At 41.6% G+C, this 41408-nt stretch carries 33 protein-coding genes, 2 tRNA genes and 4 pseudogenes; 12 read left to right on the top strand and 27 right to left on the bottom strand.

Features of this window, described 5'->3' with window-relative positions; genetic code table 11:
* The first annotated feature begins 195 nt into the window (after positions 1–195).
* Together Phpb_RS09215 and Phpb_RS09210 are read left to right on the top strand one after the other, a co-directional pair.
* Complete coding sequence (locus Phpb_RS09215) at positions 196–894, top strand: hypothetical protein (protein ID WP_065390077.1); 699 nt, start codon at positions 196–198, stop codon at positions 892–894.
* 202 nt (positions 895–1096) lie between these two features.
* A pseudogene (locus Phpb_RS09210) lies at positions 1097–1213 on the top strand (recombinase family protein); the annotation flags it as partial.
* Between the two features lie 133 nt (positions 1214–1346).
* Here Phpb_RS09210 and Phpb_RS23670 read toward each other — a convergent pair.
* From Phpb_RS23670 to Phpb_RS09200, 3 genes and pseudogenes are all read right to left on the bottom strand, one after another.
* Positions 1347–1496, bottom strand: a pseudogene (locus Phpb_RS23670) (zinc ribbon domain-containing protein); the annotation flags it as partial.
* Positions 1497–1694: 198 nt separating this feature from the next.
* Entirely contained in the window at positions 1695–3740 is a 2046-nt protein-coding gene (locus tag Phpb_RS09205; RefSeq protein ID WP_065390076.1) for a hypothetical protein, read from the bottom strand.
* Positions 3741–3742: 2 nt separating this feature from the next.
* Positions 3743–8230: a hypothetical protein gene (locus Phpb_RS09200; RefSeq protein ID WP_065390075.1), complete on the bottom strand. Its 4488-nt coding sequence runs from the start codon at positions 8228–8230 to the stop codon at positions 3743–3745.
* A 484-nt stretch (positions 8231–8714) separates the two neighbouring features.
* Here Phpb_RS09200 and Phpb_RS09195 point away from each other — a divergent pair, with 484 nt between their 5' ends.
* Together Phpb_RS09195 and Phpb_RS09190 are read left to right on the top strand one after the other, a co-directional pair.
* Entirely contained in the window at positions 8715–10082 is a 1368-nt protein-coding gene (locus Phpb_RS09195) for a pyridoxal-phosphate dependent enzyme (RefSeq protein WP_065390074.1), read from the top strand.
* 17 nt (positions 10083–10099) lie between these two features.
* Positions 10100–11254, top strand: coding sequence for a trans-sulfuration enzyme family protein (locus tag Phpb_RS09190; protein ID WP_065390073.1), 1155 nt, complete (start codon positions 10100–10102; stop codon positions 11252–11254).
* A 90-nt stretch (positions 11255–11344) separates the two neighbouring features.
* Here the strand turns inward: Phpb_RS09190 and deoD are convergent, their stop codons facing one another.
* The 5 genes from deoD to Phpb_RS09165 form a co-directional block, all read right to left on the bottom strand.
* Positions 11345–12061 (bottom strand): purine-nucleoside phosphorylase, encoded by a 717-nt coding sequence (gene deoD, locus Phpb_RS09185; protein ID WP_036811781.1) that lies wholly within the window; start codon positions 12059–12061, stop codon positions 11345–11347.
* A 78-nt stretch (positions 12062–12139) separates the two neighbouring features.
* The gene (deoB, locus tag Phpb_RS09180; RefSeq protein WP_065390072.1) at positions 12140–13363 is read right to left on the bottom strand and encodes a phosphopentomutase; all 1224 of its coding nucleotides are present in this window, start codon (positions 13361–13363) and stop codon (positions 12140–12142) included.
* A gap of 71 nt (positions 13364–13434) precedes the next feature.
* Entirely contained in the window at positions 13435–14757 is a 1323-nt protein-coding gene (gene deoA / locus Phpb_RS09175) for a thymidine phosphorylase (protein ID WP_065390071.1), read from the bottom strand.
* A 73-nt stretch (positions 14758–14830) separates the two neighbouring features.
* Positions 14831–15610, bottom strand: a complete 780-nt coding sequence (gene deoC, locus Phpb_RS09170) for a deoxyribose-phosphate aldolase (RefSeq protein ID WP_065390070.1) — start codon at positions 15608–15610, stop codon at positions 14831–14833.
* A 464-nt stretch (positions 15611–16074) separates the two neighbouring features.
* A complete protein-coding gene (locus Phpb_RS09165; RefSeq protein WP_205634756.1) occupies positions 16075–17340 on the bottom strand; it encodes a NupC/NupG family nucleoside CNT transporter in 1266 nt (421 codons plus the stop codon).
* 570 nt (positions 17341–17910) lie between these two features.
* Between Phpb_RS09165 and Phpb_RS09160 the strand changes: the two genes are divergently transcribed.
* Positions 17911–18606, top strand: a complete 696-nt coding sequence (locus Phpb_RS09160) for a phosphohydrolase (RefSeq protein ID WP_065390068.1) — start codon at positions 17911–17913, stop codon at positions 18604–18606.
* Positions 18607–18633: 27 nt separating this feature from the next.
* Here the strand turns inward: Phpb_RS09160 and Phpb_RS09155 are convergent, their stop codons facing one another.
* The 6 genes from Phpb_RS09155 to Phpb_RS09130 form a co-directional block, all read right to left on the bottom strand.
* Positions 18634–19407: a TatD family hydrolase gene (locus Phpb_RS09155; RefSeq protein WP_065390067.1), complete on the bottom strand. Its 774-nt coding sequence runs from the start codon at positions 19405–19407 to the stop codon at positions 18634–18636.
* Positions 19408–19411: 4 nt separating this feature from the next.
* Complete coding sequence (locus Phpb_RS09150) at positions 19412–20473, bottom strand: patatin-like phospholipase family protein (RefSeq protein WP_065390066.1); 1062 nt, start codon at positions 20471–20473, stop codon at positions 19412–19414.
* Between the two features lie 196 nt (positions 20474–20669).
* Positions 20670–21047: a BON domain-containing protein gene (locus Phpb_RS09145; RefSeq protein ID WP_036811743.1), complete on the bottom strand. Its 378-nt coding sequence runs from the start codon at positions 21045–21047 to the stop codon at positions 20670–20672.
* A 315-nt stretch (positions 21048–21362) separates the two neighbouring features.
* Positions 21363–22952 carry a peptide chain release factor 3 gene (prfC, locus tag Phpb_RS09140; RefSeq protein ID WP_065390065.1) on the bottom strand — a complete coding sequence of 530 codons (1590 nt, stop codon included), beginning with the start codon at positions 22950–22952 and terminating at the stop codon, positions 21363–21365.
* 157 nt (positions 22953–23109) lie between these two features.
* A complete protein-coding gene (rimI, locus tag Phpb_RS09135) occupies positions 23110–23556 on the bottom strand; it encodes a ribosomal protein S18-alanine N-acetyltransferase (protein ID WP_065390064.1) in 447 nt (148 codons plus the stop codon).
* Positions 23525–23938, bottom strand: a complete 414-nt coding sequence (locus tag Phpb_RS09130; RefSeq protein ID WP_065390063.1) for a DNA polymerase III subunit psi — start codon at positions 23936–23938, stop codon at positions 23525–23527. The genes rimI and Phpb_RS09130 overlap by 32 nt, the downstream gene beginning before the upstream one ends.
* A 128-nt stretch (positions 23939–24066) precedes the next feature.
* On the opposite strand from Phpb_RS09130, the gene rsmC reads away from it, so the two are divergent.
* The 3 genes from rsmC (at position 24067) to Phpb_RS09115 (ending at position 25485) form a co-directional block, all read left to right on the top strand.
* On the top strand, positions 24067–25083 hold the full coding sequence (gene rsmC / locus Phpb_RS09125) for a 16S rRNA (guanine(1207)-N(2))-methyltransferase RsmC (RefSeq protein ID WP_065390062.1): 1017 nt from the start codon (positions 24067–24069) through the stop codon (positions 25081–25083).
* 175 nt (positions 25084–25258) lie between these two features.
* A tRNA-Leu gene (locus Phpb_RS09120) sits at positions 25259–25345 on the top strand.
* A gap of 53 nt (positions 25346–25398) precedes the next feature.
* Positions 25399–25485, top strand: a tRNA-Leu gene (locus Phpb_RS09115).
* A 54-nt stretch (positions 25486–25539) separates the two neighbouring features.
* On the opposite strand, the gene Phpb_RS09110 is transcribed toward Phpb_RS09115, so the two are convergent.
* The 6 genes from Phpb_RS09110 to Phpb_RS09085 form a co-directional block, all read right to left on the bottom strand.
* Positions 25540–25806, bottom strand: a complete 267-nt coding sequence (locus tag Phpb_RS09110) for a DUF1435 family protein (protein WP_036811729.1) — start codon at positions 25804–25806, stop codon at positions 25540–25542.
* 127 nt (positions 25807–25933) lie between these two features.
* Positions 25934–26254, bottom strand: a complete 321-nt coding sequence (locus tag Phpb_RS09105) for a HigA family addiction module antitoxin (RefSeq protein ID WP_065390061.1) — start codon at positions 26252–26254, stop codon at positions 25934–25936.
* The gene (locus Phpb_RS09100) at positions 26254–26481 is read right to left on the bottom strand and encodes a type II toxin-antitoxin system RelE/ParE family toxin (RefSeq protein WP_240492486.1); all 228 of its coding nucleotides are present in this window, start codon (positions 26479–26481) and stop codon (positions 26254–26256) included. Before Phpb_RS09100 ends, Phpb_RS09105 begins: the two co-directional genes overlap by 1 nt.
* Before the next feature lie 346 nt (positions 26482–26827).
* Positions 26828–28270, bottom strand: coding sequence for an alkaline phosphatase (gene phoA, locus Phpb_RS09095; protein WP_065390060.1), 1443 nt, complete (start codon positions 28268–28270; stop codon positions 26828–26830).
* A gap of 103 nt (positions 28271–28373) precedes the next feature.
* Positions 28374–29912 carry an esterase family protein gene (locus Phpb_RS09090; protein ID WP_240492482.1) on the bottom strand — a complete coding sequence of 513 codons (1539 nt, stop codon included), beginning with the start codon at positions 29910–29912 and terminating at the stop codon, positions 28374–28376.
* A 354-nt stretch (positions 29913–30266) separates the two neighbouring features.
* The gene (locus Phpb_RS09085; protein WP_065390059.1) at positions 30267–31712 is read right to left on the bottom strand and encodes a 4-hydroxyphenylacetate 3-hydroxylase family protein; all 1446 of its coding nucleotides are present in this window, start codon (positions 31710–31712) and stop codon (positions 30267–30269) included.
* 265 nt (positions 31713–31977) lie between these two features.
* On the opposite strand from Phpb_RS09085, the pseudogene Phpb_RS09080 reads away from it, so the two are divergent.
* Positions 31978–32697: pseudogene (locus Phpb_RS09080) on the top strand (zinc-binding metallopeptidase family protein); the annotation flags it as partial.
* 228 nt (positions 32698–32925) lie between these two features.
* Here Phpb_RS09080 and Phpb_RS09075 read toward each other — a convergent pair.
* Together Phpb_RS09075 and Phpb_RS09070 are read right to left on the bottom strand one after the other, a co-directional pair.
* Positions 32926–33522: a DUF3156 family protein gene (locus Phpb_RS09075; protein WP_065390058.1), complete on the bottom strand. Its 597-nt coding sequence runs from the start codon at positions 33520–33522 to the stop codon at positions 32926–32928.
* Complete coding sequence (locus Phpb_RS09070; protein ID WP_065390057.1) at positions 33497–34990, bottom strand: APC family permease; 1494 nt, start codon at positions 34988–34990, stop codon at positions 33497–33499. The genes Phpb_RS09075 and Phpb_RS09070 overlap by 26 nt, the downstream gene beginning before the upstream one ends.
* Positions 34991–35439: 449 nt before the next feature.
* Here Phpb_RS09070 and Phpb_RS09065 point away from each other — a divergent pair, with 449 nt between their 5' ends.
* Positions 35440–36099: a response regulator transcription factor gene (locus tag Phpb_RS09065; RefSeq protein ID WP_065390056.1), complete on the top strand. Its 660-nt coding sequence runs from the start codon at positions 35440–35442 to the stop codon at positions 36097–36099.
* 158 nt (positions 36100–36257) lie between these two features.
* On the opposite strand, the gene Phpb_RS09060 is transcribed toward Phpb_RS09065, so the two are convergent.
* The 4 genes from Phpb_RS09060 to Phpb_RS09045 all read right to left on the bottom strand — a co-directional run bounded on the left by Phpb_RS09060 (position 36258) and on the right by Phpb_RS09045 (position 39331).
* On the bottom strand, positions 36258–36560 hold the full coding sequence (locus tag Phpb_RS09060) for a type II toxin-antitoxin system RelE/ParE family toxin (RefSeq protein ID WP_065390055.1): 303 nt from the start codon (positions 36558–36560) through the stop codon (positions 36258–36260).
* Positions 36557–36820: a type II toxin-antitoxin system ParD family antitoxin gene (locus Phpb_RS09055; protein WP_040148927.1), complete on the bottom strand. Its 264-nt coding sequence runs from the start codon at positions 36818–36820 to the stop codon at positions 36557–36559. The genes Phpb_RS09060 and Phpb_RS09055 overlap by 4 nt, the downstream gene beginning before the upstream one ends.
* An 810-nt stretch (positions 36821–37630) precedes the next feature.
* Positions 37631–38512 (bottom strand): nucleotidyl transferase AbiEii/AbiGii toxin family protein, encoded by an 882-nt coding sequence (locus Phpb_RS09050; protein WP_240492476.1) that lies wholly within the window; start codon positions 38510–38512, stop codon positions 37631–37633.
* A 45-nt stretch (positions 38513–38557) separates the two neighbouring features.
* Entirely contained in the window at positions 38558–39331 is a 774-nt protein-coding gene (locus Phpb_RS09045) for a type IV toxin-antitoxin system AbiEi family antitoxin (protein ID WP_065390054.1), read from the bottom strand.
* Positions 39332–39730: 399 nt separating this feature from the next.
* On the opposite strand from Phpb_RS09045, the gene Phpb_RS09040 reads away from it, so the two are divergent.
* Complete coding sequence (locus Phpb_RS09040) at positions 39731–40141, top strand: DUF4172 domain-containing protein (RefSeq protein ID WP_240492475.1); 411 nt, start codon at positions 39731–39733, stop codon at positions 40139–40141.
* 169 nt (positions 40142–40310) lie between these two features.
* On the opposite strand, the pseudogene tnpA reads toward Phpb_RS09040, so the two are convergent.
* Positions 40311–40736: pseudogene (gene tnpA, locus Phpb_RS09035) on the bottom strand (IS200/IS605 family transposase).
* Positions 40737–40792: 56 nt separating this feature from the next.
* Between tnpA and Phpb_RS26710 the strand changes: the two are divergent.
* A partial coding sequence (locus Phpb_RS26710; RefSeq protein WP_240492473.1) for an RNA-guided endonuclease InsQ/TnpB family protein occupies positions 40793–41408 on the top strand: 616 nt, incomplete at its 3' end.

The following is a 41408-nucleotide window of genomic DNA, read 5'->3' as shown; positions in this document are numbered from 1 at the left end:
GGTTTGGGATTTTTGGCAATTGATCAGATCGCAAAAATCGGACTGAGTTCCCTTCCAGTGATCTATTATTTTGAAAATTTATTTATAATCAGGCATCTAATTTACTTCTCATGTCAGATTGCCGAAATCACATTTACTGCTATGATCAATATCGAAACTTGTCATTTTTATGATCCGTAATACTCAGGAGGAATTATGTTTAAGATTAATGAGAATACGTTATCGATAGACCCTGTAGAGCTTTATGGAATGAAACTTAAATTTGAAAACGGAAGTGTTAATACGGGAATCATAGGTCCAGAAGGTCAAATTGGCGTTCGTTATAGCTTGAATTTCAAATTAATCCTTGACTACAAGTCATTCAAAGAAGTTATTCAAGAAAAACTGCCTGATTTTTTTAGTAGCTTTAGTAATAATGTTCGACCTGTGCTGGATGGTTTTGCCTATTACAATGGTAACTTTTTGATAGGAAATGCCAATTTCCTCAAAGAGAAAAAGGATTTGCATAATTTCCTGATAAATAGTTCCAGTTGGATTACTGGCTGGAGTGATGCTGTGGGAACTGGTTATTTAATTAATTACGAAAAGCCAGTGTTTTCCCCTTCATCTGATGGCAGTGAATTGAATATAAGTGCTGCAAAAAGTTTTGTATTTTCAGATGTCAGTAAAATTTTTGAAGTTAAGGATATCCCGGTAACCGCCCTGAACTGGACTCTTTACCTGAGAGATGAAATTGAAGATGATAATGAAGGTGGCGATTTGAATCTTGCCTATTACCCTGACGAAATCGTCTATGTTGATGGCTCCCGCTTATATAAAAACCAGCTTTATATATCAGGTAAATACCTTACTCCTGGAGATATTTCTCATGATCAAATAAAGGTTGCTAAATAAGATACAAAAGAGAAGCAATCAAAAACTTCCATCAATCATCTGGAAAAAATCAAAACGTTTCAATTAAGCAGGAAAAGCTCATTTCAAATCAAATATATGAATATCGCTCAGACTAATCAGGAAACCGGCCTGTTATTCTAAACCCGGTTTCTCGTTTGTGTACACCCAAAACAGACAGCCCGGTGAGATAGTTTTCATTATTATGGCACTTTACGGCTATGCCCGCATTTCAACCCACGAACAGGATCGCACCCTCCAGACACAAACGCTGCGGGCCGCCGGTTGTGAAATCATCCGTGCGGAAAAAATCAGCGGAAGCAGCCTGTTGATACGTGAACGGCAGAACTGCGGGACAAAATGCTGGCGGTGGGACTGCCGATATGATGATTTTGATTTGCAGTTATTGTGAGTCCGGTGCAATGGAATGCGAGTCGGTGTGATTTCAAATACGATTCATTACACCTAACTACATAGCTCCTCCACAAGCCAGCACGGCGTGCGCCATTGATATCAGCATTCGCTCTATATCCGCATACTTGGCACACGAATTGGCTTTGTGACAGGCGGTTTTCTTTTGCTGTATGACCGCAACCAGCGCATTTCATTCCAGCCCTGACAGTGACGATGCTCGACGTTGTGAAACACTCTACGGGGCTAACGTCCCGCCGAAATCCCTCTCCCGCTTTATGTCGGCGGGAGCACTCTTTCGAAGGAAAAGATAGCACCGTGACTTTTAGCATAGCCTCGGTGCCGCCGCTGTGATCCTTCCGCTTTTTCGGAGAAAACTTTTTAATTTCCACCTAGTTTTCAATGTATATCTTAGCTATTTTCTCAAATAAAGAGCTTTTACTGACTTCCCTAAGCCTTAATATATCGTTGGTAAAAGAACGTAGGAAAATAGATGTGATATTTTGTTCCATAGCATTTATCTGTTTACCCTCTTTATCCATAGTCAAAATATTGTAAATTAAGTTCTCTTTTGCAATCGTTTGATTAGGTGAATTACATGGTGATACAAAATACAATAAATCATCTCCCCTCGGTTGAAGATAAATATGTTCATACTGACTATTCTGTTTAGGGGCTAAGTAATAGGGCAAAACTGTTTCAATCGGATTACATACTCTATTTACTAAATTTTCATCTTCCAAAGCATATTCAATATTATCTATTTTCTGATTACCGATGATCCTGGGAATTCTATCTGAGTGATATCGGCTAAGAATAACTTCTTCAATATTATCAATCAAATAAAAAGAATCATTATAAAGACTTGATATTTTCTTCATAAATGCGCATTTTTCATCAAGGGCCGACCGACTCTTTACAAGTGAATGTTTATTGATGAAAAGCGTTTTGTTATGAATATCAACATCAACTATTGAAGCAAGTATTTCCTTATTTTTCTTATATGTTTCTGGAATCCTAATATACACAAGAGTTATCTTTAAATCTGGAAGGTCAATATTTGCAATTTTTTTCTCTTTAAAAATTCTCTCTTTTAGCCAAAGTTCACTCTTGATCTTTTGGAGTTTTATAACTATTTCGTTGTTTAATCTTTCCAAGCCGGTCTTCTTATCGTTTTCCACAATATTATCATCTAAATTTATACCCTGAATAACCGTTTCACCTTGCGCTTCAAACCTATAGTGTTTCAATTTCGAATAGTAATCCGATTCAGCATCTTCTATTCCCTTTTCTCCAATATGCTTAAATGCATCCCATGTCGTGTTTTTAATTTCACCCTCGACCAATATACTGGTTTTAGCTCCATCATCCAATGAATTAAGAACCAAATAGTTTTTATTTTTATCCAATAAATTAAAATCTTGAACAGGAGAATCAGTTAATTCTTGTAGTTCAAATACTTCCTTAATCTCTTTTTCCAAAAATATTTTGGATTTACTATCAGCAGAATGCTTTGGAATTCTGGCATCTATTAATATCAGAGGATGTAATAAATTTTTATTAACCGTGATAAAGTCATGAAGGACATAATCAGCTTTAAAGTATCTTTCACTAAAAGAGATCTCAGCATGATTTAATAGTTCTTTTATTTTTTGTATAATCAAGTTTTGAACATAATTTTTACTATTTCGATATCCTTTCATAAATCGCATGAATTTTTTCTTAGAGTGTTCATTGGTATTGATATTATCTGTTACCTGAAAATTATTTTCTTTAGTTCTAAATAATAATTGAATTTCTTCTGTGTTGTATGAATCCACATTGTATGAGTCCACTTTTTTTTCAATTCTAAAAGCCTTTCTATGTAAATTTACGACTAACTCTTTTTGACAAGTGAAATAAAAACGCGGATAAAAAGAATCAATTATATTACCACGTTTTTCTGCTGATAAATAAATTCGTGAATTATAAAATTCAGGTTCTATTTCATAATTCTCTTCAAGCTCTTTTAGAAAAATTCTTTTAATATGCAATCCCACAATCGCAGAAAAAACATTGCATAAAAATTTGCTATTTTCTTCAAATTTATCAATAAACCCTTTTATGTCATATTCCTGGTCGGAAAGATAAAAAAAGTGAACTGCTTTACTACTCCAAAAACTATCGTAAAACACTTTTTCTGATGGATTTAAATTTAGTTTTTTCTTTATGATTTTTTGTATTTCCTTATCTACTTTAGCATAGAAGTCTTTGTCTCTTTCTCCCTTTTCTTTAACAAAGCTCTTTTGACCATGAGTAATATATAATCCACTACCATCATCTACTTCAAATAGCTTCTCTATATTACCAGAAATACTCCCGTCAATGTCTAAAATGTTAGTTTTAGCTACAGGAGAAACGTCAGAACAATCTTTAGCAATATCAGCTAACTTTATCATTATCAATCACCTTGTAATAAATTTAAAATTTGTTTATTAATACGAACTTCTTTAACTAACTTACTTCCTGAACCTATACGAAAATCTTGGTCATAATCTTGCTTTTTATTTTCATACCCAAAGTATTCCTTAAATAAGTTAAGATAATAAATTTTACTATCTGGAGATATTTCTTGCTCAAGATTTAATGGATTATTTTCCATGCGAGTATTTAAATATACGAACTTAACTGATTCATATTTATTATCAATATAACTTAAAATAGTTTCAGCTTTTCCTTGAGCATTATTATGCGTTTTTAACGATTGATATCTTTTATCTAAAGTAGATGACCAATTCTTTGTATCAACACAAATTAAATGTTTATCCGCCTCAATATAAAAATCAAACAATTCATAAGCTTTTTTTCCTATTTTTTCACTCAATAATTTAGGATCTATTGGCTGACAATTATGTAGTCTATCTAAAAGTAGGGTAAATAAATATTCACCCATATTCCCTTTGAGCAATGGAATGAAAAAAGGATGTGGAATGCAATCTTTAAACACATTCTTGCTTAGAATTGCAATTTCTTTTAAAAGATGTGTGACATGTTCATCTTTTCTACCATCAACTCGATTACCAATACCTGAAAATATCCATTCTTTAGGATGATATATTGAATAACCATGTTCAATATCCGTTAACGTTACTATCCCATCGTCAAGATTTTTAATACTTAACTTCAACTGTGGAGTAGTAGATATATCAATATATAATGCATCAACCGCCTCCATCATTGCCTGGTATTTTTTGACATGGGGATTTGATTTCAGTTTTTTTACATAACTTGATGGTGATATCAAACTTTCAATAGATCTAAGATGTTCATTGAATATAATCGCTTCGGCATTATCTTTCCTTGCAACTGAGAGCACCCCTGGAACAAAATCTTCAAAAAACTCTTTAAGCAAAGCCGAATTTCTAGCTATTTTTTCCTCAAATAATTCTCTCTCTTCACATGATTTAAAACTACACATCATTCTTTCTTTTTCGCATAGCCGCATAAAATGATGATTTAATAAAGACAGACTCTCTAATATCGGACGATTTTTTTTAACTCGAGTAAATTGATTAAACAGAACTATTCCATCCTCTACAGCACTATCTGGAATAAATATCTCTGTATTTATCTTCGTATCTTTACGCTCCACACGTCCAATAGCTTGCATTAAATCTTTTAGTTTAGAAATCATATGTTCACGCATTAAGAACCGGTAATCTTCACCACTTGATAAATTGATATCAAAATCCTTTAGAAATTTTTCCTCATCTGAATCAGAACATTGTTTCATTAGCAGCAGATAGTTTTGTAATGAGTGGAGTGTCCTATCATTTGTTTTTTCATCCTTAATGATTGCACTCCAGAATGGCGCACTCGTTAATACTAAACGCTCAAAATCCTCCTCAAATAAATCCCCACCTTCTTCTGGATAAGTAAGAAAATAATTTAACCCTGTACCGGCACTTTTATAAGATGAGAGTAATACAATTTTCGTATTTTTATCCTTTATATGGATGAAATCTCTAATATTACACTCTTTACGTAATTCCGCATCAAATAAAATCACACGGATCTTAGGTTTATTTGCAAAAGGTAAATACTCAAATATTTTCCATGAATTATGCACTTTTTTGATATTCTTAATTTTTACTTCTGATCTGGAAAAATATTTTTTCAATTTACGCTGAAAACGATTACTCAATGCCAAACTCATCGTATGCTTACCTTGATAAGCAGCAAGGAGCATAGAACAAAGCTGGCGTTCGAACTCTATTTTTTGGTAGTTATTTAAACTCTTTTTAAAATTTTTATCCAAACCGTAAAGCTCGTTCCTAAGAAAATTAAATTTTATTTTAAAACTCTCATCAAAATCCTGGCAAAAATCAAATAAAGGAAGATCTGAATTAAATACACCAAAGTCGATAGTTCTCAATTCCGCTCGTTTATCCCGCAGAGAAGCCAATAACGCAATATCAGTACCACTTCGCTCAATGATTTGAATAGCTAAGTTATTTGGTTTACCAGAGCAAAATCGTCGTAAGAAATTACGATTATATTGCCCTGAATAGGTTTCAGCAAAACCTGTCGTCGCACTGAGACAAATTACGCTATTTCTTGTGTTATAGAGACTACGGAGCAAAGCCACTTCGGGCTGCTCTTTAATAAGATCAAGAGTAAAATTTACATACGTGAGATGACTTAATGTCTCGTCTTGAAACTCTAACTCTTTTATCCGTTCTATGGTAAATACGGTTTTAGACTGAAAATAGGTATAAAAGTTAGAAATCAACATTTCTTCCGAAGCAGGATGATCAAACATTTGTTCCAGCTCATTCCTGATTTTTCCTGCTTTCTGTATAAATTTATACATCAAAAAGTTTTGACTACTATCCCCCGCCTGTTTAAGTGATTTCGCAAATTGTGAACGACTGGAAATCTTCGCGGCAGCAGCCAATACTACCATCGCAAGTTGATAAGTATCGTGAAGAGAAGGATTTTTATCTCGACTATCCGTAGAATAATATAATTGACAACCACTTCCTCTATGCACAAATTCAATTTTCACTTTCTTTAGTGATTCTTCATTAAAAAAACGTTTAGGAGAAAAACTGAATACATTTCTGGTAATATTAATGACCTGTTCAATATCATCACCCTTAATTTGAACAAAATCGATATTACCAGAAAAAAGTTTAAGTAAAGACTCCAAGTTTTGTTCAATAGTGCCTTCTAAAGATAGCTCGCAATTCTTTTCCAAATACGCCTTGATATCATGAATAAATTCATTTTTCTCAGAGAAAAAAGGTAAATATGACATCTTAGCAACATCAATATCTTTCACTTGTTGTAATAGACGGTAAGTTACCGCAAAAACATGAACAAGTTGTACTTTATCATCAATTAAATTCACACTACGCGAGTTTGAAAAAATTCGGTAAGCCTCATGTTCTTCATCAATCACTAATGTAAAACTAATATTGTGTTTTCTAAAATAGTTTTCGCCGTCGATCTTAAAAAAATCTGTCTTTAAATGTTCAATTTGTTCTGCAACAGGGGATTCTAAAAAAGCACTTAATGTATTGTTTGTAAGTTTCTTTTTTCCACCAATTAAGTAATCAAAAGGTATCGATTTTACAATATATTTACCTGCCTTATTTATCCGTGGCATTTTAATCGGCTTGTCAAATTTGCTAGTCGTTGCTAGCAGAATACAGGGCGAAACCATCGCTGCCGCCATTGGTATACAATGAAAGATAATTTCTTTACGCAACAGTTCAATCTTGTTCTCTGCTCCCATAATAGCAGGTAGATTAACGGCCGACTCTTGTTGGTTTAAAGCAGCCTCAGATAACTCATCAAGCACCCTCGTTAAATTAGATTTACACTTTTTAAGCTGATCTTCATAATCCTGAATAAGATCAACGTCATCACCTTGCTGTTTTTGTATTAGAATTTGCTTTTCAATACTCTCTATCGCTCTAACAACAATAGCTAAATTACTGGCTTTCGATGCTAGCGGTGAGTTTTTCGCTCTTTTTTCCCATGTTAAATAACGTTCTCGATTCTCAATAATCTTTCCATTGCAATCTTCAACCCAGTTTACAAAGTTCAAGTCTCTCAGATCTTCCTGGCTGTAAAGACCAAGAAATTCAATGCCTTTTTTCTTCGCCTTTTTAATCAGTTTCTTATCAAAATCAATCTGTGATTTCTGGGGAGTAACAAATAAAAAATTGGTAAAATCACTACTTTTCATATTAACAGCAACCGATTCGATGTAACGATTAAGTACTCCATAGCTCTTACCAAAACCCGTTCCGTCATTTGAAAATACCAGTGTTGGGTGATCATTTTGATATACGTTATACAGCTCAGATAATTGAGATCTCAATACATTAATGTCATCTTTAAGATGCTGTGGCGCTCTCTTATTCGCTAAGTAATTAGCAAGGCTAGATTGTTCTAACTGATGAACCATGCCATATGGCTGATATTCCCCATCTAAGAGAATAATCAATTTTTGGCGATACAATTCTTGTATAATGTTTCTTTTCGATCGATTTAATTGCTGCGAAAAGTGAGCAACAACATCATTTACCAACCATCCCGCTCCAAAAAGTTGATTAGCTTCTAAAAACGCCTCTTTATCTCTCTTTGTTAACGTTTTATAAGATACACATAATGTAAAATCGTCTTTAGAAGCTGTTTTGTCCTTCATCGGCAAAGCGACTTTGCGGGCCTTATCTCTACTTCTTTGATATAGGAATCCCATCTTTGCAAGCTCAAACATAATAGCAATAGCTGTCGCTTCATCATGTTTAAGATCTTGTCTGATATCCTCCAAGATTTCAGCATGTTCATCAATAACATTATCTAATCTTTTAAATAATTCTAATTTCTTATAAGCGATATCAAAAAGTTTTTCTTTTAAGGTTTCAGACCACCTCATTCATGAAATCTCTTCTGTTTTATTTTTGCACAATCAAACTCTACACAAAATGCATATGATTTTCCAGAGTAAAAATAGAGGGCGGAAGAGAGAAGACAGAGGACAGAAGAAAACGGGAGGATGTTATTTTAAAATCATAATAGAGTCTAAAAGTAAATAAGATGAAAATATCCATCATCTTGTTCATGGAATATTTTTAAAACCGGAATACTTCTTAGATTAATAACTAAGTTATCAAGGTATAAATTGCTGGTAAAAATCATCGTTTTTATTCTGATTAGCTCCTGACTGTAAATTAAATGATTTTATTTACCTCACTGTTTAATAAATCAGGAAATCTAAACGTCTATACTTCTTCACATCTAAAATAAAACTAATATATTACTTTTGGCTATATATGGTTGCTATTCATTCTTTCAAACAAATACATATACAGAGTTATCCTCCATAACTATCTGAATACAACGGATTATCTGGAGATGATATGACCACATCACGCTCTGTTCTCGATATGATTGGCAATACCCCGTTGCTGGAGTTAACGCATCTGAATACCGGTCCGTGTCAATTATTTATTAAGCTGGAGAATCAAAATCCCGGTGGCTCTATTAAAGATCGCGTTGCTCTTTCCATGATCGAGCAGGCGGAAGAACAAGGGTTACTTCAACCTGGTGGGACGATTATCGAAGCTACTGCCGGTAATACCGGTATTGGATTAGCGCTAGTCGCCGCTCTGAAAGGCTATAAATTGATTCTGGTTGTTCCAGATAAGATGAGCCGGGAGAAGGTGTTTCATCTGCGCGCACTGGGTACCGATGTACGTCTTACCCGTTCTGATGTCAGCAAAGGCCATCCAGAGTATTATCAAGATTACGCCCTACGTCTGGCGCAAGAGATCCCCGGCGCTTATTACATCGATCAGTTCAATAATCCGGCTAACTCAGCAGCACACACAACCACTACCGGACCGGAAATCTGGCAGCAAATGAACCACAATGTCGATGCTGTGGTGATTGGTGTCGGGTCCGGCGGTACGCTCGGCGGCTTAAGTCACTATTTCGCTCAGGTTTCGCCGGAAACTGAGTTTGTTCTGGCAGATCCAAGTGGTTCTATTCTGGTGGACTATATCGAACACGGTAAATATGGTGAAGCCGGGAGCTGGCAGGTAGAAGGCATCGGTGAAGATTTTGTCCCTCCTCTGGGCGATTTTAGTCGCGTGCGCCACGCATACCGTGTCAGTGACGCGGAAGCTTTTTCCAGCGCCCGTGATCTGTTGCTAAAGGAAGGTGTGCTGGCAGGCTCTTCCAGCGGTACCTTGCTCGCCGCCGCACTGCGTTACTGCCGTGCGCAAACCACTCCCAAACGTGTGGTTACGCTAGCATGTGACAGTGGAAATAAGTATCTGTCAAAAATGTTTAACGATTATTGGATGCTAGAGCAGGGATTCCAATCTCGTGCGCCGCAGCATGATCTCAGTGACTATATTACTTATCGCTATCAGGATGGCGCTACGGTTTTTATATCGCCAGAAGATACGTTAAGAACCGCTCATACCCGCATGCGCTTATATGAAATTTCACAATTACCGGTGCTGGAAGGGGAACAAGTGGTCGGTATTATCGATGAGTGGGATTTGATGCATACCGTTCAGGCTGATTCACGCAATTTTAGTCTGCCCGTTAGCTACGCTATGACTCATCAGGTGAAAACGCTGGATAAGAACGCTTCTTTGCAACAATTGATGGCAACTTTCGATGCCGGACATGTGGCGTTGATTGTCGATAATGACCGTTTTCTTGGGCTGGTAACGCGCACAGATGTGCTGAATGCATGGCGTCAGCAACTTAATTGATTTTTAGGAATGATTCTATGACCAAGTTTGATACTAAAACTGTTCACGCTGGCTATACACCAGACCACACTGGCGCAGTAATGCCGGCAATTTATGCCACTTCGACTTACGCCCAATCCGCCCCCGGCCAACACATGGGTTATGAATATTCCCGCAGCGGCAACCCAACACGTGATGCACTAGAAAACGCGATAGCCGAATTGGAAAACGGTAGCCGAGGCTACGCTTTTAGTTCAGGGCTGGCTGCCAGTTCCACGGTGCTAGAACTGTTGGATAAGGATAGCCATTTGGTGGCCGTCGATGATCTGTACGGCGGCACCTATCGGCTACTCGAAAAAGTACGTAGCCGCACTGCCGGTTTGCGTGTCACTTACGTGGAAGCCCATGATATTACCGGCCTTGAAGCAGCGATTCGTCCCGACACAAAAATGATTTGGGTAGAAACCCCCACCAATCCGTTATTGAAACTGGCTGATCTGGCGGCTATCGCACAAATAGCGCAACGGCACGGTATTATCAGCGTGGCAGATAACACTTTCGCCTCGCCGTATCTCCAGCGCCCACTTGATCTGGGATTTGATATCGTTGTGCACTCCGCCACTAAATATTTAAACGGCCACTCCGATGTGATCGCAGGGTTGGCTGTCGTCGGAAAAGATGCAGAACTAGCAGAAAAACTTGGTTTCCTGCAAAACTCTGTCGGCGGCGTGCTCGATCCATTTAGTAGTTTCCTGGTACTGCGCGGCATGCGGACTCTTGCTCTGCGTATGCAGCGCCACATCGACAGTGCATCAAAGATCGCACACTGGCTGGAGCGGCAACCTCAGATCGAAACCGTCTTCTATCCCGGCCTCGTTTCCCATCCACAGCATGAACTAGCGAAACGTCAAATGAAGGGCTTTGGTGGTATGATTTCTGTTCACTTAAAAGGTGATGATGATTATGCCCGCCGCTTAATTCAAGAGCTAAAGTTATTTACATTGGCAGAAAGTCTGGGCGGGGTGGAGAGTCTGATCGGCCAACCATTTAGTATGACTCACGCGTCTATTCCATTAGAAAAACGCCTTGCTTCCGGGATTACGCCACAGTTGATACGTATTTCTGTGGGTATCGAGGATGCAGAGGATCTGATCGCCGATTTAGCTCAGGCGTTGGAAAAAGCCGCTCAATAAAAGAGCGATGCCAGCCAATTTTTTAACTGGCTGGCATTTAAATAAAAAGCGGCTCTTTTTATGCCATCAAAAGCAAATGTAGAACCGGGATTATTTATCACCCAACAGCACAGACTCCAAGGCGATTTCAATCATTTCATTGAAAGTCGTCTGGCGTTCCTCGGCGGTCAGTTTTTCATGAGTACGGATGTGGTCAGAAACGGTACAAATAGTCAGCGCTTTCGCGCCATATTCAGCCGCAACACCGTAAAAACCCGCAGCTTCCATTTCTACACCCAGAATGCCATATTGTTCCATTACATCAAACAATTGTGGATCAGGTGTATAGAACAGCTCCACCGAGAAGATGTTGCCTACACGCACATTGATGTTTTTTGCTTTAGCCGCGTCAACCGCGTTACGGACCAGATCGAAATCAGCAATCGCCGCAAAATCGTGATCTTTAAAACGTATACGGTTAACTTTGGAATCAGTACATGCCCCCATGCCAATAATCACGTCACGCAATTGAACATCTTGACGTACCGAACCACAGGAACCGACACGGATGAGGACTTTAGCACCGAAATCGGTGATCAGTTCTTTTGCATAGATAGAGCAGGATGGGATACCCATACCATGCCCCATCACAGAAATCGGGCGGCCTTTATAAGTACCGGTAAACCCCAACATGCCGCGTACGTCGTTTACCTGCCGTACATTTTCCAGAAAAGTTTCAGCAATATATTTCGCACGTAATGGATCGCCAGGCATCAGAACAACGTCTGCAAAATCACCCATCTCAGCATTAATATGAGGCGTGGCCATATCAAATTCCTTATTTTTTTATTTAATGGTTATTTTAGTCGTCATACATGGCTGCCCAAAAGCAGCCAGTAAGTAGGTTCAGAGCATTGATTTGCCATATTCCATTGGCGACAGTTCAAAGTATTCAGCGACTGTCTGTCCAATATCAGCAAAAGTTTCGCGGCGCCCCAATGAACCAGATTGCACTTTTGGTCCATAAATCAGCACCGGAATGTGCTCACGAGTATGGTCAGTACCAGACCACGTTGGATCACAACCGTGGTCGGCAGTCAGGATTAAAATGTCATCATCTTTCACCAGTTTCAGCATTTCAGGCAGACGACGGTCAAACAGTTCCAGCGCTGCCGCATAACCCGGAACATCACGACGATGACCATAAGAAGAGTCGAAATCGACAAAGTTAGTAAATACGATGGTGTTGTCACCCGCTTTTTCCATTTCCACCAGCGTTGCATCAAATAGTGCATCGATGCCGGTCGCTTTTACTTTTTGCGTAATGCCGACATTCGCATAAATGTCGGCAATTTTACCGATAGAAACGACTTCGCCATTTTTTTCATCGACCAATTTTTTCAGTATGGTAGGAGCAGGCGGCTCTACAGCTAAGTCGTGACGATTACCAGTACGCTGGAAGTTACCCGCTTTGTCTCCAACAAATGGACGCGCGATAACCCGACCGATATTGTAACCGCCATCAGTCAATTCTTCACGGGCGATTTCGCACAGTTCGTACAGGCGATCTAAACCGAAAGTCTTTTCGTGACAAGCAATCTGGAATACCGAGTCAGCAGAGGTATAGAAAATCGGTTTACCGGTTTTCATATGCTCTTCACCCAGTTTATCCAGAATAACCGTACCAGAAGAGTGGCAGTTACCGAGATAACCGGGCAGATTTGCGCGTTCTACCAGTTTATCCAACAATGCCTGCGGAAAGCTGTTCTCTTCATCTTTGAAGTAACCCCAGTCAAACAGCACCGGGACACCGGCAATTTCCCAGTGACCCGATGGTGTATCTTTACCGGAAGAGAGTTCACTGGCGTAAGCGTAAGCGCCAATAATGTCCGCGTCTTTATCCAAACCGACAGGGAAAGTTCCACAGGACTCCTCTGTCGCTTTACCCAAACCTAAACGGCTTAAGTTCGGCAAGTACAGAGGCCCCTTGCGACCGACATCAGCATCACCACGGGCGCACGCTTCCGCGATGTGCCCCAAGGTGTTAGATCCTTTATCACCAAATTTTTCAGCATCTTCACTGGCGCCAATGCCAAAAGAATCCAATACCATGATGAATGTTCGTTTCATAAATTTTCTCCTGCGTCAAATCACGCTAACAATGCGAAAATGCCACCATTTTCTAATAATAAGTATGGTTATTATTCGCCAATTTGGCGATAAACCATCGGTGTGGCTGGTTTGGCTTCTGTACCCAGAACGATAGCTTTACGTACTGCCTCCGCCGCTTCCTGCCACTCATTCTCATTGTTGGCATGAATAATAGCTAAGGGTGTACCGCTATTAACTTCTGAACCCAGAGCAACGATATTACTCAGCCCCACGCTGTAATTAATGGGATCTGCGGCCTTACGGCGCCCTCCACCAAGGGAAACTACAGACATCCCTAGAGCACGGGTATCCATATACGTAATAAATCCATGCTGTTCAACCAATACGGGTTTGCTGAAAACAGCGGTTGGCAAGTAGCTGTCATAACGCTCGACGAAATCGGTCGGACCTTGTTGTGCCGCGACCATGCGACCAAAGATTTCGGCCGCTTTACCGTTATCTAAGACAGACTGGAGTTTATTGCGAGCATCTTCACAGTCTGTCGCCAAATGACCGGATACCAACATTTCAGCACACAGTGCCATCGTAACTTCGAGTAAACGCGGATTGCGATTTTCCCCCGTCAGAAATCGAACCGCTTCACGAACTTCAAGCGCATTACCCGCACTGGATGCCAGTACTTGATTCATATCCGTCAACAACGCGGTCGTTTTACAACCTGCGCCATTAGCCACGCTGACAATTGATTCCGCCAGTTGCTGTGACGCTTCATACGTTGACATAAACGCACCAGAGCCAACTTTGACATCCATTACCAGTGCGTCCAAGCCCTCAGCCAGTTTTTTGCCAAGGATAGAGGCGGTGATCAAGGGAATAGAATCCACCGTCGCGGTAATATCACGGGTTGCATAGAAGCGTTTGTCTGCCGGCGCCAGCGAATGAGTCTGGCCGATAATCGCCACGCCAACATCCTGAATAATGTCACGGAAACGCCGCTCATCAGGAAAAATATCAAACCCCGGAATCGCTTCCAACTTGTCCAGCGTTCCCCCGGTATGGCCTAAACCACGGCCGGAAATCATCGGAACATAACCACCGCAGGCCGCCACCATCGGGCCAAGCATCAGGGAGGTCACATCACCAACACCGCCGGTCGAATGTTTATCCACAATCGGGCCGTTTAGATTCAGGCTTTGCCAGTTCAACACGGTACCGGAATCACGCATAGCCAGCGTCAGGGCGACACGTTCTTCCATCACCATATCCCGGAAGTGGATAACCATCGCCAGCGCGGCAATTTGTCCTTCGGAAACGGTATTGTCACGCACGCCATTGATGAAGAAGCGGATCTCTTCTTCACTCAGTGGATATCCATCACGTTTTTTACGGATAATTTCCTGTGCCAGAAACAAAGCATTCTCCTAATCATTGTTAAAATCGGGAAAAATTCAGCGGTTACACACCAACCGATGCAGTACACGATGCTCAGTAATTACTGCTTTGCTCTTGATTCTGATGCCCCAACGTGGTTAGCAAACTGCCCAACAAGCTGGAAGCCCCAAAACGGAAATGACGGGCATCAGCCCATTTGTCACCCATGATATGATCAGCTAATGCCAGATATTGTGCAGCCTCTTCCGCGGTACGCACGCCGCCAGCCGGTTTGAAACCAACCATTTCACCCACACCCATCTCATGAATCACCTTCATCATGATTTCAGCGCTTGCTAAGGTTGCGTTAACCGGCACTTTGCCCGTAGAGGTTTTGATAAAATCCGCACCCGCGTTGATTGAAATTTCAGACGCCTTACGGATCAGGGATTCCTCTTTTAGTTCACCGGTTTCAATAATGACTTTTAACAGCACTCCCACTTCTGCGCAGGCGGCTTTACACGCTTTTACCATGTCAAAACCGACTTGTTCATTACCGGCCATCAATGCACGGTATGGGAAAACCACGTCGACCTCATCAGCGCCATAAGCGATAGCCGCTTGGGTTTCAGCTAAAGCGATATCAATATCGTCATTGCCGTGTGGGAAGTTTGTCACTGTTGCAATGCGGATTTCAGGAGTGCCCTGTTCACGTAATACTTTACGCGCCAGAGGAATAAAACGAGGGTAGATACAGATAGCCGCGGTATTACCCGCCGGGCTTTTCGCCTGATGGCAAAGCGCCGTCACTTTTTCATCGGTATCATTATCATTGAGTGTCGTTAAATCCATCAAACTCAGCGCACGCTGCGCTGCTGCGGTTAAATCGGTCATAAAACTCTCCAACGTTATTATCGCGGCTAGCTTTTGCTAGAGCCACACATGCTGTTAAACGATTGTTTGTTGGCGAGCGGACTTGGTTCCATAAAGATGTCGCGATGGTATGCCTACAGCGACGATTGAACTCCTTTTCACCGCACTATGCTCTCTTCGGCTTATGGTCCTTAATGCGAGCCTCGCCTTGACTCCTTGAAATTTGGCATATCTTATATTTGAACATTTCAACGTTCAAAAAATTGTGCCAAAAATCACACTAATTACATGTAATTTGCAAGATAATAATTTCAAATGTGATTTTTATCACATTAAACTATGTTTATCATGGGATTTACCGGCAAATCCAACTTGCTTATCATCAAATAATACACGACAAAAAATATAACTCACGAATTAAGGATAAACCGGTAGGAATAATAGATTGCAGGCGGGATTATCCCACCTGCCTAATTTCAACAACGTTACAGCGCCAGGAAGAAACCTGCGATTGTTGCACTCATTAAGTTGGAGAGTGTACCCGCTATAATGGCTTTCATCCCCAAACGAGCAACATCACCGCGGCGGCTCGGCGCCATACCGCCCAGACCACCGAGCAGGATAGCAACGGAAGAAAGGTTAGCGAAACCACACAATGCGAAGGAGATAATCGCTTTGGTGTGATCTGACAGCACCTGCAAGCCTGCTGCCGCAACCACATCATCCGGTTTCAAATATTCACCGAAATTCATAAAGGCAACAAATTCATTCACAACCAGTTTTTGACCGATGAAAGAACCCGCAACTGTTGCTTCACTCCACGGAACACCAATCAGGTAAGCAATCGGCGCACAAATCCAACCCAACATCAGTTCAAGAGAAAGTTGTGGATATTTAAACAAACCACCGATACCACCGAGAATACCATTTAACAATGCAATCAAGGCCACAAACGCCAATAACATTGCACCGACGTTCAATGCCAATTGCATACCAGAAGCGGCGCCAGAAGCTGCTGCGTCAATGATGTTAGCAGGACGTTCCTCTTCCGAAACCAAAGACATTGCATCAACGGTATCAGATGTTTTTTCAGTTTCAGGCACCATCAATTTAGCGAACAACAGGCCGCCTGGCGCCGCCATAAAGGAAGCCGCAATCAGATATTCCAAAGGAACACCCATTGATGCATAACCCGCCAGTACCGAACCCGCAACGGATGCCAGACCACCACACATTACCGCAAACAGTTCAGATTGGGTCATGGTAGCAATATAAGGGCGAACAACCAGCGGCGCCTCCGTTTGGCCCACGAAAATATTCGCTGTCGCAGACAAAGATTCTGTACGTGAAGTGCCGAGAATTTTTTGCAGACCACCACCCAATATTTTGATAACTAGCTGCATAACGCCAATGTAGTACAACACAGCAATCAATGAAGAGAAGAAAACAATAATAGGCAGTACGCGCAGGGCGAAAACAAATCCCCCGCCACCAAACAGTTCAAACATTTTGGGGGAAACTAATCCACCAAAAATAAAATCCATTCCTTTCTGACCATACTGGATAACACTGGAAACTCCCTCAGACATCCCTATTAATATCTTCTTACCTGCGGGAACATAAAGTACGAAAGCACCGATAGCGACCTGAATCAAAAAGGCGCCAAGGACAGTACGAAGTTTAATAGCACGATAATTACTGGAAAAGAGTACTGCGATCAAGATCAGCACTGCCATCCCGACCAGGCTCATAAGGAGTTGCATTGGAAGAATCCCTGTTCACTTAATAATAAATTAAATATGCCAGTTGAACGTAAATCGTTCACTGACGCTGAGTCGGCGCTGATTATACTCAGTCATCGGAATGAACAAGCTATTGACATCACAAATATCTACTGAAAAACGCAATAAAAAAATGATAAATGTGATGCAAATCACACAAATTACAAAAATAATCTGCGCAAGATAATCTAATATCGGAATGGCAAAATAATCAACAATTAAGAAATCATTATCAGGTAAGCGTAATTAAAGTATGGTGGTTTTAAAGATCAATTTAAGAAAATAAATCCATGTCTAAATTACGAGTTATTCCTCTATGGAGATAACAATTTATTTCTTAAGTAACAATCAAACAATCGTAAAAAAACAATTCACTCAATAGTATCCAACCTACAACGGTTAATAAATTTCCATTAACACCTTAAATACTAATACTTAGTTATTTTTCCACTGCATTTCAACTATACAAAATGGACAAGAGTTATTATGCTTGGAAACAGAGGACAGAAGACAGATTATATCTTTAAGTAAGTGGAAATAATGAAAGTCACTATTCTAGAAGAAAATTTGAAAGAGTTTTTAAAACATCGACTCGCAAACTCTAATGATAACGCTCATGATATTGGGCATCTGATCCGTGTCGCCAATAATGCGAAAAGAATCATGGAGAAAGAGGGAGGTGAGCCCTTAGTTATTATTGCCTCAAGTTACTTACATGACATCGTGTCATTACCAAAGAATCATCCAGAAAAAAAACAGTCCTCAAAACTTGCAGCACAGGAAGCCATAAAAATTCTATCTATTGAATTTCCAGCATTCCCAAAAGAATTTTATGATGCGGTAAAACATGCCATTCTAACCCACAGCTATAGCGCAGCCTTAACTCCAGAAACAATAGAAGCGAAGATACTCCAAGATGCAGACCGATTGGATGCGTTAGGAGCCATCGGACTCGCCAGAGTATTTTACACAGCGGGTATGCTCGGCCAAGGGCTTTTTCATCATGATGATCCTTTTGCACTTAATCGCCCGTTGGATGACAAATCCTATACAATCGATCACTTTCAGACCAAGCTATTGAAGCTCCCGGAAAAGATGAACACCACCGAAGGCAAGAAGATCGCACAATCGAACGCCCAATATTTGGTTGATTTTTTGAGCAAACTCTCAAGCGAAATTAAAGGCGATTTGATTAACACGGACGAATTTATAAAGGATTTTTTCGATGGGAACTAAAAAAAGAAGTTAAAATCTCGCTATACATCATATAACCAATCCAAATAGTTCAACACTGTTATGATAAATTTGGTTAGCAATTTCATCAGGAGATTCGTGACGAAGCTCACATAACGAAGCAAAAACTCCGGCAACTCTTTCCGGTCGGTTAGGTTCTCCCTGAAAGCCGAAAAGTGGCATATCCGGGGCATCGGTTTCCAGCACAAGAGACGTTAATGGGAGCGCAGACATTACACGACGGGTTTTCTGCGCTCTTTCATAAGTAATGGTTCCCCCTACCCCAATGTAATATCCCAAACGGATAAAAGCTTCTGCCTGCGATAAACTACCGGCAAATCCGTGTACTACACCGGTACGGGGAAGGTTGACTTTTCTTAGGATCGCTGCCAGTTGATCATGGCTTTTTCGGGAATGAAGGATCACCGGTAATTCATACTGTTTTGCTAACTGCAATTGAGCGCATAACAACGCTTTCTGCTTTTCAAACTGGGGTTCAGCCATATAGAGATCAAGCCCAATCTCCCCAACCGCTACCAACTTTTCGTGTTTCTGTTTCAGACATTGTTCCAGATCCGCAAGATGCGCTTCCTGATGTTGATCGATATAAAGAGGATGCAAACCCAATGCGGCATAAATCGCTGGATAAGAATGAGACAGTTCAGATACCCGTTGCAAATTTTCCCTACTAATAGCAGGGACAATAATTTTATCCACACCAACCTGTGCCGCCCGTTGCAAGCTTCGCTGCTCATCACCACAAAACGGCGGGAAGTCAAAATGGCAGTGGGTATCAATAAACATCAAACTATCCGTTATCAATCTGTTCTGACAATACAGCTAAATCAGTCGGCAACGCCAACGGGCTATTTTCTTCGTTCTGGCACAAGATATTATCGCTTAAGCGGTCGTTGTTATCCTTAGCAAGACTAAACTTATCACCAAGAAATAAGTGACCAACTGTCTCCAGGAAATAGCGCCCACAACGACGCCCAAGGTGATAATCCCTATTCAGCGCCGGCAAACGGCTACCTAATGCGCTGCTCGTTAAGGATGCTGGCGGATAGATCTCAAAAATCTGTACATCATCAGGTGGATTTTCAATAAATTTCTGGGTGCGGTAGTAGCTTGTCGCATGTTGTTGTAGCATCCGTACCATCTTTTGCAGACCACTGTCTCCCAACCAACGTTCCATTCGTTGCACCCAATCAGGCGTGTAATAGAGCTGCGAAGGGACTGTACGGATCACCACTATAGTGTCAGCACCTCGCCGATACGCCTCTTCTACCGGAATGGCGTCACTGATGCCGCCATCATAATAAACAACATCATTGATCGTCACTCCATTGCGATAAAACCCAGGAATGGCGCTTGATGCCTTAATCACTTCCAGCCAGTTGTTCTCATCAGGCTGGAAATAGGTAGGTTCAAAATTATCCGCACGACATGCACAAGTATAAAACTCACATCCGGCCTCAAATCTGCGCAAAGCTGTCGGGATATCCAATGGCAAGTCCTGAAAAGCAGTCTGCACAAACCAATCTAAATCAACTAAATGACCACCACGTACAAAACGCAAAGGGTTAAAGAAGGCTGGATTAGTTGTATAGCGACTGATAGCTCGCCGGGCATATCCACGCTGTCCGCAAATATAAGCTGAAAGGTTCTGAGCGCCTGCCGAAGTGCCAAGCAGGAGATCAAACGGGTTAAACCCAACGCGCATAAATTCATCCAGCACACCCGCGGTAAAAATGCCGCGTTGCCCTCCACCTTCACAAACCAGTGCAACCTTTCCAGTTTTAATATGCGACTTATATTTATAGGATAATAGATCGATATTTCCCAACGTTATCGGTATACGTTTCCCCACACAGCCCCCAAGAAAATAAATGACGGATAGAGAGCATAACTTGGGAAGTTATTATCCGTCATTATATTATGGTGCTACATAGTCAATATTTTGATAAAAGTCCCCTGGTGAGGGCGCATATCCGGTTACTACAAATCTGGTTACTACCAAGCAAAATCATTTGAATGGAAAACAACCACTCAGTTAATAAAATATATTATTTTTTTATGGTCAGACCGTTTTGAATAGATTTGACCCCTTCCACTTGAGAGATAATCTCTATAATTTTTCTAGATTGTTCCTCACTGTTCACAAAACCAGAAATATAAACGACCCTCTTCTCTGTTTTGATAGAGATATCACTACTGTTGATACCTTTTGCCGCCAACAGCTCACTTTTAATCTTTGCTGTGGTAGCACTATCACCCATATAACCATCAATGCTTTTCATTGAGCTATCGATTTTCTGACCAGCACTGTCGAGTGCTTGTGTCGCTTTATTTTTAAAAGACTCTTCCGCCAATACACTACTGCTAATCAGGGTAGTTCCCAAAGCAATAGCCATCAACAAGTGAGCCAATTTAACATTCTTCATCCTATACCTTCCTTAATTGCCGGTTAGATTTCTGAATCTATAAAGCCATTCAAACCGTCTTTACACTAATGCTTCTTTACACAAAGAATCACAATCCACATTAGAATTAAAAACAGGTTATCGCTCCCAATAGCTGAAAGGCTAAATCGGGAAATAAGCACATCAACACAGTAAAGACCGAGGAAATAGTAACAGGAAAATAAAGCAAAGCGCTATAAAATAAGGCCGATCTTACCCGACTAAATTATAAATTATTCTTGTGTTACATATATTTTTGTAAAGAAAAAGGCTAACTTATTGTTAGCCTTAAAAATATTAATGTTCCCGCGTTTTGCGGAAATTGACGTCAGGATAACGTTCACCCGTCAGATTTAGGTTAACCATTGTTGGAGCAATATAGGTCAGGTTGTCACCACCATCGAGCGCCAGATTTTGCTCATTCTTACGCTTAAACTCTTCCAGCTTCTTAGCGTCATGACATTCAACCCAACGCGCCGTTGAGACGTTTACCGGTTCATATAAAGCTTCAACGTTGTATTCGCTTTTTAGACGGGCAACAACGACATCAAACTGGAGAATACCAACGGCTCCCACAATCAAATCGTTGTTTGCCAGCGGACGGAATACCTGTACGGCACCTTCCTCAGATAATTGAACCAACCCTTTCAAGAGCTGTTTCTGCCTCAGAGGATCACGCAAGCGAATACGACGGAACAATTCTGGCGCAAAGTTAGGAATACCGGTAAATTTCAGATCTTCCCCTTGTGTAAAGGTGTCACCGATCTGAATTGTCCCGTGGTTATGCAAACCGATAATATCTCCCGGGTAGGCATGATCCACATGAGAACGATCACCCGCCATAAATGTCAGCGCATCAGAAATCACCACATCTTTCTTAATTCTTACCTGATGCAGCTTCATGCCTTTTTCATATTTACCCGATACAACACGCAAGAAAGCCACGCGGTCACGGTGTTTAGGGTCCATATTGGCCTGGATCTTAAAGATAAACCCGGTAAATTTATCTTCCTGTGCGGAGACTTCTCGGACATCTGTCTGACGCGGCATCGGCGCAGGCGCCCATTTCACCAAACCGTCCAGCATGTGATTAACACCGAAGTTACCTAGCGCAGTACCAAAAAATACCGGTGTCAGTTCACCTTGCAAAAATGCATCATGATCAAACTCATGGGAAGCCCCCTGCACCAGTTCCAGTTCCTGACGCAGTTGTTCAGCCAGATCTTCACCAATCGCGGCATCCAGTTCAGGATTATTCAGACCCTTAATTGCGCGGACTTCCTGAATCGTGTGCCCCTTTCCGGTCTGATACAGGTAAGTTTCATCAAGATAGAGGTGATAAACCCCTTTAAAAGACTTACCGCACCCAACCGGCCAGGTAATCGGAGAACAAGCGATCTTCAACTCATTTTCCACTTCATCCATCAGTTCCATTGGATCACGGATATCGCGGTCAAGCTTGTTCATGAATGTTAGAATCGGGGTATCGCGCAGACGGGTCACTTCCATCAATTTACGTGTCCGATCCTCAACCCCTTTAGCGGCATCAATGACCATCAAGCAACAGTCAACCGCCGTTAATGTACGATAAGTATCTTCGGAGAAATCTTCATGCCCTGGCGTATCCAACAAGTTAACCAGACAATCTTGATAAGGAAACTGCATCACAGAAGTGGTAATGGAAATACCACGCTGTTTCTCCATTTCCATCCAGTCAGACTTCGCGTGCTGGTTTGAACCACGACCTTTCACTGTACCGGCTTTCTGAATCGCCTGTCCAAACAGCAACACTTTTTCAGTAATCGTCGTTTTCCCTGCGTCAGGGTGAGAAATGATAGCAAAAGTTCGCCGTTTAGCGACTTCCTGCTGAAAAGGGGAATTTGACATCAATAACAATCTTCTGCTTTATATACGGGCTTGTATTCAACATAAGACGCTTCCCCGCAAGGAAAACAGTTGCCAAACCCGTGGGTGAATGAAAAATTGGCGCTCATTTTCGCTGAAATTGGTGTTATAAACAATCAATCAATTTTATAGCGCTTACTTAAGCAAACAACGGCAACGCCATGATGATGGCATCTTCTTTACCTGTCGCGGTAGGATAGTAACGCTTACGCACAGAGACTTGGTTAAACCCTGATTGTTCATACAATCTAATCGCGGAATGATTCGATTGTCTGACTTCAAGCCATAAGGTATTCACCCCTTTACCCGGCAGAATTGATATTAAATACGCTAATAACCCTTTACCATAACCCTTACCTTGGTAGTCAGGATGAATAGCGATATTAAACAGGGTTGCTTCATCCAATATCACTTGGGTTATCGCAAAGCCAATAAGTTGTTCATTAATCGCTATTTTATAATTCAAATACCGCTCACCCTGATTACTGAAAAATGTTTTCTCACTCCACGGGAACTCATGACTGGCTTTCTCAACCAGAAAAGCGGACGGGAGATCAGCGGGAGTTAATAGAGAAATGTTGTTCATGTTGAAAAATTTGTTGCCAGAGAGAACGTTTTGCCTGTCCATCACAATATAAATCATTTAATGCCGGGCTTCTCAAAGAAATTCCCGGCCATGATAGTGTAATATCCACACCTAACAACCAATATGGGCACTTAACCTGTTCCGGTAACATTGCGACATTATTTGCTGTAATGCAGTAAACAGAGGATTTATCCAACCCCATAGCGGTGAAAATATCGATTAATAATGAATTAGTTAAATCAATGTGGTCATTGGTAATAATCAGCAGACGGGTGGTATCAGGTAAATGAACAGCTAATTCACCTTGTAAAACCGTCGGGTTACGTAAGGTCCATTGGGTAATCCCCAGTTGAGCTAATAACCTGTCGCGCCGGGTTACCATATCTATCCACCTGCTGTAAAAAATAATCGGTAACATGTTATCAGAGGCCACGATCTGCGCCAATATTGGGTGTTAGATTTATTATTTCCTGATATTTGGACACAGAACATAAAGGAGCTTATAGACAAATGTCTGCGTTAACCCCCGCCAGTGAAGTTATTTTGCGTCACCGTGAGCAACTTAGCTCTCATCACCTGCTCTTCGCCGGTGATATTCAGGACACACTGGCAACCCAAATTGATGCTGCCAGTGTACGAGTGCATACTAACCAATATCATCACTGGCAATCACTGATCCGCACTCTAGGTGATCATGCCTGGTTTGGACTGGTAGCCGAAAAAGCGTTTACCCAGGGTTGTGACACCCTGATCTACTACTGGCCTAAAAGTAAGCAGGAAGCTCGCTTTCAATTACGCAGCCTGTTCTCTATTTTGCCAAAAGGTATCAATATTTTTATTGTCGGAGAGAACCGTAGCGGAGTACGTAGTGTAGACAAACTGATGGAAGGCATGGCAACGTTTCGAAAAATCGACAGCGCTCGTCGTTGCAGCCTGTTCTATGGTCAGTTAGAACATGAAGTACAGTTCGAACAAGATAACTGGTGGAACAGTTATCAGGTGGAAAACGTCATAGTGAATACGTTGCCGGGTGTATTTAGCCAGGATGAACTGGATGTTGGCAGCCGTTTATTGCTTTCTACCTTTGACAAACCTCTCTCTGGCAATTTACTGGACATCGCCTGTGGCGCGGGTGTTTTGGCAGCCGTATTGGGTAAGAAAAATCCTGAGTTAGCACTTACTCTCAGTGATGTTAATGCAGCAGCTATTGCCTCCAGTAAGGCGACCTTAAAAGCCAATAAACTGGAAGGCCAAGTTGTTGTCAGTAACGTTTATTCCAATATTGAAGATAAATTCAACTGGATTATCTCTAATCCTCCTTTCCATGAAGGATTAAAAACCAGTTTACTGGCAACCGATGATCTGATCCGCCAAGCTCCCAACCACCTAAAACCCGGAGGAAAATTGCGGATTGTCGCCAATGCCTTCCTACCTTATCCCGATTTACTGGATAAAACTTTCGGCAGTCATGAAGTCATTGCTCAGACCGGGAAATTCAAGGTTTATCAGGCAACAAAAAAATTCTAATTGACTCAGCCTGTCCTTGATTCAAGGGCAGGTTATTTTTGATAACAACATAATAGAAGGGTGACGATTTTTACGGCAACCATGCAACGCTTATAAATAATGATTGACGCAGGCTAAAAAACCTCTAGAATTCGCCCCCATGCTATCAATCAATAGATTGATAGTGTCTGAATTTGCGAGGGTGGCGGAATTGGTAGACGCGCTAGCTTCAGGTGTTAGTGTCCTTACGGACGTGGGGGTTCAAGTCCCCCCCTTCGCACCAAATCAGACAACCGCTGATTAAATTCGGTGACAAAAAATAAGATGACAGTACCTGCGAGGGTGGCGGAATTGGTAGACGCGCTAGCTTCAGGTGTTAGTGTCCTTACGGACGTGAGGGTTCAAGTCCCTCCTTTCGCACCAATCTGTTCATTTTCTATAATCGCACTTCTCATCCATTTTTCCTTCGATAAAACATCAAAAGCAGCCAAACCGGTGCATTCCAGCCAATAAAGCACACAACACAGCAAACCCTGATGGTATCAACAAAAAATGGCGTGACTTCTGGTTTAACAACATAAATAGCGTCAACAACATCGCTAATACCATCCCAATTTTGAACTGCTCAATTCCAGGATTGACGATGACGAATAGCATGCCAGCCAAGCTAGATAAACCGATTCCCCACAAGCTGGTAATACCCTGCCAGAAAAGCGATCTCTCTCTATCTTTAATTCTGATCATAACTTGCACCCAGTCAAATGATAATGATTACTAATATCATATACAAAAAAGTGTGAAGTACAAGCCAGTTGCAGTTGCTAATCTGGCAGATCAAAATCAATACAGGGCTAGCGTAGCCCCGCATTTATTATTGCTTAATACTTTGAGATGACTGCGACATTTCGTCCTGTTCGCCATATAAAACGATCCCGGACGTATCGATTTGATTTTCCAACTGACGCAGGTCATAAGCGCTCTGGAGACGCAACCAAAACTCAGGCGTACTTCCCAGCGCTGCGGCAATACGAATTGCCAGTGATGGAGTTAACGCCGTTTTACCGGCAAGAAAGCGCGATACCGTAGCGGGCGTTACTCCAATATTGAGTGCAAAGCGACGACCACTAACACCCATGTCCTTTAAATCTCTGGCTATAATCTCTCCAGGATGGGAAATTTTAAACTGTCTCATTAGTGATAATCCTCATAATTCAAAATGTAAGCATCACCGTTAATGAACTGAAAAGTAATGCGCCAGTTAGCCCGGACAGTGATAGACCAGTAACCTTCGCGATCTCCTTTCAACGGGTGAAGTTTATAGATTTGACGGTTTAACTCGCCTATTTCATTTGCCACATCAATAGCCTGTAAACGGTCGTTAATCCTCTCGGCATCCTGCGCCGGTACACCAGAAGTAATCCCTTTTTCAAAAAGTTACTTCAACCCTTTGTGATTGAATGATTTAATCATCGTCCTATCCGTATTACATGGTGTGTAATAGCATACGACAATGTTACACATCATGCAATAGTCACAATAAGTCGTCTGGCTGGGACGAACAGGAACACGGCACCGGAAGGAGATTCTCGAATTTTGGGGTATTCGCCGTGTCTCGGCGGCTGACAAGAGCGCATTTTCAGACTGGCTCCTCGACAGCCTCGCATTGGGCGAGGGTTTACGGCGGATTTCGCTAAAAAGAACAAAAAAATTAAGGCCGGATGTGCTATCCGGCCTTAACTCTTTATTTCTCAACCACGCACAATAATTACTTTAACTGCATCGCATCGCGTATCGTGAAGAACAGATCTGTCTGGTCAGTCAGCCCCACAACATTGGCTGCCTGAGGACCATAAGCAGCCACCCGGAGTTGAGTGCCAGTATGTTCCTGTTCCTTGCCCTCAGAAGTACCATAATTTACCGCCATCACCGAACCATCTTTAGTGATTAATGCCTGAGTCAGCCCCGGAGATTTTATATGCGCTTCAATAATCTGGCTGGAGTGAGCATGATCAGCGGTGACAATCACTAATGTATCACCGTGCTTACGCGCATATTTCAAGCCAACTTGTACCGCCTCATCCAATGCGACAGTTTCACCAATCTGCCCACAAGGATTAGCTTTGTGATCCTGCTTATCAATAGAAGCGCTCTCCACTTGTAAGAAGAAACCTTTTTTATTCTCTTTTAACAGATCAATGGCTTTCTCCGTCATCTGTGCCAACGTCGGCACATCAGGATTCCGTTTCGAGTTGACTTTACATGTCACTGGGGGATTATCAATATTACCGTGATAAACGGCTTTAGGTCCTTCCCAAGCAATGTCCATATTGTCTTCATGGAACAAGCCCAACAACGGTTTTTTCTGATTCGCTCCAGTAACGGATGCCAATGACTTAGCATCCCTAACCAACTGATAACCCTGTTCCTGTGCCTGCTGTTCCAGCGTTTTATCCTTGCCAGCACCGGCAACCGATTTCTGAGCAAAAATCTTAGCGCCTCCACCTAATGTGACATCAGCACGAGCCACTAATAATTGCTCTGTAATGGAACCCCGCCCGCCATTTTCTAGCGCATTGGTTGGGCATTTTTCTATCGTCTCCTGCGGGCCATAGCAATCACGGTGAGTGACATGCGCATAAAGCGCTGCCGGCGTTGCATCCTGTATCCTAGCCGTCGTTACGTTACCCGTTGCTTTGCCATTCGCTTTTGCCAACTCAAGCAGGGTTTGGTGATCTCTGCCAAACACATCAACACCTAACGCGCCATTATAGGTTTTTACACCAGAAGCCCAGGCTGTGGCAGAAGCGGCTGAATCAGTCGCATAGTTGGGTTTACGACTCTTTTTATCCAGAGAATAGTGAGTGTATTGGCCGGTAAATGGCAAAGCATCAATCCCTTTGAAAAATCCACCCGCGCCTTCCGCATAGTTACGGGCAATAGTGATCTCAGAATCCCCCATACCATCACCAATAAACAGAATAACGTTCTTAGCTTTATGGTTATTTATCGCTGCTTTTAATGCCTCAGTCTGGTTTTGAGTCATACGGCGAGCACCGCCAAATTCCGTAATATTACCTTTTACTGCCCGACCTTCCGCCATAATTTGATCGACATTCTGATCACCAGCCGCCAACACCGGTAAGCTGACACCTGAAATTAAAGCTGAGACCATAACCGCAACCAAACTTTTCGTATACTTGTTCGACATTAAGGTTTCCTTATTAAAACGTAATCGGAATAAAAATCATCGTTATCTGATAAAGGGATACTAAATAAGCTATGTGACAATTATGTGAAGAAAATAAATTAATTCACCATTTCGCTACCAACGACCGGGTTCCGTGGTACAAGGTTTCACACCACGAAATATAGTTATGACCACTAGAAACTTCACTGGATTCAACTGGATAACCTTTCTGTAATAACGTCTCTTTCAGGCGACGGTTATTATATAAAATGCCCTCCAATTCCCCGCGATTAATTTCAAACAATCCCGCTTGTAAATAGAAACGCAGCGGTTTTTTCTCCGCTTTAGCAAACTCGCGGATCAACCATTCAGGCTTTTCTCCCTGCGGCGCCCACCAATATGAACCAGACATACTGAGAACATTGCCAAACAACTCAGGATGATTAAACGCTACCCATGAAGATGCCAATCCACCATAGCTGGAACCTGAAATAATGGTACGTTCCGCCGGAGCTTTAATACCCTGACCGGCCAGCCACGGCATCAATTCACTCGCCATAAATTCAGCAAAATTAGGATTGGGCGGCAATTCCTGACCCCGACGTACACTATCTAGGCTATCAATAAACACCACATACATAGGTGGAATCTCGCCCTGTTCAATCAGGGAATCGAAAAATCTATCAATATAGTACTGCTTACGGTAAATCTTCCCATCAAACAGCACCAACATAGCAGGCTGTTTCATCGGAGTAACCGGTTGATAAATCGCAATTTCTCGACTATTACCCAGAATCTTACTCTCAAGCTGATGAAGTTTAGTCGCTCCCTGAAAAGGCGATTGTTTGAATTGTGCGATATCACATAAGGTTGGCCTTAATGCCAGCAATGAATCATGGTTAAACACATCTTCGGATAAAGTCGGCACTACATTTTTATTTAATGGATCGGCCTGCGCCGTTACCAAAATCGACCTACGCTGTTCGTCAGCCGTGCCTTCAACCCGCGGCAAATCCGGCGCCAATTTATATTGCATCAAGGTATCTGACGGAACGATATAGCTACGAAACCAAACATCAGTACCCGCCAAATGTGACATTGGATCATGATCACCACTCGGTGCACCAAAAATAAAGACATTCGCTTTTGCTCCACGCCACAAGAAAGTGACTCGCTTATGCTTATCATCATAATCTTCAATCAACGGCGCACCCTTGCGGGTTATTTCCCGCCAGAAGGCATGAGTACCTTTTCCTTGTGCGACTTCAGTTTGGAGTTGTTTCAGACGCGGGCTCTCTGGTAGCTGTCCATCATCATCATCCTTGGGAATATAAGGTGGAAATGACAACGTAAGCTGCCACGGTTCTCCCGCCTTGCCCTTGGCTGACAACCGATATTTTCCTGCCTGAGGAACGGTAAATCCAATTGACTGACGGGCATCCACCGGGCCATCAGTAAAAAGCGTGCGAATATGTTGTTGATTACCCTTCTGCACCACCAATTTTTGCATACCCAATGCCGATCCCTTTACATAATGTTCAGCCTGAATTTTAAATTCAATACACGATCTCCCCTGAGAATTAAAATTCCCGGTTATTGCTTGCTGATCTTGCTGAAATTTTATTTGGTGACACGGAGAAGCAAAGACATTAAAGGAAGCCATAAGAGCACATATCATTATGTTTATTTTCATTTTTCTCTCTTCTTGATTGTTAATTATTAGTATCCAATTTTCTAACACGGCAAATCATGCACTAAGTTCTTATTTGATAATAAGAACAATTACTATTATTAATAGCATAAATTGTGTGTTAACTTTCATTAAAATAATTCTTTAACAAGACGAAATAATTTATGGATGGATACATAAATAATTCAATATCTTGATATGATATTAGTCGAACCATCCTATCTTTCAAAAGATTAAGTAACAAATAATACGGGATATAATCTATCCCGCATCGTCAAATTTTATAAAAATAAAACGAGTTAGCTGCATCTGAATTAAATACAGAATTTAACTCACATCCATAGAATCTAAAATCCCTCGGCTCATACTTTTAGCAAAATCCCAATCATATTTTTCATAAACACGAGACAGAGCAATAAAAGGCGCGCCTGAATAGAACATTTCATATTGAGTATGACGTGATGCAAATTCAGAACCGATCGCATCCCACACTAACTTCAATAATTTCACTCGTTCAATGGGGGCCAGTAAAGTTGAATATTGTGTTTTTTCTATTAAATCACGAATTTCTGGATTTGCTAAATCAATATAATTTGACGGTAACATAATCACACCACCACCTGAGAGTTTTCTGATGCTTTCTATCACCTTTGGATAAGTTGACTGCAATAAAACCTGGCAAGCATACAGTTGTGATCGATTGGGAATATAATATTCATTATGCCGATCAGGATTGTGGATCAAACCACGAAACAGCCCTTCAATATTAGTAGCATAACAAGCAAGCTCGGCTAACGATTCACGAACAGCCGGAAATTCATTAACGCCGGTAGCTTCGGTAAGTTGATGAGCCAAACCCGTTAAGAAATGTAATTTAACGGCATACCGAGCCATACCCTGAACATCCATTAAAACGTCAGCGCCAGTTGCCAGAAATTGCTGGCGACACATCTCCGTATTTTTATAAACAAATACTCTTTCCCACGGAACAAAAACATCGTCGAAATAAATTACCGCATCATTTTCGTCAAATTGATGGGCTAAAGGGGAATCAAATTTATTGCTGCCTATTTCATAAGATTTTCTGGAAAGAATTTTTATTCCCTTTGTATTCAACGGTAATGCAAAAGACACCGCATATTTATCATCAACGCCCTCTTTGAGTGGATTGAACACACCAACAACAACTTCTTCTGCAAGGACAGCCGCTGTTCCTAACATCTTTGCTCCACGAACAATGATGCCTTGCGGTTTTTCTTCCAATACACCGAGAGTATGAAATACGTTTTTTACATGTTCACTGGGCGTTTTAGATCGATCACCTTGTGGATTGATTAATGTGAAAGCCAAATAAATATCTTTATCACGGGCATATGAATAGTAATTTTTTAACGCCTCTGCCCTATCCTTAGAATATTCCTCAAATACTTCCAAATGAGTCATCATTCCAGTAAAGGCAGCAGAAACATGATCTGGGCTTCTACCTAACCAACCACAACTCTGCCTTGCCCAAGCATACGCCGCCTCACCTCTGGCAATTAATTTCTCTCGGGTAGTAGGAAGTTCCCAATATAAACCAACACGCTTACCCCCAGGAGTTTCGAACGTCATCCGATCAGCGTGTTCTGCCTGATAATCATAAAGTGAAGCGACAGTCCTAATTGCATTCCGAAAAGCAGGGTGATCCACATGATTAGTGATCTTTTCTCCATTCAGAAAAATGGTTCTTCCATCACGCAAACTTTCAATATATTCCTCACCGGTCTTAGACATTAACAATTTCCTCCGAAATAGAATTAATTCTAGGTAAATCGATTTTCAAAGGCATGACAATTCCCTACCCTGTTGCCGGGCATTGCCATTTAATTCTTCTATCTATTATTTTTTCTACTTATCCAGTATAGATTGAACAACAATAATTCGATAAAAGATTTCATTAAATTTATTCGAGTATCTGTGATCTCTATCTTAATTCGATGCATAAGTATACGATTTACCTTCCTACTACTCTATCTTAACCACCAACCGATTAAGGACCGGTATGTCACCTAACGTTGTACAGGCTGATGCCGAAGTTTTATACCTTGTTCGCGCTCCGCAACGGGATCAGGCTCAAGATATTTATCAACGAGTTATTGATATCGCTAAAGGTGCCGCCTTAATGACCGGTACGCAATTGAATATTCGCTTTAACACAGCGTGTTCAAATTATGTTCCTAACCGCACGATGGAAAGAGCGATGTATCAATATGTTCAAGCTTTTGGTATTTCTGAATACACTGATGAAGAACGCCAATTTGCCGAAAAAATCCATCAAACACTGACAAAAGATGATTTACGCAATGTCAAATTCAATGCAACTCAGATAGCGGGTGAAGAGGGTAAACGCTGGAGTGAGCGACAAGGGGAAAAAGCACTGACAGATGAAGTCTTGCCTTATATAGAATCGCAGGAGTTAATATATGCCTCTACCGATGTTGGAGATGTTAGCTGGGTAACACCAACCGCCCAATGTTTCAGCCCCTGCTTTGCCTTTGGCACACCACTGCATACTTGGCAACTAGTCGCACAAGGACGTTCATCCATTGCTCACAAAGGGATGTGTCTTGCCGGGAAAATTATGGCCGCTACCGCGCTTGAATTATTAACAGACCCGGCTCTGCTATCAGAAGTTCAATCAGAGTTCAAACACCAGAGGGATAAAAATCCCTATCAGAGCCCCATTCCACCCGATGTTAAACCATCACCTTTGAAGTAACTTTGCTCCGATAAATACTGGCTTGCCTATAACAGGCAGACCAGTATTCAGTCATTTACATAATTAAAAAATAATAACGACAGCAAACACAAAGGAAAAAACATGAGTGAAACAACTCCCCCTGTAAATAAGAGCCCGGGACGCATTTTCGGTTTGATCGAAAGAGTTGGAAATAAAATTCCAAACCCTTTTATTTTGGTAGAGTTTACAGTATAGCAGGCGAAAATATTAGATCTTTCCCATGAATTGGCTAAACATCAACAATGTACTGAGTAACAAATGGCGCTGTTCAACAGTCAAACGCAAATAACGACGGCTAGCCGGTAATCGGCTGACAACCTCGGAAGCGGCAAAATGCTCCACTTCAAGTTGCCATTTCCCTTGATGAATATTCAATATCAGATCCCGGAAATCCAATTCTGCCAACGTTTCACCAATTAATGGATGCTGATTGAGTAAATCAATAATTGGCTGTCCATATTCCGCACCATGACAACAGTAATAAATCACACTCTTTCGCCGAAATATTCCTTTCACTTTGGCTCTAATAACGATTTTTTCCTTGAGTGAAGTGATTCCCTGTAAACGAAAACAACAACTGACAATATAGGCCAGAAACAACGCTTTCGGCTTTTCACAAACTTCAATCTGCAATCCATCAGGCAACGTCACTTGCAAACTTTCTGCTGATAAACGCTCACAACAGTAAGGCGACAAATTCTGTTCCAACCGGTTTAGCGTTATACCTGCCTGATAGCCAGTAGGATAGCGGGGTTTATTCAACCGCCGCCAAATACCATTAATCAAGGGAGCGAAGTGGCTCAAGTCGCACCTCCCGCAATTCACCCTTAGTAAAAGTATGCGAAAGTACCTGCTCAACGGGTACGGGTTTAAACGGATTCACCCGTTGTACACAGAGAGTCCAAAACAAGGCATAGCTAGCGGTCAGACCCAATATGATGGCGAATGGAATATACACATCACCGGGATTCATTCCCGGAGGCGTGATGTTAATGATCGCCAAAATAATGCCTACACTAGAGACAATTTGAGGTAATGGGAAAAAGGGTGATTTATAAGCACGATGTAAATCAGGTCTGCGGATACGCAGCAATATCACAGAACATGTCACCAGCAAATAAGCGACGCACCAGGCACATACAGCGGCTAATACCAAAGGCATAATCCGGTTCAAATCACCTTGAATAATAAAGGTATGTAAACAGGGGATCATTACCGCAACCAAAATCCCAAATATTGGCGTTTTAAAACGTGGATGTAGATAAGCAAAAATACGCGGTAATGCGCCATCCAATGCCATACCATAGAGAATACGCGGCACCGCCGCCATCAGGGTATTAATCGTTGCCGCTCCCGCCAGTAATAGCCCAATACCAATCCAATATTTACCAAAATCCCCCATCACCTGACCGGCAAAAGCGGGAATTGCCATTGGCGTTTCCAGCAAGCGAACGTTATTTTCCACATCCACCAGCACATTTTCTACCTGATGGCTGATTGACGCGCCATATAGCCCCATACATAAAGCCACCCCACACAGGCCGGTTATCATTGCTCGTGGAAGAACTTTGGCAGAATTTTTAATTTCAGGCGCCATTGGCGTCACCAACTCACAGCCGACAAACATAAACATCGCCATACCTACCAAGCTCAGTACCGCCAAGGGATCGCTCAGATTAAGCCCTTCACCAAACCAACTCTCCAGCGGCACAGCAAACGGCATTAATAATCCGCAAATACTGAAAATAACCAAAGTACTCCACATGCAGAATGTCAGCACAATTTCGACTTTACCAAACGCTTCAATACCCAACGCATTAAGTAAGCCGAACATAATCACTAACCCAACGCCGACCATCCATGAAGCGTTATGACTTTCCACCATCGTATTTAGGCTGTCAAAATTCACTAATGCCATGATACCGGAGAGGATCGTTTCTGCTGTACCCGCAAAAATATGGACAATTAAATAAGCCGAAAGCGCACCGGTAATCGCCCAGAATCGCCCCATACCACAAGAGATATAATCATAGACAGAGCCGGAGGTAGGTAAAATAGCCGCCGCCTCGGCAAATGTCGTCACTTGGGCCTGCATCATGATAAAACTGATCAGCATTGCCAGTACGAAAGTATCACCACCAATCCCAAAACCACTGGTCACAGTCAGAATAACCGGGCTTGCCATAATCACCCCGACAGAACTTGCCAGTGCGGTAGGAAACCCCACCACTCTCTTTTCAATATGCGAAGTCAGTCGTGTTGACATATTCATTTATCTTCCCTCTTAACTTCTAGTCGTAAAAATAATGCTCACGGCGATTCATTTGTGAATTTTTTGTAAACTTTATTGAGGATAAATACACTATAGAAAGTGAAGAGGAATACCGACCATCGTCCTAAAGAACGATACCTAAAGAGGGATTAATCACTGAAAAGATGTAACGAAAAATACCAGAAAACAGAAAAAAGCAAAAATAATCACTTAAATATCAACTAATAAAAACAAAATCGCTTAGTTAATACATTAAGAAATTATTTCAGATATATACCAAAACACCTGTTCTTAGCCGGTGATCATCACGTTAAGAAATTTCATTTATTGCAATCTGTATCACGTTATTAATATGTTTATTTTGTGTTAATTGCGCATTTTAATTAACATTTGATTAATTTTCAGTATTGATTTATCCAATTAGATATTATTCTAAAGGGAGAACTTTCTTGTCTACTGTACCACCGAATAGCCGTGAAAATGCTTTAATCTACAGTTGCTTAAATACGATTTCCCATCTGGTTCCTATCTCAGCCGCGGCATTCTATCTGGTGAATAATGAATTACGCCCCGAAAACTACATCCTGTACGGTATTTCAGACGAAACTCACCAAAATTATCTGGCTCATTTTCAACATTTAGATCCATTAAAACCGGCTAATTATCAACAAAATAATATTAATATGGTTGGCATGGATCAGAAAACACTGACTAAACATAATAAGTATTACCATGAATTTATGCAGCCAAATAACATACAGGACATTGCCGAAATATTTATCCGTCAACACAACAGAATTATTGCCGGCGTCTCTTTATTACGAGATACCCCATTTATACCAAAAGACTTTAATCGCCTCAGCGCTATTCTGCCATTAATTGAATTAGCCGTCAGAGATTTGCTTCCTGAAACCCCGACTACTTTGACAGCTAAAGAGCAAGAAATTATTAATTTGATAAGAGAAGGATCAAGTAACAAACGTATTGCACAGATACTTAATATTTCCCTGTCTACCGTCAAAACCCACCTGCGTAATATCTTTGCCAAAACCAAAGTCACTAACCGTACTGAATTAGTTTCTAACGGGTTTATTACTCGGCATTTGTGATTGGTAGGATTTGATAAATTATACCCGTCATCTTTCAAGTTGCCTCTTTGTTGGCTGCACTCGTTCACCCCGGTCACATAGTTTGCTATGCTCCCGGGGATTCACTCCCTTGCCGTCGCGATGCATCTTGAAATCCATAGGGTATATACGTTGTCGATCTACAAGTCATCCGGTTGATTAAAAATACCGACTATATCCCGAGAACCGTGCAGTATCCGTTCTATACGGACTTCTGTATCAATAATCTGAAAGAAAACGACATAGCGACCATAAGCGCTGCTTCTGACCCCTTTCCCGAGCTCAGGCCTTTCCCTATAAATTGCGGGAGCTTCCGCTAATAACAAGCATTGCTGGTATAACTCTTTGGTAAAGCTGAGCGCTCTTACAGGATTATCTTGTGCAATCCAATCGCCGATTTCTTCAAGGTCGTGTTCTGCCAGAGGCGAAATACTCAGTTTCATTTACCCTGACTACCTTCGGCCATGTTCTTGTATTTTTGCGTGAGGCGGTCAAAAACATCTCCCGCATCTCTACTTTCACCGCTTTGGATGCCAGCCATTATAGCGCTTTTGAGTGATTCAACTTTTACTTGCTGCTCTCGCTCTTCTAACGCACGAAGACCGGCGCGAATGACTTCGCTTGTATTGTTATAACGACCGCTATCAATCTGATTACGGATAAATGCTTCAAAATAAGGGCTTAGTGCTACACTTGTTGGCATAGTCATTCCTCCAGTGTTTTTAATATCTATTAATAACTATTAGTATAATTTAGAGGCATCATTTCAGCAATATTTTGACAGGCAATTGGACTAGTGGGAGTATTTTTTGGCTGCACTCGTTCACCTCGGTCACATAGTTTGCTATGCTCCCGGGGATTCACTCCCTTGCCGTCGCGATGCATCTTGAAATCCATAGGGTATAAAACAAATTAAATAGTTATATCGTCATTAACCATTAACGGTCATCTTTAATTAAGCAATTCTCACGCTTGACGCTTATTCTGATCGCTAAAGAACAAGCACACAGAGACTTCATTATTTCCCGATATTGGTGATTTCACCCCACGCTAACAAAATACCAGGCGAAAAACCCAGAATGAGTCAAATAAAATCACTATTCGCCTCATTTTGTGAGTAGAATAGAGCCTTATTTGATTCACAGGTGACGCCAATATGGAACCATTGACATAATTCAGTATTTAACACGGTTTATAAAATCTGTAATTTACGGCAATTATTGCCGTGTATTTTTATAAGCCGTTGTATTGCTTTTGAAGGGACGGACTTTCTTTGTACTTGGTAAACAATGAATACGACTATTCGCCTTACCAAAAGCATTTCCCTTACCAATATAGTCATAATGCTTTCATATTTGGCACGAAAACGATTTAGCATTAACCAATGGCCCCTCTTCAGGGGCAATCCTTTTCTGATAAAACAGTTTTCGTAATTTGATACAACACCGCTCCACCAGTAGACATGGGTTTTGCATGCCGTTGAGGTAACCTTCAACTATAGTGTTACCACAATCTAATCTACGCCAAGTACATGACGCAGATTTTGATACGCTTTAGTATGTTTATCCGTCCCCATCTTCGCCAAATTCCTCTGTTTCCAGAGGATGGCAGGCAGTTGCTCAACACTTTCTAGTCCCAGCAATGACCAGTCTGGCGTTCGGTTTTTAAAGGATAACAGAAAAGTACGCTCCTGTTCGGTTAAAGAGTCGTTAATCAACTCAACCAAGCTTCCTCGCGTCGCTTCCAGTTCGGCCAATTCGACGTGCTGTTCTGCCATATTCAGAAACTCACCATGATAGACACCAGCAATGTCCTTGAAAATGGGCCTAAGCAATTCGGCGATAGGACGGCTATGGCTAACCATGTAGACTATCAGAGCCTTGCGAAGATCATCAGTAAGGCCCTCGTTATCCAGCAACCATTTCATATCGAACAAATCTCTAGGATGTTGCCTATCCAGTGCAGCGCAGATTTTTCCGGCATAGAGATCAGCATGGGAAACGATTTGGATTTCAGCGTAGCCAAACTCATCTTCCACAACCTTGCAGACTGTCATTACCTTCGGTTCAAACACAGTACCACGCAAGACCGGTGACAACTCAATTTTTATTTGAACGCCTGATCTTCCTACAATCAACCGCAAAGCATCGTCTTTATCCCGGAAAGATTCGATAATTTCCGCGTCTGCCATAGCAGCTCGAATGGCAACCGCTATCTTACTCAGAGCAGCTTTGATCGCCGTTAAAGCTTCTGCACGTTGCAGCATCGGTAAAAATACTAGATCAATATCAACCGACAACCGAGGCAAGTTGCGAACAAACAAATTGATAGCCGTACCTCCTTTCAAAGCAAAACACTCCTGTTCAGCAACAAAAGGCAGTAGTTGCAGTAACAACTGAACTTATCGGTAATAAATACTGTTACGATCCATAGCCTCTCCCTACATATCCTTGGGCACCGTGATGAGCCAGGTATTATCCAATCGCCCTTCGGTAGCAATGACGCGTTTGCCAGACCCTAGGTTGTACTTTTGAGGCTCCAACTTCTTAAACCAAGCGTGCTGATGCCTTTCTGCTAACCAAAGAAAAAGCCGCTTTACCTTAATACTGGAACAGGCCAGAAGCAAAGCATCAAGTTTGCGCGGTGACAAATTGTATAATCCCTGCATCAGTTGTTCGGCATGTTCAAAGCTGACAGCTTTGGGTACATCCACCAAAACTTCGAAGATAGCCCTTTCCGGGCAAGAGAATTGGAATGCAGGCATTCCCTCCCGCCATTGCTCCTGCCTAAGCCAAGTTGAGTCAGCTATCAGATTTTCCGGCCATAACGCTTGGGTCCGGTGCCCTTTAAAATACACATCTAAAGGTACTCTGGTCAGCCAGCGAGGTAACGGCTCACTAGAATACAAGTGAACTGTTCGGATATGAGAGCGGGTGACGTAGTGAGCTAACCCGGCTATCTCCAGAGCAGTCAGCCCACCGAGGTGAATAGGTGTTTCAGACATACGCTGCAATGAAGCAACAACACCTTGCCAGTTTAGGTGGCAACTGAATTGACTAAACACTCCAGTAGCAAGAGGGATAAGTGTTTTACTACGCACAGTATTGTCTACAAAATGAAGTTTAAGCCCTTGAGCAATGAGCCATTGTTTGGTAGCCAACATACCAACAGGAAGTAATTCTTTAAGTCGTTGACGTGCTTCAGAATTTAACATAGTTTATGAAATCCATAATTTGCGGCGGTTATTGCCGGATATTCAATAGATCATAAACTAGCAGATTTTTTTGTGGTTTATAATATCTATTTTTCACGGCAGTTATTGCCGTGTATTTTCATTTTTATAAACCATTGCATTGCTTTTGAAGAGATAAGCTTTCTTTATATTTGGTAAGCAATGAATATAACCATTCGCTTTACTAAACTAATCACCAAGTATCAAAACTGTACAGTGACTTTCTCTCACCACTCAATCACAAGTGATTATGATTGGTAAAAACTCACCCAATGTTGGCAAAGATACCAGGCGAAAAAACCAGAATGAGTCAAATAAAATCACTATTCGCCTCATTTTGTGAGTAGAATAGAGCAGTTATTTGACTCATGGGTGACGCAAATGTGGATATGGGAACAACCGAACTGGCCTGCATTTCATTGGAATGTCGATACTATTGCACCATTACTGCGAGATGTGCACTTCAACCAAGGATTGCTATTAGGCAAATCTGATTATGAAGACACCAAGCAGGCAACGCTTGATAGCCTTCTATCTAGCATACTCTATTCAAGTGAAATTGAAGGGGAAAGACTGAATGCAGCTTCGATACGTTCATCATTGGCAAACAGATTAGGTATTACGGAAGAAAAACCTTATCCAATCATAGAGAAGAGTGACGGCATTACAGAGGTTGCTCTTGATGTGATAGAAAATAGCCACTCCGATTTAACCCTTGAACGTATACTCAAGTGGCATCAGTTGATATTCCCCGAAGGCTATACCATGTTCAATCCGATACATAGCGTATAACTTATCAAGGGCCGTTGCCCTGATATTATGGGTTATTTTTAGCCTGTCATGGGTTGTCAGTCCCAATAACAGGCAATAAATCTCTGTGGATTTATTGTCAATGCCGGCCTTTTGCGACACCCTCAGTGCGGGCGGGGATATAAGGCGAAAGCCCGTAGGGCTTTAAAGATCAATCAGGCGTTGACTGACTCTGAACATAAGCTCTGAGCGTTTCAATCGTCGCCTCTCCGGTACGACAAACAAAATATGATCGTGACCATAGAAGCCCTGTCTTACTTTGCATCCTCAGGTGCGTATTTTGCTGGCGCAGCAGACGCGATGATACCGATTTCAGATTGTTGACCATAACACTGACAACCAGTTTTGGAGGATAGGCAATCAGCAGATGGACATGGTCTGGTTCTCCGTCCATCTCAATAATTTCACCTTCGAGTTTTTCAGCAGCAGAAACAAAAGCATCCCGCAACTGCTCTATCATTCGTCCGTCAAACAATCTTCGACGGTATTTTGTCGTAAAAATCAGATGCACAACAAGTTTGCTGACGCTATGCCGTTTTCGGAGGGATCCTTCCCGTCAATCGTCGTGATTACTCAATTGATATATTCCATTAACCTGTTAAAATATATACATTATATCAATGAGCGCTAACGATGTTAAGAGCCACAAAAGTACGCATCTACCCGACACCTGAACAGGCAGAATTTCTCAATGCCCAGTTCGGCGCTGTTCGTTTTGCGTACAACAAGGCTTTGCACATCAAAAAACAGGCTTATCGGCGGCACGGTATAAGTTTAAGCCCCCGTAAAGATCTGAAGCCTTTATTGGCTGTAGCGAAGAAATCCCGTCAGTATTCATGGCTCAAAGAGTATGATTCTATCGCGCTACAGCAGGCGATAATCAATCTTGATGTGGCTTTTTCCAACTTTTTCAATCCGAAACTGAAAGCACGTTTCCCAACATTTAAGCGTAAGCATGGAAAACAATCCAGCTATCATTGCGTTGGAGTGAAAGTGCTTGACGGTGCAATCAAAATCCCGAAAGCCTCGCCGATTGCAGCCCGGTTGCACCGTGATATTACGGGTACGTTGAAAAGCATCACGTTGAGTCGCAGCGCGACAGGGAAATACTATGCGTCGTTACTCTGTGATGATGGAGTAGAAGTGCCAGCAAAGTCAGCATTGATAACCAATATCACGGGGCTTGATGTAGGGCTGAGTCATTATGCAATTAAATCAGACGGTACAAAGGTAAGTAATCCGCGACACT

This window comes from Photorhabdus namnaonensis, from assembly GCF_001684335.1.
GTDB classification, from domain to species: domain Bacteria; phylum Pseudomonadota; class Gammaproteobacteria; order Enterobacterales; family Enterobacteriaceae; genus Photorhabdus; species Photorhabdus namnaonensis.
This window is presented reverse-complemented; position numbering and strand designations above follow the sequence as displayed.

What these genes read in the sequence shown, in the direction of transcription:
- Phpb_RS09195 (WP_065390074.1), top strand. Translation starts at nt 8,715, where the DNA reads ATGACCACATCACGCTCTGTTCTCGATATGATTGGCAATACCCCGTTG.
- Phpb_RS09155 (WP_065390067.1), bottom strand. Translation starts at nt 19,407, where the DNA reads ATGTTTATTGATACCCACTGCCATTTTGACTTCCCGCCGTTTTGTGGT.
- phoA (WP_065390060.1), bottom strand. Translation starts at nt 28,270, where the DNA reads ATGTCGAACAAGTATACGAAAAGTTTGGTTGCGGTTATGGTCTCAGCT.
- Phpb_RS09130 (WP_065390063.1), bottom strand. Translation starts at nt 23,938, where the DNA reads ATGGTAACCCGGCGCGACAGGTTATTAGCTCAACTGGGGATTACCCAA.
- deoB (WP_065390072.1), bottom strand. Translation starts at nt 13,363, where the DNA reads ATGAAACGAACATTCATCATGGTATTGGATTCTTTTGGCATTGGCGCC.
- Phpb_RS09060 (WP_065390055.1), bottom strand. Translation starts at nt 36,560, where the DNA reads ATGAAACTGAGTATTTCGCCTCTGGCAGAACACGACCTTGAAGAAATC.
- deoD (WP_036811781.1), bottom strand. Translation starts at nt 12,061, where the DNA reads ATGGCCACGCCTCATATTAATGCTGAGATGGGTGATTTTGCAGACGTT.
- Phpb_RS09040 (WP_240492475.1), top strand. Translation starts at nt 39,731, where the DNA reads ATGTGGATATGGGAACAACCGAACTGGCCTGCATTTCATTGGAATGTC.
- Phpb_RS09190 (WP_065390073.1), top strand. Translation starts at nt 10,100, where the DNA reads ATGACCAAGTTTGATACTAAAACTGTTCACGCTGGCTATACACCAGAC.
- deoC (WP_065390070.1), bottom strand. Translation starts at nt 15,610, where the DNA reads ATGACCGATTTAACCGCAGCAGCGCAGCGTGCGCTGAGTTTGATGGAT.
- prfC (WP_065390065.1), bottom strand. Translation starts at nt 22,952, where the DNA reads ATGTCAAATTCCCCTTTTCAGCAGGAAGTCGCTAAACGGCGAACTTTT.
- Phpb_RS09205 (WP_065390076.1), bottom strand. Translation starts at nt 3,740, where the DNA reads ATGATAAAGTTAGCTGATATTGCTAAAGATTGTTCTGACGTTTCTCCT.
- Phpb_RS09070 (WP_065390057.1), bottom strand. Translation starts at nt 34,990, where the DNA reads ATGAATATGTCAACACGACTGACTTCGCATATTGAAAAGAGAGTGGTG.
- rsmC (WP_065390062.1), top strand. Translation starts at nt 24,067, where the DNA reads ATGTCTGCGTTAACCCCCGCCAGTGAAGTTATTTTGCGTCACCGTGAG.
- Phpb_RS09160 (WP_065390068.1), top strand. Translation starts at nt 17,911, where the DNA reads ATGAAAGTCACTATTCTAGAAGAAAATTTGAAAGAGTTTTTAAAACAT.
- rimI (WP_065390064.1), bottom strand. Translation starts at nt 23,556, where the DNA reads ATGAACAACATTTCTCTATTAACTCCCGCTGATCTCCCGTCCGCTTTT.
- Phpb_RS09145 (WP_036811743.1), bottom strand. Translation starts at nt 21,047, where the DNA reads ATGAAGAATGTTAAATTGGCTCACTTGTTGATGGCTATTGCTTTGGGA.
- Phpb_RS09200 (WP_065390075.1), bottom strand. Translation starts at nt 8,230, where the DNA reads ATGAGGTGGTCTGAAACCTTAAAAGAAAAACTTTTTGATATCGCTTAT.
- Phpb_RS09085 (WP_065390059.1), bottom strand. Translation starts at nt 31,712, where the DNA reads ATGTCTAAGACCGGTGAGGAATATATTGAAAGTTTGCGTGATGGAAGA.
- Phpb_RS09215 (WP_065390077.1), top strand. Translation starts at nt 196, where the DNA reads ATGTTTAAGATTAATGAGAATACGTTATCGATAGACCCTGTAGAGCTT.
- Phpb_RS09165 (WP_205634756.1), bottom strand. Translation starts at nt 17,340, where the DNA reads ATGAGCCTGGTCGGGATGGCAGTGCTGATCTTGATCGCAGTACTCTTT.
- Phpb_RS09045 (WP_065390054.1), bottom strand. Translation starts at nt 39,331, where the DNA reads ATGTTAAATTCTGAAGCACGTCAACGACTTAAAGAATTACTTCCTGTT.
- Phpb_RS09055 (WP_040148927.1), bottom strand. Translation starts at nt 36,820, where the DNA reads ATGCCAACAAGTGTAGCACTAAGCCCTTATTTTGAAGCATTTATCCGT.
- Phpb_RS09110 (WP_036811729.1), bottom strand. Translation starts at nt 25,806, where the DNA reads ATGATCAGAATTAAAGATAGAGAGAGATCGCTTTTCTGGCAGGGTATT.
- Phpb_RS09090 (WP_240492482.1), bottom strand. Translation starts at nt 29,912, where the DNA reads ATGGCTTCCTTTAATGTCTTTGCTTCTCCGTGTCACCAAATAAAATTT.
- Phpb_RS09105 (WP_065390061.1), bottom strand. Translation starts at nt 26,254, where the DNA reads ATGAGACAGTTTAAAATTTCCCATCCTGGAGAGATTATAGCCAGAGAT.